Source organism: Atlantibacter hermannii (assembly GCF_009907385.1).
In the GTDB taxonomy this organism is placed as follows: domain Bacteria; phylum Pseudomonadota; class Gammaproteobacteria; order Enterobacterales; family Enterobacteriaceae; genus Atlantibacter; species Atlantibacter hermannii_A.
Genome location: NZ_JAAATR010000016.1, coordinates 1 through 44678, shown reverse-complemented (window position 1 = coordinate 44678; position 44678 = coordinate 1). Strand labels below are relative to the sequence as shown.

General features: G+C 41.0%; 37 protein-coding genes and 1 pseudogene. 30 read left to right on the top strand and 8 right to left on the bottom strand.

Going from position 1 to position 44678, the window contains the following annotated elements:
* Positions 1-173: 173 nt before the first annotated feature.
* Genes GV764_RS04700 through GV764_RS04690 form a run of 3 tightly spaced genes read right to left on the bottom strand, consistent with a single transcriptional unit; the run spans position 174 to position 2159 of the window.
* A complete protein-coding gene (locus GV764_RS04700; RefSeq protein ID WP_161659124.1) occupies positions 174-890 on the bottom strand; it encodes a hypothetical protein in 717 nt (238 codons plus the stop codon).
* Positions 887-1087 carry a hypothetical protein gene (locus GV764_RS04695; protein WP_000594930.1) on the bottom strand — a complete coding sequence of 67 codons (201 nt, stop codon included), beginning with the start codon at positions 1085-1087 and terminating at the stop codon, positions 887-889. The genes GV764_RS04700 and GV764_RS04695 overlap by 4 nt, the downstream gene beginning before the upstream one ends.
* Positions 1088-1106: 19 nt before the next feature.
* Positions 1107-2159 carry a hypothetical protein gene (locus GV764_RS04690; protein WP_001065778.1) on the bottom strand — a complete coding sequence of 351 codons (1053 nt, stop codon included), beginning with the start codon at positions 2157-2159 and terminating at the stop codon, positions 1107-1109.
* Positions 2160-2635: 476 nt separating this feature from the next.
* On the opposite strand from GV764_RS04690, the gene GV764_RS04685 reads away from it, so the two are divergent.
* The 14 genes from GV764_RS04685 (at position 2636) to GV764_RS04625 (ending at position 18912) form a co-directional block, all read left to right on the top strand.
* On the top strand, positions 2636-3511 hold the full coding sequence (locus GV764_RS04685) for a RepB family plasmid replication initiator protein (protein WP_000594611.1): 876 nt from the start codon (positions 2636-2638) through the stop codon (positions 3509-3511).
* A 1148-nt stretch (positions 3512-4659) separates the two neighbouring features.
* A complete protein-coding gene (locus GV764_RS04680) occupies positions 4660-5013 on the top strand; it encodes a hypothetical protein (protein ID WP_000423602.1) in 354 nt (117 codons plus the stop codon).
* A 17-nt stretch (positions 5014-5030) separates the two neighbouring features.
* Complete coding sequence (locus GV764_RS04675) at positions 5031-5381, top strand: type IV conjugative transfer system protein TraL (protein ID WP_001447770.1); 351 nt, start codon at positions 5031-5033, stop codon at positions 5379-5381.
* A gap of 11 nt (positions 5382-5392) precedes the next feature.
* Positions 5393-6181 carry a TraE/TraK family type IV conjugative transfer system protein gene (locus GV764_RS04670; RefSeq protein ID WP_000783153.1) on the top strand — a complete coding sequence of 263 codons (789 nt, stop codon included), beginning with the start codon at positions 5393-5395 and terminating at the stop codon, positions 6179-6181.
* Complete coding sequence (locus GV764_RS04665; RefSeq protein ID WP_000592092.1) at positions 6181-7452, top strand: TraK domain-containing protein; 1272 nt, start codon at positions 6181-6183, stop codon at positions 7450-7452. Before GV764_RS04670 ends, GV764_RS04665 begins: the two co-directional genes overlap by 1 nt.
* 1 nt (position 7453) lies before the next feature.
* Positions 7454-7915 carry a plasmid transfer protein HtdO gene (htdO, locus tag GV764_RS04660; RefSeq protein WP_000521242.1) on the top strand — a complete coding sequence of 154 codons (462 nt, stop codon included), beginning with the start codon at positions 7454-7456 and terminating at the stop codon, positions 7913-7915.
* Positions 7905-9260: an IncHI-type conjugal transfer protein TrhB gene (gene trhB, locus GV764_RS04655; RefSeq protein ID WP_000351841.1), complete on the top strand. Its 1356-nt coding sequence runs from the start codon at positions 7905-7907 to the stop codon at positions 9258-9260. Before htdO ends, trhB begins: the two co-directional genes overlap by 11 nt.
* A 7-nt stretch (positions 9261-9267) precedes the next feature.
* A complete protein-coding gene (locus GV764_RS04650; protein ID WP_000377632.1) occupies positions 9268-9750 on the top strand; it encodes a hypothetical protein in 483 nt (160 codons plus the stop codon).
* A gap of 118 nt (positions 9751-9868) precedes the next feature.
* Positions 9869-10621 (top strand): protein-disulfide isomerase HtdT, encoded by a 753-nt coding sequence (gene htdT, locus GV764_RS04645; RefSeq protein WP_182911723.1) that lies wholly within the window; start codon positions 9869-9871, stop codon positions 10619-10621.
* Between the two features lie 9 nt (positions 10622-10630).
* Positions 10631-11581, top strand: a complete 951-nt coding sequence (gene trhV, locus GV764_RS04640) for an IncHI-type conjugal transfer lipoprotein TrhV (protein WP_001022588.1) — start codon at positions 10631-10633, stop codon at positions 11579-11581.
* An 8-nt stretch (positions 11582-11589) separates the two neighbouring features.
* Positions 11590-14271: a TraC family protein gene (locus GV764_RS04635; protein WP_000387412.1), complete on the top strand. Its 2682-nt coding sequence runs from the start codon at positions 11590-11592 to the stop codon at positions 14269-14271.
* A gap of 1096 nt (positions 14272-15367) precedes the next feature.
* The gene (locus tag GV764_RS21970) at positions 15368-15529 is read left to right on the top strand and encodes a hypothetical protein (protein ID WP_001371949.1); all 162 of its coding nucleotides are present in this window, start codon (positions 15368-15370) and stop codon (positions 15527-15529) included.
* Positions 15530-16657: 1128 nt separating this feature from the next.
* The gene (locus tag GV764_RS04630; RefSeq protein WP_001050364.1) at positions 16658-17911 is read left to right on the top strand and encodes a ParA family protein; all 1254 of its coding nucleotides are present in this window, start codon (positions 16658-16660) and stop codon (positions 17909-17911) included.
* Positions 17908-18912 (top strand): ParB family protein, encoded by a 1005-nt coding sequence (locus tag GV764_RS04625; RefSeq protein WP_031942295.1) that lies wholly within the window; start codon positions 17908-17910, stop codon positions 18910-18912. Before GV764_RS04630 ends, GV764_RS04625 begins: the two co-directional genes overlap by 4 nt.
* A gap of 61 nt (positions 18913-18973) precedes the next feature.
* Here the strand turns inward: GV764_RS04625 and GV764_RS04620 are convergent, their stop codons facing one another.
* From GV764_RS04620 to GV764_RS04605, 4 genes are read right to left on the bottom strand one after another with little or no spacing between them, the layout of a single operon-like run.
* Positions 18974-19363, bottom strand: a complete 390-nt coding sequence (locus tag GV764_RS04620) for a hypothetical protein (RefSeq protein ID WP_000815011.1) — start codon at positions 19361-19363, stop codon at positions 18974-18976.
* Positions 19360-19881 (bottom strand): hypothetical protein, encoded by a 522-nt coding sequence (locus GV764_RS04615; RefSeq protein WP_000598517.1) that lies wholly within the window; start codon positions 19879-19881, stop codon positions 19360-19362. The genes GV764_RS04620 and GV764_RS04615 overlap by 4 nt, the downstream gene beginning before the upstream one ends.
* On the bottom strand, positions 19874-20710 hold the full coding sequence (locus GV764_RS04610; RefSeq protein ID WP_000700976.1) for a hypothetical protein: 837 nt from the start codon (positions 20708-20710) through the stop codon (positions 19874-19876). The genes GV764_RS04615 and GV764_RS04610 overlap by 8 nt, the downstream gene beginning before the upstream one ends.
* The gene (locus GV764_RS04605; protein ID WP_000718595.1) at positions 20707-21654 is read right to left on the bottom strand and encodes a metallophosphoesterase; all 948 of its coding nucleotides are present in this window, start codon (positions 21652-21654) and stop codon (positions 20707-20709) included. The genes GV764_RS04610 and GV764_RS04605 overlap by 4 nt, the downstream gene beginning before the upstream one ends.
* Before the next feature lie 363 nt (positions 21655-22017).
* On the opposite strand from GV764_RS04605, the gene parM reads away from it, so the two are divergent.
* The 11 genes and pseudogenes from parM to trhN all read left to right on the top strand — a co-directional run bounded on the left by parM (position 22018) and on the right by trhN (position 37722).
* Positions 22018-23055 (top strand): plasmid segregation protein ParM domain-containing protein, encoded by a 1038-nt coding sequence (parM, locus tag GV764_RS04600; protein ID WP_000818954.1) that lies wholly within the window; start codon positions 22018-22020, stop codon positions 23053-23055.
* Positions 23056-23066: 11 nt separating this feature from the next.
* Positions 23067-23579, top strand: a complete 513-nt coding sequence (locus GV764_RS04595; protein ID WP_031942296.1) for a hypothetical protein — start codon at positions 23067-23069, stop codon at positions 23577-23579.
* A gap of 21 nt (positions 23580-23600) precedes the next feature.
* Entirely contained in the window at positions 23601-24569 is a 969-nt protein-coding gene (locus GV764_RS04590; RefSeq protein WP_031942297.1) for an IS5-like element IS903B family transposase, read from the top strand.
* Between the two features lie 604 nt (positions 24570-25173).
* Positions 25174-25626, top strand: a complete 453-nt coding sequence (gene hdtA, locus GV764_RS04585; protein ID WP_000952689.1) for a H transfer determinant A — start codon at positions 25174-25176, stop codon at positions 25624-25626.
* The gene (locus tag GV764_RS04580; protein ID WP_000836981.1) at positions 25616-26041 is read left to right on the top strand and encodes a hypothetical protein; all 426 of its coding nucleotides are present in this window, start codon (positions 25616-25618) and stop codon (positions 26039-26041) included. The genes hdtA and GV764_RS04580 overlap by 11 nt, the downstream gene beginning before the upstream one ends.
* A gap of 8 nt (positions 26042-26049) precedes the next feature.
* Positions 26050-26604: a plasmid transfer protein gene (locus tag GV764_RS04575; protein ID WP_000235773.1), complete on the top strand. Its 555-nt coding sequence runs from the start codon at positions 26050-26052 to the stop codon at positions 26602-26604.
* 119 nt (positions 26605-26723) lie between these two features.
* A pseudogene (gene rsp / locus GV764_RS04570) lies at positions 26724-31027 on the top strand (IncHI-type conjugal transfer protein RSP).
* A 277-nt stretch (positions 31028-31304) separates the two neighbouring features.
* Positions 31305-31817 carry an IncHI-type conjugal transfer protein TrhF gene (trhF, locus tag GV764_RS04565; protein ID WP_001286760.1) on the top strand — a complete coding sequence of 171 codons (513 nt, stop codon included), beginning with the start codon at positions 31305-31307 and terminating at the stop codon, positions 31815-31817.
* Complete coding sequence (locus GV764_RS04560; RefSeq protein ID WP_001256132.1) at positions 31804-33315, top strand: TrbC family F-type conjugative pilus assembly protein; 1512 nt, start codon at positions 31804-31806, stop codon at positions 33313-33315. The genes trhF and GV764_RS04560 overlap by 14 nt, the downstream gene beginning before the upstream one ends.
* A 144-nt stretch (positions 33316-33459) precedes the next feature.
* Complete coding sequence (gene trhU, locus GV764_RS04555) at positions 33460-34515, top strand: IncHI-type conjugal transfer protein TrhU (protein ID WP_181231580.1); 1056 nt, start codon at positions 33460-33462, stop codon at positions 34513-34515.
* 18 nt (positions 34516-34533) lie between these two features.
* Positions 34534-37722, top strand: a complete 3189-nt coding sequence (trhN, locus tag GV764_RS04550; protein ID WP_000776701.1) for an IncHI-type conjugal transfer protein TrhN — start codon at positions 34534-34536, stop codon at positions 37720-37722.
* A 28-nt stretch (positions 37723-37750) separates the two neighbouring features.
* Here trhN and GV764_RS04545 read toward each other — a convergent pair whose 3' ends face one another.
* A complete protein-coding gene (locus GV764_RS04545; RefSeq protein WP_000771834.1) occupies positions 37751-38623 on the bottom strand; it encodes a hypothetical protein in 873 nt (290 codons plus the stop codon).
* A 179-nt stretch (positions 38624-38802) separates the two neighbouring features.
* Between GV764_RS04545 and trhI the strand changes: the two genes are divergently transcribed.
* From trhI to GV764_RS04520, 5 genes are all read left to right on the top strand, one after another.
* Entirely contained in the window at positions 38803-40587 is a 1785-nt protein-coding gene (gene trhI / locus GV764_RS04540) for an IncHI-type conjugal transfer helicase TrhI (RefSeq protein ID WP_161659123.1), read from the top strand.
* 394 nt (positions 40588-40981) lie between these two features.
* Complete coding sequence (locus tag GV764_RS04535; protein ID WP_000041927.1) at positions 40982-41854, top strand: hypothetical protein; 873 nt, start codon at positions 40982-40984, stop codon at positions 41852-41854.
* Positions 41855-41911: 57 nt separating this feature from the next.
* Positions 41912-42289, top strand: a complete 378-nt coding sequence (locus GV764_RS04530) for a hypothetical protein (protein ID WP_000120822.1) — start codon at positions 41912-41914, stop codon at positions 42287-42289.
* A gap of 60 nt (positions 42290-42349) precedes the next feature.
* Positions 42350-43327, top strand: coding sequence for a hypothetical protein (locus GV764_RS04525; protein ID WP_000810361.1), 978 nt, complete (start codon positions 42350-42352; stop codon positions 43325-43327).
* A 57-nt stretch (positions 43328-43384) separates the two neighbouring features.
* On the top strand, positions 43385-44443 hold the full coding sequence (locus GV764_RS04520; protein ID WP_031942298.1) for an ATP-binding protein: 1059 nt from the start codon (positions 43385-43387) through the stop codon (positions 44441-44443).
* Positions 44444-44678 lie beyond the last annotated feature (235 nt).

Genomic DNA, 44678 nt, shown 5'->3' with positions numbered 1-44678 from the left:
GATTATCATTTTTTTACTATTGAAAAGGTTGTGATAGAGGGGAATTTAAATGTAAAAGATTTATACTCGCAGATCTTTATGAGGGATAAAACCCATTGCGTAAGCAACAATATTACGTGAGTGAGTCCTAACGACAGTTTAAGTCTTGGCTCTATATTTAAGCAGTAAAACATTTAACTGTCTTGGAGTTTACTTAACTTAAAAACTGTTATTGCAGCATAATTTTTCGAATCAAAATCATAGAATTTTCTGACTTTTCCAGTCAAATGATAACGTTCACCCAATAAAATGTGATCCTGTTTATCGGCCGTTAAAGCGATCCCGTCATTTCTAACTTTACCAGTAAATGTAAAAAAATAACTCCCTTTACTTTTTGCGTACGCGGCCCTGACTTCAGTAAATGTTAGTTCAATGCTTATGACCTGGCCGATATTGTAGCTATGTTTTAAAATTTCTTGTTCATTTTCCGGAGTTTCAGACAACATCACATCAAAGGTTGTAAAGAAACAATCCAGCTGGCGTTCTGTCAAAAAACGGTTATTGTCTAGTTGCGCCAATATACTATTAGAAAACTTAGTGTTAGCCTTTTTTGCTTTCTCAATAAGTACGTGGTTTCTGGATTTCCATGCTTCGAGTGTTGGGTTAACACGCAGTTCCGGAATGTTATCGAGAAAGGTAATTGGCTCTAGTACCACTAATTTTTCAATAATGGGTCCAACTGTTTGCACCGCATGACACTTTTCACATACATCAGCCCCTTTGTGGCCTGTGCCCGCACATTCGTTACATTCTCTTTCGATAGGTGCATAATAATTTCCATCTCCGTTAAGGGATACATTCACTGAGGCTGGTACCATATGACCATCAAGAGTAAAGAAAAGAGATTTCATTTTCGAAACACCTCCAAACGTGCCTCTACGATTGCTACAGCTTCTTTCACAGTTTTTTCATAGTGGTCATGCCCTTCAGGAAATTGGTCAAAACGTTTACCGTGTTCTAACTCTTCCATGTTGCGTTTAAGGACTTCATGAGTTAGAAGCAAATCATTATAATTATCGATAAGAGTCAGCTTTATAGGTTTAATCACTCAACTAATCCTCGGGTTTTTATTCCTTAAGGAGATCTCGAATTTCCAGAAGCTCTTCTAATTTTGGTTTAGAAAGAATGATTGCTGTATTTTCGTCGTTAAGTAAAGACAATAAAATATTTAGCTTTTCATCATTCAAGATTATTTGAACACCATCATCAGAAAATATTACATTTTTACTATCAACATTTTTGAACAAGTGTGCACTATCTCTACCAAATTTTAGTTCTGTTTGAGTATTCGTTATAGATTCCGTATGTGTACTTTCCACAAGCTCAAGAAATTCAGATTTTAGCCGTTCTGTTTTCTTATGCGAGAGGCGCTTAATACCCAAAGTCTTACGTGTGACTGCCGAATTTTTCTTTTCTGGTCCGCCTTTATTTAAGGTGTCTGGTCCTGCTCCAGCTGCATTGTGTTCAGGTATGCCTACAATTTTGCTCGTTGTAGTCTCAATATTCTTAACGCCAGGTAAGAAACCTTCTATATGTTTTAAAACCATTTTGTGATCGTTGGAATATTTTAACATTATTTCAATGGCGAGCGTTTTTTTGATTAGATTTAGGCTAATCAAACGTTGAAGCTCTAATGGCATATCAAGGATTTTTAGCATATTACGAATTGCGGTAGTTGATCGTTGATATCGCATTGCTAGTTCTTCAACCGAATACCCGAGACTAACAGCATGAGCTAATGCATGAGCTTGCCCAACCGGATTTAGCCCATTGCTTCTGTTACCATCGAGGTTCTCAAGGTATTCTTCAATTTCGTTTTTATAATCGATTAAGATAACAGATAATTTTGGAATATTAGCACCTTCAGAAATTGCTAATTTTAAGCCATGAAAACGAGTATGACCTTGACGAACTAAATATTTACCTTTTCTTTTTACGACCTTGATCATATCAACCTGCCTTCCTTCCTTAAAGGCTTGTTTGATTGACACAATCATCGATTTGACAGGTTCTTGTTCGTAACACAAATCTCCGATTACCGCCTCTCGGGGATTAAATCCCTTTTCAATTTCAACTAGATTAGTATCCACTTCAATGACTGTATGTTTGCTGTTGTTCATATCTTCCTCCTGTTTACTACATGATACATGAACCTCAAATTTGCCAAATAGGGCTGATACATCTAAAAGGTAAACTCAAAAAATTTGCTTAATAAAATTAAAATAAAAACTGTCTTGAATAAAACAATGATAGTAAACCCACTTTCATTTCCGTTTGCGATCTGTAGATATTGATAAAGGAGCGCTATTCCTTGTTTTATATGGACTTATCATTGTTTTCAACAGGTTAGATCAATTCTTTAGATCACTAAAGATCAATAGAGTTCAAGTAAAGATCACGGCATCTTTAACTCATTGATTATAGTAACTTTATGAAAGGATCCGGCATTCGGATGCATGCGAAAAGCATTTGAATGAATAAGGAAGGCATTTACTGGAATGCTTATGGCATTTAGGTAAATGCGTAAAAAGCATTTGCAAGAATATGTTATAAACAGTTTGCCAAATGAAAATCTTATCACCGACGAGTTAAGTTAATGATTAAAAACAACGAGTTAATCCATCCTTTTGACGTAACCAGTAATGAATCAGGTAAGACTTATCAACTGACGCCTAACTCGTCCAAGTCGGTTCAGCCCGTGGCCCTGCTGAGATTGAGTGTATTTACCCCTGTCGGCACAAAAGAAAACCGCGACCGAAACTTTGAAGTTGATGCCTCTGATGAGCTTTCGTGTATGGAAATTGCAAGATCGGAGGGTTATGACGACATCAAGATAACTGGTGTCAAACTATCTATGTCTACCGACTTTAAGTGCTGGCTCGGGATCATCATGGCTTTCAGTAAATATGGTTTTACTTCCGAGAAGATTAGCCTGACTTTTAACGAGTTTGCGAAGATGTGTGGTATCAGTTCAACAAACATCAACAAACGAACTCGTGCGCGCTTTAAAGAGTCATTAATGAACCTTGCATCGGTAGTGCTTGCCTTCTCAGACTCTCGTAGTGGTCGGTTCACAGTAACGCATCTGGTGCAGAAGGCTATGATTGATCCAAAAAGCGATACTGTTGAGCTGGTTGGGGATCCTTCTATGTGGGAACTGTATCGTTACGACCATAAGACATTGTTAAGCCTTCAGGTTCTATACATTTTGGCTAAAAAAGAAGCTGCGCAATCTCTCTATATTTATTTTGAAGCAATGCCAGCTGGTACGTTGTTCGTTAATATGAAACGGTTGAGGGAAAGGTTGCTTCTTACAACCCCTATTCGTACGCAAAACCAGATAATTCGTAAAGCAATGCGGGAACTTGAATCTATCGGATATCTCGATTATCAAGAAGTTAAGAAAGGTCGCGACATACAATTTCAGATCTTCAAAAGAAGCCCTAAGCTGGCCCTTGCCAAACAAGGTTGAAAGCTATCTGGTATGCACTGGTTATAACCTGCTGAAAAATAAGTTATTTATCAGTGCTATGCTTAGTGCTTCTTTTACTACTGGTCTTACATCTCGGCTTAATGTGCAAAAAAGTAACTTTTCAAACGAACTCCTGACTATTCATCTGTATGCCTTTCTGACTCAAGCGTACATGCTAGCCCATTCATTAAATGCCGTTGAGCAAGATGGTTTCGTGCGCACTCTATTCACGTGAATGCCTTTTGTGGATTACGCCTCTTACATTCATACAAATGCTTTTGATGTCGGTATCCCAAAAATTCATTCATTGAAATGCTTTTGTTTGCCACTGTATCCCGAGCATAGCTATGCAGTGGTATAAAAAGGCATTTTGGTGAATGGCATTAGGTCGAATGACACACAGTTCAGCTTTGTTAAGAGCGAGAATGGTCCAAGACATCTATGACATTGGGCATCAGAAGGACTATGTGCTTGATATGAGATCAAAAAAATATCAGAAGCATCACAACTCCAATGGCATTCAAAGAAATGCCTTTGTTTTGTTAGTACACCAAACAACCCAAAATTCATGCAGTTATATCAAAGACTCATTCGCAAAAGGACTCAGCCAGAAAGCATTTGCTTAAATAGCATTGGCCAAAAGCATTCGAATGAATGATGTTCGTATGGACAAGACAAAGTCCCACTCACGCCCAGAGGTGTAAAAGGCATTTAGATGAATGACGCACCGGCCCGAGGATTGTATGTAGTTTCTCCAACTGATAGTTGCCGAACCAGGGAGCACAGTGATATGCGGCCTTCTCAGAATCAAGAGATAGATAATAAGGGAACAAAAAAGATTAGATATGAAGCTTAGTTACCTGCCCGATATCTAGTTAGAGCTTTTCAAACCATCAAAAGTGACTTTTATGCTTGAGGAGTCTCATCAGCTTCAGGATTGAGCTTAACGTAATCTTACCCCCTCCCCTCTTTCAAACTTTTACTAAGCGTTCACTGGTACCTTTCAAAGATTATGCTTTAGGCCCTTTGCTTAAAAATTCACCAATCGCTAAACGTTAAAAAAAGGGGGTTTATGCGAACGGAAGGATCGGAATAAAAAAGTATTATTCATTCGCGTTTACGTGAACTCAAATCTACACGGAGTAATTATGGAACTTTCTTTAAATATTGGCCTTAGTGAAAAGAAATCTAACACGGCTGCACTTTTTAAAACAAAAAGCGCAAAAGTGATTTTGTTTGTTCTGCTGACCGTGCTTTTTTGCGGTCTGGCATATGCGGGTTCAGATGATGGGGCACTGGGAGATATTTGGTCATACATGAGTGAAAGTATGACTGGAGCTCCGGGCAAAATTCTGGCAGCCGCGATGTTGATCTCAAGCGTATATTTCTCTGTCCTTAAGCCTAACCCGGGCCTGGCACTGGTTTCATTATTCATGATGCTGGTAATGGCCAACGGCGAGAAAATTATCAGCACCTTTATGGATGCTGGCGTACCGCTGTAATTTATTGTTAATCATGCATGAGGGGGTTCATCCCCCTCTCTGGATTTTTAATGAGTAAGCAGAACGACGTTCCTCAGCATACCTATAGATTCCCTTTCAGGATCAACATGCCTCTACTGATTTTGTTTTGGGATGCCAAAAAATTAGGGCTTGCATTCATTCTGGTTGCATTTGGGAATATCTTCGAATGCTTCGGGTTTTCTGTTGTAGCAGCGGTTGTGTATTGGATTGCGTATAACAAAGCAGCTGAGTCAGGAATAAGAGGATTGCTAAAACACAAACTCTGGTGGCTCGGTTTTTTGCCAGGTAAAGCAGTTTTTAGTAGCCGTTATTTCAACGATCCATTTATCAGAGATTTGTATTCTTGATGGAGCTATGAATGAAAATGCTAAGTGGCATTAACATCCCTTTTTTCAAAAAATCTAAAAAGGATGAAAACGGTGATCTTGAACAGTCATACGTAAAGAAAGATGAAAGTGCTAAGGGACGTTTTTTGGACATTAAAAAACGATTTAGCCCACAAGCTGAAGCGTCAGGTGCTGGAATTACATACAGCGCCCTGATTAATCGTGATACAAAACTTATCCGCATTAATACTGTTTCAATAGCCGTCATTGGGTTATTGGTTGCAAAGATTCTTTTTTTCACTGACCCAGTGACGATTGTTACCCCTCCAAACATGAATGAAGAGATCACGGTTGTTGGTAACAAAGCATCGGAATCTTATAAAACACAATGGGCTCTCTTTTTTAGTACCCTTTTAGGGAATATTAATCCAACTAATATTTCCTTTGTGACGGCCTATGTCCTCGATGCCCTTTCACCTGAACTACAGGCTAAAACGAGTGAGTCTTTACAGGAGCAGATAAATATCATGCAGGCTCGTGGTGTTGAGCAGACCTTTAAGCCTAATGATATTTACTTTGATCCAAAAAATGACATGGTCTATGTCTGGGGTACCAAAACGACTCGACTTGTAAATGTTCCGGACAAAACTGAATCATCGAAATGGACTTATGAATGGGTTCTCGGGATGAAAAATGGTCGCCCAAGAATTGCATATGTAAATCAATATTCCGGAACACCGAATATTAAAAAAATTACGATAAACGGCAAAGAGCAACTGGCAACGCTGGATAATCCGCCACCGTCTACAGGTAACAAGTGATGATTAAAAAAAAGGGCTTAGGCTTCAACGCAATTACAGCATTGATCATGCTCACGACTTCGAACTGCGTAATCGCTGAAGAATACCAATTGCCAGCAACAATTAATAACCCGGTTGTAATGCCAGTTGGTGCTGACGGATTTCAGAATGGAGCTGCAAAAGCCATTATTCCGGGTCAAGCTGGTTCTGAACAGTCAGGTGCACAAACAAACCTTAGTGAAGCCGGTAATGCGCAGGGACAAAAACCTACAACTGATCTCCCTACCGTGCAACTTTCCCCAGCCAGCAATGCTTCGCCTGCGGTAAGCGCTATTACTGGAGCATTATCAAATAATCCTAGTCTCCCCGGATTTGACGCACAGACCCGATCTGGTGCAATTGATAGCTATGGGAGACCAACAGGTACCTCTTCCCAGCAGAATGCAACCAATGCGACCGCCACGTCAAAAGCCGATGAACTTTATGTCGAAGCTCGTAACCGATATAAAGAAGTTCAGCGTGTAAATGTGCCGCCTGGTGGGAATGTGGTACTGCCAGTTTCACGAGGACTTCAAAACAGAATATCGACCAGCTTCAAGAATGCTTCTGTCAGTACTTCTACCCCTGCTGAAGAGGCAAGCATATTTGTTAATGGTGGCGATGTCTTTATTTCAACTAATACCGATAAACCAATCGGGATTATGTTGTCTGAAGATCAGGTACCTGAATCGACCTATAACCTGACCCTGGTACCGCTTGATGTTCCCGGTGCGATGATTTCAGTTACTACATCTTTAAGCCCATCTATGCAAGCCAAACGTGAAACCTCATTGGATAAGCAAAACTATGAGGAAATGTTGGCCCGCTCCCAGTCAGAAGAACTGGCTCCAACGGATCCAAAACAAGACGATCATAAACAAAGAATCATTGATTTATTGACTCCTGTGGCTCTTGGTGAGGTCCCTTCAGGATTCAGTTTACAACAGGACCGACTTTCTCGTATTCCTGCGCCAGAGCAGTCACCATGTAACTTTAATATGTATGCAAAGCTCGGTCAGAGACTGGTTGGCTCACGTGAACTTATTGATGTAATTCTTGTGAAAAACGATAAACCATACGGTCAAATCGTTGCTGATCAGCAGTGTATGGCAGAAGGCGTTATTGCAAGTGCTTTATTTGATAAAGCATACCTGCAACCGGGAGAAGAAACAGAGCTTTACATAGTCCGGGATAAATTGTTCAAGGAACGCGAGGCCCGGGTTACAACCAGACCAAGTCTAATCAGAAAATAATATGGGAAAAGTTACTTTGCCTGCTCTGCTTGGGGCCACCGTGATTGGTTTTGTCGTATTTGCTTTAACCAGCTTTTACTACAGGTCAGAATATATACCAAAAAGGAGTGTATTAATCGTTCCGGACGCACCCATTAGTATCGAAGATGGCAGTAACGCTTTTCCCGTTCAGACAGTAATAATGAACGATCCAACTCTTATTGATAAATTTGTAGGAGAGGGCAATATTAATGAGGAGAATGCTTTTGACTATCACAAAAGTAACGTTTTGGAACCTAATTACAAACATGAAATATCTAGAACGAGCCAGATAGATAAAGCTGAAATGAATCATCCATCTGTTCGTGAAAACTGGGCCAGAGCAGGTGAACCCTATATCGTTCCTCAGATGTCTGACAGCGAACGAAATCTAAAAATTAAACGATTCCAGAAACCTACAAGTGGAGCTAATCATGGACATTAAAAAGGCCTGGGAAAATAAGACCGTCAGACTTTCTGTTATTGGCGCTCTGCTGGTAGTGATTGTTTATATTATTAGCCAGTCTATTTTTTCCACACCAGTTAAGAAAGAAAAGAAAACACAGAAAAAAGACATGCAGACCAATTTGTTGTTAGATGATTCGCAAATGAACAAATTGAGTAATGAAGAAAGCCAGAAAGTATATAAAGAAATGGTTAAGCAAAACCGACTTGACCAAAATGCGGCGAAAGAGGACCGCGAAAAAGCAGAAAAAGCCCAACAGGAAACTAAAGCCCAAGTTGCAAGTTTAACTTCTCAACTTCAGCAGCTGTCTCAGCAAATTAATGATATGCAGACAAATCGAAACGGCAATCGTAACTTGGATGCTGGTAGTTCGCGTAAAACGATTAATGAGCAGGCACCGGCAGCTCCTTATCAGCTTAATGCTAATGCGCCGATTAATGGCGTAAACCCTAATTACGCTTCTATCACACCTACGCGTAATAGCCCAATGAGAACAATCACACAAAGTTCCATTAAGACTAATGGTACCGATGGTGTCATTCAGGTTATGCCCGTGTCTGAAAACAGAATCAAGGAAGGCAGAGAGGTCATTGCAGGAGATAAAGCGCCAACTCGGACTGTACGAGGTGATGGTACTGCGCCAGTTGATAGCAAAGCGCGGCATGCTGCCCGAAAAGATGAAATGTTTCTTCCGGCAACATCTATTATCACTGGTGTTCTGATTACCGGGCTTGAAGCGCCTACAAGCCTTTCTTCCAAATCAGAACCAATGCCAGTAACGATGCGTATTAAAAAAGATGTCATCATGCCCAATAATTTCACCATGGATTTGCGTGACTGTAACCTTCTGGGTTCAGCTGTTGGTGATCTGGCGTCACAGCGTGCTTACATACGTGCCACTTCTATCTCTTGTGTTAATTCAAAAGGGAAAGCTTTTGACGTAAAACTGGAAGCATATGCTGTAAGTGAAAATGACGGAAAAAATGGGATCCGAGGCACGCTTATCAGCCGAAATGGTAACGCAATTGCAGGAGCTGCATTTGCCGGTGGACTTTCTTCACTTGCCGGTAGCTTAAGTCCCAGTAAGGTATCTTCACTTAACATCGACCCTAATTCACAGGCTCAGTATCAGTCCCCTAATTTTGGTGCACTTGGGGCATTAGCCGGGGCTGGTGCAGCTCAAGGTGGTCTTAATCGACTCGTCGATTACTACACCGCAATTGCAGAACAACAGTGGCCAATCGTAGAAATTAGCCCTGGCCGAGCTATTACATTTGTCGTTCAGACCGGAACTACAATTCCAACGAATCTGACCAGTCGCTGAGGTTTAAATGGATAGTTTAGAAAAAAAAGAATCGCCTGAATCAGCTGGACCTGAAATCACTAAAAAAATGGTGCGAGAAAGGACAACAAAAAAAATTACCTTCGAAATTGATATTGAAAAAATATTGAAGTATTTATTTTTCTTCGCCTTTGCCGTATTGGTCATTATTTATGGTTATAAAGGCTTTATGAATGTTTACGATTACTTCAATAAACAATCCCAGCCTTCGTACAAGATTGCAGTGCTTGACATGCCTGAATTACGTAAGGAATTTTTCAAGCATCACGGAGGCCGTACTGCTGACAATGATAGATCTCAATTCGAAGAATATTTCAGAACATTAATGAAGATCTACCGTGACCGTGGCTATTTAATTATTGATGCAACGCTTGCCGTTACTGTACCGGATAGTGTTGAAATCGTCACTTATATGGAACTTGAAGATAGCTCTGAAGCGGTACAATCAAGTTCTTATAATGCAAAGAAGTAGAGGGCACCCAATAGTGAAAAAGTTACTTTTCCCTTTAATGGCGGCTTTCGCCATTATGGCGAATACGGTCACTTATGCTTCAGAGCAGGTCCTAACTAATAGTGATGCTGCTGCGTTAATGGCAAAGGCAAAGGAAGGTGGCGTTTCACCCAGTCAGATCTCGGGTGTGTTATCAAAAATGAAAGGATATAAACCTAAGGATGCCATATACATTCCTTCTGGTGGGCTATACCTCTTTCAGGACGAACGTTCGCAGCTAATGGCAGTAACGACCGATGGCCGATACTCCCTTACTGGGGGAAGCCTTGTTGATGTAATTAAACGTAAACCTGTTCTGACTGTAGAAGAAATCAGGAATTCCTATTTTATTAGTCTTGATGAGGCCCCCTTCCCTCTGGAAACTGTAGCGTCCATTCCTCTGGGAAATTCAAAGCTTAAAAGACAAGCAGCCATTTTCATAACACTTGATTGTGACGGTTGCATGGAACTTGTTAAGAAATTCTATGCAGATCGGGACAAGTATCGGATAGATATTGTTTTAGTTCCCTCACCCGGTGAGCCAAAAGAAGAGCTTAGAAGGCTCTGGTGTAGTAAAGAAAAAGGAAAAATAAACAACCTCGATATTCTTCGTTGGCTAATGGGAAGCAAATCCGACATTGAAAAAAGATTGCTCTCTCAAAAAGAAGCAGAAGAATGTCCGGCGGAACCTTTGGTAGCGTCATTGATGCTCGCAGGAATTTATAAATTGCAGGGTGTACCTTCAGTTGTCAGACAGGATGGTTTGGCTGGTAATGGCATTCCAAAAGATTTCGACTACTGGTTGAACCAAAGCGTTGAACCTCTCTTAAAAAATCCATTTGAGACAAATTAAGGCTAGTTTATGAACATCAAAAGATTGGTACTCAGTGCTCTGGTTGTAGGTACATCCTCATATCTTACGGGGTGCTCCATCGGTAGTTCCGAATCCGAATGTCCAGGCATTGAAAAGGGCGTTATCTGTAAAGGTCCTCGCGAAGTTATGGAGTTAACTAATAATCGAGATGATCTGTCTGCACTGGCGGGGGAAGAGTCGGAATCGGGAAAGGAGAAATCGGCTGTCAATGACAGCCGTTATCCAACTGAAATTAGCCCTCCAGGGGAAGTCAAATATCCACAGTCTACTACCCTTAAAAATCAGCCTGTGGCTTATTCAAAAACCGAAATTAAGCCAGTTGGTCAGTTACCTGTCATGTACGATAAAACTTTAAAAATGGGTGCCCCTACTTCATCCATTGGACCACGGCCTATTTCTGGTGTACCGGTTAATTCAAACGTAAGGATGACTAGCAGTTATAGCACTGCCTCTTCAACTGGTAACCCTTTCGTTCATCCGGCTGCGGAAGTCGTTAAACAAACAAGCTATCCGGTTTCTGCTGGAAATGCCCCACGCTACGTTGCACCTAATTCTGATATCAGCCCTGGTAAGGATATGTACTCTCTTTACAATGGCCAGCCCGTTAACCCGACTCTCAACCCTGGGCAGATCCAGCAATACCGTTCGCAAGGTTATAAACAAGCTGTAGTGGCTCCTGAACCACTTGCTGTTCTGCAACAGGGGAAAGTAATGAGAATTACTTTTGCACCTTATACCGATGATAACGATGCGCTTAATCTTCCCGGCTACGTTTATGTCAACGTAAAACCGCAAACATGGATTGCTGGCAAGAATTCGACCTCAAACCCAGCTCGCATAGTTCCTTTAGAAGTACAGGATGCGGCCCGGGAAAATATGCAGCAGCAACAAAAAGCAACTAAAGCTGTCTCTTCGAACGGCATTGTTAGACAACTGTAAGGTCAAATATGGAAGCTATCAATAATTACAATAGCGGTTTAAATCGCCATCAATTAGGTGGGTTTATCCCTGTTTACGATCAATTAGCAGGGACTCACTATTTTTTGATTGATGGCAACAGATTAGGGTTTATGTTTATCTGTAATCCATCCCCTGGAGTTTTTGATAATCAGCAAGATGTTCTTGCTGAAATGTTCAAAATGGATTTCCCTACAGATACTGTCTGTCAAATATCTCTGACTGCATTGCCAGACCTGACTTTACAGCTTAGTGCTTGGTCAGCTGTGCGAGGTGGGCGTATGACTGGGAACGATAAGCTTAAAGCAGATCTGCTTAATGGTTATCAGTTGGACTACTACGACAGAAGTATGCATAAGCCTTTAAAACCTGATCATGATAACCTTATGTTGAGGGATTTTCAGGTATGGATCTCGCTATCGATTCCTTTACAGTCTGCCCTTCCTACCGAGCTGGAACATTCGCGTATCGATTCACTTTACTCTGAACTTGTAAGTAAGTTAATTACGATTGGATTGCATCCGTTTAAGGTCGATGCAGAAAACTGGCTCTATTGTATAGATAAGGTCGTAAACCCCGGAAAGAACTCCCGGTGGGCTGAAGGTTTCATAGACGTTAACACTATGAAAAGGCTTAATGAACAAGTTAACGTTCCCGGCCGTAAGTATACAGTCACAGAAAATCATTTCTCATCAGTCACACAAAGTGACGACGAATCTGAGCATCGTTACTTCAAACAACTTTCCGTTGTAAAGTTTCCTGAATACGTCAATTTCGGTTGTATGTATGAGTTAGTAGTTAACTGGATGCATGGACGTAAGACAATTTTCAGCCCATTTATGATCACTCAGACTGTTCAGTTTGCCGATCCGCTCAAGTTGTCAAAAGAAAACGTCCGCTACAAAGCAATCACTAATAAACAGGCAAGTATACCTTCAGTTGTCACATTCTGCCCTCGCCTGCGGGATATGGATAATGACTACATGGCCGTAACTCGCGAGCTTGAGGATGGCGCAAAGCTTTTAAGAGGGTATCTTACTTTCACTGTTATGGGTAGTAATGCCAATTCTGTGCAGACAGCAGCTAACGATCTCAAATCCTTTTACCTCGAAAGCCGGGTCAAAGTAGCAGATGATTCCTTTATCGTTTTCCCGTCATTTATGTCATGTCTGCCAATGTGCAATGACCCAAAGACAATTTTCGACCTTGACCGTTCCGAAGTAGTGAGCAACACCGGAGCGGCTCATATGACACCGATCTTTGGGCCCTGGAAAGGTAATACAGATAGACCAGTACTGAGTTTAGTTTCTCGTGAAGGTCAACTCATGGGACTTGATATTTTCAAGACTTCTGCAAGCTATAACATGGTTATTGGTGCAACGTCAGGTGCAGGGAAGTCATTCTGGACAGCATATCTAATCAATAACTATCTTGGAGCTGGACCGCGATCTAATAACCTCGTTCATTATCGCTCAACATTTAAGCATTTTTTAGAAAACGAATACCCAGATGATGATCCTGACGGTGCTCAAGTATTTGTTGTGGACGTGGGCCGTTCTTACCAGGGGATTGCGGAACAATATACAAACAGTCAATTTATTGATTTCGGTAAAACCCCTGACTTCACCCTAAATCCCTTTGCCTTCCTAACTGACATCACTGTTAACGACGATGTATTTAACGAAGCACCTGAATTTACCGGTGAATCAACTTCAAACGATGCAGAAAAAGACAAAGTTGCTCAGACCATAATGGTTTTGAATCAGCTAAAAATTATGGCTTCAGAGAAAGGCCTTATCGATGATTATCAACAATCAGTGATGCTTCAGCTTATTGCAGAAGAGTACCAAGAATCCAGAAAATCAGGTCGGACCGGTTCAATAACCGGCTTTGCTCTGCGTTGCAAGAAGCATGAAGACAAACGTATAAAGGATATTGGGGAGCAACTCGGAGCATGGTGCGAAGGTGGAATTTATGGGCACCGGTTTACCGATACGTTGCCTCCAATCAACTTCGACAGCAGATTTATTGTTTTGGAACTGGAGGAGCTAAAAGGCACCCCCCACCTTCAGACAGTTGTATTAATGTCTATCATTCAGGCTGCTCAGCATGCAATGTTCATCAAAAAAGATGGGCGTCGTCGCTTGTTCATCCTTGATGAAGCATGGGAGTACATTCGTCCTGATAATTCATCAGGTGCCGGAAATCAATCAAACCAATTCTTCTCTTCCTTCCTCGAAGCGGCATGGCGTAGGTTCAGGAAAACAAACTGCGCTGGCATCTGTATCACACAGTCGTTTGAAGATTATTTTACTTCTTCTGTTGGCCGGGCCCTGACTGCTAACTCGCCTTGGAAGATAATCATGAAACAAGAAAAAGAAAGCATTGAAGCAATGAAGGCTAATAAATATTTTTCTACTTCAGATGCAGAATATGAACGTATGAAAAATATTCGTACAGTCAAAAAGGTGTTTTCAGAGATGTTAGTCAGGTTCGAAAACTTCCAAGAGATCTGTCGGTTATACGTAGACCGGAAAATGGAGCTTTGTTTTACTACGGATAGTGCTGACAGGAGTAAATTATGGGAAATTCAAAGCCGCGAGAATTGTAGCTATGGCGAGGCAATAGAAATTCTCTATGCTCAAGAAGTAGCAGCGGGTTTGGCCGCGTAGAGTAAATATCTTCAAGCAAAAATAATTAAACCAGATGTCTCATAAGAATCTGGTTTTTTATTGTATGCCTTAAGTAAACAAATGAGGTTGTGACTTAATGAGTTCATCACTGTGCTGCAAATTTTGGTTTTATAATTAATGTGGTGTAAAAACAGTGACATAAATACAAATCGCAGTTAGGTTGTGTACGCATTAAGTAAACAAAATTTATAACTTCAATACTGACATTATAAGATGAAAATCACGTAAATTACATTTTTGTTTACCAAAGGTAATCAAAGTAGCGCGGCATTATTAGTGAAAACAGATCACTGGTGTCATTTTGCATACAAAACTTAATATCCTTTAATCATTCTTCTAAAAGTTTATTATTAACGGTTTGGTTTCTGAAAATTTATCCAATTTGCTCACCGAAGACTTTTAACTTATTTAACCCCCTTTATCGCCAAACTGTGATTTTCTAATGTTAGTCTACAGTTCTAGGGCCCTTGCTCCCATGATGCGAATCCTGCCACCTAATAAAGATTAACGCCTCATTCCTGTATGCCGGTCTTACGACGCCAGTGCACGGACTATTTTTGGTCATCACAAGGACAGGCGGGAGATTTAATCAGGGCGTGGTGTTGCTGAGCAGCAGCTGCGGCACTGTAAGCCGAAGGCGGAATTAACTCCTTTATCACCATCTGGGGACGTCATTATGGGTAGCCCTTTTAACTTGCTCAGGACCATTAAGCTAAAATTCCGGATAGCGATTGACGTAAGATTTAGGCTAAGCAGGTAAAGTGATCCCCGCTCCCGGGGTGACAACTTTATACAAAAGGCCGAGCGGAAGATTGTCCTTAGGGAATATTTCTTTAACACAGCACGGGCACTTACTCACGCTGCCGGATTTAACCCCCTTAATCGCCAAACTGGGGTTCTGTCCTCATGCTGGCCTTCAGTTCTGGGCGGGGTTGCTATCACTTGCTCCCTAATGCGAGATGTACCTGCTGATACAGATTAACGTCATATTCCTGCGTGCCGGTCTGCCGACACCAGTGCACGGGCTTTTTTCGGTCATCACATTTCCGGGCAGGAGATTCTATCAGGGCGTGGTGTGACTGAGCAGCAACTGGGGCACTGTCAGCAGCTTGCAGATTTAACACCCTTAATCGCCAAACTGGGATTCTGTTCTGATGTTGACCTTCCGTTCTGGGCGGGCTTTGGTTTACTAACACTTACTTCCATAATACGAAATGTGCTTGATGATGCAGATTAAATTCACATTACTGCATACCGGTCTGCCGACACCGGTGCATGGGCGATTTCCGACGATCTCAAGAACATATGGGAGATTATATCAGGGAGAGTAGTATGCCTGAGCAGCATCTGAAGGCACTGTCAGCCGCTGTGAGATTTAACCCCCTTAATCGCCAAACTGGGGTTCTGTCCTCATGCTGGCCTTCAGTTCCGGGCTGGGTTGCTATCACTTGCTCACATAATGCGAAATGTACCTGCTGATACAGATTAACGTCATATTCCTATATGCCGGTCTGCCGACATCAGTGCTTGGGCTATTTTCGGTCAAAACAAGACCTGGCGAGAGATTTAATCAAGCGTGGTGTGACTGAGCAGCAGCTGGGGGCACTGTCATCCGCTTGCAAATTTAACCCCCTTAATCGCCAAACTTGGGTTCAGTCCTGATGTTGGCATTCCGTTCTGGGCGGCGTTGCTATCACTTGCTCCCATTATGCGAAAAGTGCCTGCTGATACAGATTAACGTCATATTCATGCATGCCGGTCTGCCGACACCAGTGCACGGGTTTTTTTCGGTCATTACAATACCGGGCAGGGGATTAAATCAGGGCGTGGTGTGACTGAGCAGCAGCTGGGACACTGTCAGCCGCTGGCAGATTTAACCCCCTTAATCTCCACACTGGGGTTGCCTCCTTAAGTTGGGTTTCATTTCGGGGTGAGGTTGCTAACTCTGCTCCCATAATTCGTAGTGTGCCTCCTCAAGAGATTAACACCTCATATCTTTAGACTGGACTGACGACAACGGTTCACAGTTAGGAAACGTATATCAGCACACCGGTGAGATAGATTTTAGGGTCTAAGCAAGAAATAGGGTAGGCGTGAAGATTCATTAATGGAGCTCTTAACTTCAAAGCGTAGAGAAGGAGACAAGAATCGTGGTTTAAACAGGTTGTGCATTAGGTATGGACTAGAGAGTCTGAGCTCACATCTGCAAGTTAAGCTCACAAAAAATCATAAAAAAGTAAACAAACATTAGCTTAAGATTGAAACTAAGGATAGAATTGTACGCATAACAAGGAAATGGACGCATTATACGTAAAGTTTACATATATGCGTAAAAGTCGGTTTTCAGTGCAAAAAGGTCATAACCATGAATTTACTTGAAAAGATCGCCCTCGTTGGTCAGCGCATGAAAAGCGAGCAGATTTCTCTAAAGGAATCTCTGATGGCTTCATCAAGAGTATCTGTTTCTGATGATAGTGTTGATGGTGTTGATAGACTGATCTATAACCACTGTTTGAATAAAAAAAATCTCTCTGATTTTTTTGGGAAGTCACGAGTAACGTTCAATAAAATACTTTCGGACTTAGAAGAAAAAGAACTTGTTGGTGCACCTATTTATCAAAACAAAAATCATCTTTACACCCGCTGGGATGTTCAAAAAATAATGGATGCCCTGGGTTATCCCAAGTACCGCGATCATTACTTTAGCAGAGCTATTGTTACTCAGAATCATAAAGGCGGTACAGGGAAAAGCACTACATCTGTAGCTTTAGCAGTAGCAGCTGCTTTAGATCTACAACTCAATGCACGTGTATTAATGATCGAATGGGACCCACAAGGTTCGATTGGAAGCAGCATGATTCAAAGTGTCTCAGAAGATGATGTCTTCCTTACAGCAATTGATGCAATCCTTGGAATTTATGAAGAAAATTCTGAGTATAAAAAATATTTAGATTCAGGATTCTCTGAAGAAGAAATCATCACTAATATGCCTTTTTCAACGCATCTGCCAAACTTGGACGTAATAACGGCTTTTCCGACAGATGCTCGTTTTAAAGATAAATACTGGCAATGTTCTAGAGAAGAACGTACGTCTTTGTTACTACGTTTCAAGGAAGTTATCTTACCGGTACTGAAGCAGAACTATGATTTGATTATTATAGACACTCCACCTGAAGATTCACCTTTGATCTGGGCTGCTGACGAAGCGGCCGATGGGATTCTTGTCGCAGTGTCACCACGTGAATATGATTACGCCTCTACTACAGACTTCATGCTTACAATAAGTGAAAGGTTTAAACAATCACCAAGTAAGGGCGACAATTTAAAATGGTTCAAAGTTCTTGCTGTCAATGTAGATGACAAAAGTCCATATGAAAGAATAGTTTTGGATAAATTAATCAGAACTGTTCAGGACCTTTTGATGTCCGCTAACATAAAAAATTCTGAAGCATTTAAGGCAGCTGCTTCCAAAGGGCGTACAGTGCTTGATATCAAAAAATCAGAGGAACTTTGTTCCGCAAAGCAGCTTGATGTCGCAGAAGAATCTGTATTACAGGTATATCAGCAATTTATAAATGAAATAAAAAGTTTTTCAGCTAAGCAAGGAGTTAACGCATGAGCGATGAGCAACATATCGGGAATGATAAATCTCGATATTTAAACGCACCAAAGCGGACAGAAGTCGGTCACCGTTCAGGTCTTGCGGGTTTGAAAACAGCACCTCGCATAAAAAAGTTATTCACTCTTCATAAGGGCCGGAGACTTGAAGCGGAACATGTGATTGTTCCAGCCCAGAGAGTGGAGAAGGAGACCTTAGTCCATCCAGCGAACCCACGAAATCAAGAAGCCCTTACAGATTATTCTGTTAGAGATATTCTTAAGCAGATTGAAGAAAGAGGGGTCGATACCGAAGGGATCGCTGTAAAAAGAGATGGGGTTTATTTATTAATAGAAGGAAGTCGCAGACGTTTCTGCTGTATAAAGGCAGAAAAGGATCTCCCCCTGTGGGTTCTTCCGGATGAACTAACCGAAGATGATATAAATTCAATTATATCCGCAGCACAAACATCTCGAAAATTTTCATATAGAGAAGTTGGGTTTCAATTTATCAAAAAAATGGAAGAAAAAGGATTTTCTACTAATGAAGAACTCGCAGCATATCTTGGGATTAGTCATGTATCGGTAGCCAAAAGAATCCAGGCGGCCCGTATTGACGAAACATTGATCTCTTTATTCCCGGATTATGAAGGAATCCCGAACTCCTATTATAGTCGCTTGTCTCGTTTACAGAAATATGTGCAAAAAAATCTATTTCCTTTAGATGAAGTAATAGATAATGTTAAAGAGGAAACAAAAGATTTAGACATTGGAGATCTCCAGGTTGCTCAAAAAGTTGTAATGGAAAAAATCACACAATCTGTGGAAAGTGTTTGTGAAAAAACTTATTCCACAAAATGGGAAACAAGTGATCTTATTACTTTTGATAACAAAGATAAGTATGCAAGAATCAGTAAAAACAATACTGGTAGAAAAATTCGCTTTGAATTCAATAGGATAAATGCGGGTTTTATTAAGGAACTAGAGGAGTTCATAAAAGAAAAATTAAAAGTACCAGAATAAATATTGAACTGCATCTTTATGATGCAGTTCATATGATTTATATTTTTAATTTCTTGTTATATTAATATGGGGTGTGCGCAGGTTCTGACATATAAGGTCTTAGTTCTATATGAACAGAAGCGCCATTCCCATCATTTACTACGTTTAAAGGTGCTTTTCCCGGCAATGACATAGTTGCAACGTCAGGTCCAGAAACAGCAAAATTATTTTCTGCTGAAGGCATTACTGTAAAAATCTTTATAGCAACATTTTCATGTCTAAATAATGAAATCCCAAAAGTAGAACCAGCTTCGGTATTGCTCACGTCCACAACCACAGGGGTTTTTCCTAGATATTCATTAGTTAGTATGTTTTTTACTAATGCCCCTTCCGGGACAGTATAGATACGGTATGGATATGCTAAAGCCGTGTGACAAAAACATATTAAAATAACAATTAATGTTTGTTTCATAGATTATCCTCATTCAAAAATAAAAGATATAACTCTTGAAAATCGTGGTTAGTAATTAGGTCCGCTTTTCCGGGAAAATCGTAACTAACAGAAAATAAAAGCGAAAGCGAATCTTTTCCTTTTGCTTTGGGAGAGATTCTGCTAAAAGCACGGTTAATAAACATAAGTTGATCTTCATTGTTGAAGCAAAGTCCAAGCATTCCAACCGTAGGAACTACGAATGTGCTTACGCTGCCTGGGGGCAAAAGTTGCTTACTACGGGCATTGTAAGCACAACGACTACCACCTAGCGTTAGGCCTGAAAGCTCAATAAAACTTCTGGTTCCATTCTTGGCGACAAGCCAAACATCAGTTCCTGAACTTTCGACACGTAAAGTAACTTTTCCGTCAGTAAAGGCCTCACTTTTATTGTATAGAATAGGGTCAAAACCAACTGTCGGGAGTTCTTCGATTTTACTTTCTACTGACTGACAACCAGTCAGTAATGCAAACAATAAAAGTGTGATAACTTTAATCATCCCGCTTCCTTAGATTGTTTTTGGCGCTCGTTATAAAAGATAATGATTCACCGGGGTAGAGAATTGTTTCTTTCGTCCAATAACCATAACCACCGAGGATATTTTTTCTTTTCTCAATATAAACGGGTTCAGAAAATACTAAATGTTGATATTTAGGAAGAGATAAGATTTCATATTTTCCTTGTCCAACTAAGAGGTAATTCTTCTCTTTAGGATTGATGGTTACTGGATTACCAACACTTTGAGGTATGTTAAGTTTTTTTATATTTAGGTCAGAATAGTCAGGAACGGACACTTGATCATTAGACGTATTTCCGGGAAGAGTAAACCCTTTACCCTGATCCGGTCCAAAGATGGCAATTATATCTTTGTTGTTTCTTGTGATCGAAACGATAGCCTGAAGGGGCGTATTAGCAAGGTCATTTATAAACGATATAGTTAGACTTGATTTTGGCTCGACCCAAACAATGCTTTTTCCGGATGTGCCTTCGCTTAATGCAATTTTTTCATTTAGTAAGATTTTATTTTTGGCAATGATATTATACTCAAGTTTTGGTATCACAATAAAAAGTGATTCTTTATTTGAAACATTCATGATTTCTAAGAAATTGGTTTTGGTCATGCTGGTCTTTAGAACAGGCCTATATTTACCATTTATAAACCACCTTCCGTTTATAAGCTCCGCTTTAGCAGATATAAGTGAATCACTTTTCTGTGCGGCAGAAGAAAAAGCATCTTTTCTATGCTCTTTCTCTTGATGTGGTGCAGCTGCTGCGTGAAGATGCAAAAGTAATGTTGAAATTGAGATAATCTTCCAATTTATCTTCATCTTGTTACCTCAATGTTGTTTTCAATCGAATCGAGTTCTAAAGGATAGGTTTTAAGTGAATAAAACTTGTTTGTTGTTTGTATTAGCTGATGACACAATAAAACTGGATTGTTCTTCATGATTATTTCTACTAATGTAAGTGCTGGTGAGTCAGTTTGCGGTATACCCGGAGCAACTATTACCTGGTCTTCTAATTTTGACATATAGAGTGATCCAGTATTTATATGCAAACAATTACCGATCAGTACTGGAAGATTGTTTTGAGTACGACCATGGGCTTTTCGAATGCTGTTTACAGGATTCCTACCTAGGACCATAAGGTTGACGTCATTTATCATCATTGGTATTACGGCATGGTCCATACCGAATAGAAACTGGCTCTGAAAAATATTCACATTGGCATAGTTGAATGCTTGAAGCGCATTATAAGTATCAGTGAATGATGTGCGGATAGGGGCGTAATCAGAAGGGCAAACCCCAATTTTTATATCGCCTTTTAGTAAAATCTGCATCATCGTACCAAGCTGGGTATTAAGAAGTTTTTTTACCTCTTCCTCTAAATAGTAACGATTCACAGCTTTATGCCACTTTCCGCCCATTACACACCATCTCTCATTGAGGTATGTGCTGGGGTAAAATGTTCTCCGGTCTTTGTTTAATGGTAACAATTTTTTTAACATTTCTTCTCCGGCTCCGGCAGCTGAGAAATGCCTCACAAAACGTCCATCGAAAAAGCCACTGTTTATCGCCTTCATCAATTCTATGGGTTCCGGCCCATAGTCAAACAAATTTCCAGTAGAGAAAATTACTATCTCTTCTTCTGGCTTTGTAACTGATTGGATCAAGTTGCACAGCGCAGAGTAATGTCCATGAGGATCTGCCAGAAAGAAAATCCTTCCGGAGAAGTTTGTAAGGTCTATAGTTTGGACGTGCTCAGCTGCCATAAATTCCTCTACGTATGTTTACATCGATGATACGGTATTTCGAACTATGATTTTTTTACAAAAAGGCGTCATTTTGGATTCTAAGCCTAAGGACCTTTGTTACTTACAGGTAAAGGCCCCAGTCCTGGCTCTCAAACAGTTCATACTTAGGATGCAAAGTAACTTTCTGATTATAATTGGCTCCTTTATAAACATGGTTAATACATGAATACAGGAAATTTAACGGTAAGGTATTTAAAATGGAAGGATGCTGAAATAACATAGACTTACGTATTTTTTTAATAGTGTTAATGTTGATAATAGGTCACCATTAATGTATAAAGTTAATATCTAATATGGTCCTATTAATAAAAGAGAGTTTTTATGGCTGAACTATTAAAATCTGAAAGTCCTGTTTCACCATCAGTGCAGGATATCACTGAAGCTTTAAAAATCGTTGTCGATGATGGAAGTAAAGCTGCAAAACTGGTTTGTCTTAATGAAAGAAACGAATTAGTTCCCTTGCTTACACAAAATAGTTTTGTTCCAGATTTCCGTGTTCGCCATGAGGGTCTCAATCCTTTTAACTATCTTATTGATGGGCTGGAAAGGTTTTCGCATCACAGCGAATCTAGTAACTCACTGGAATCGACTGATGTATCTCACCAATACGATGAAATTAGCCGGTTAAATGTTCACCATGCACTTCATGCTTCTGGTTTAGTTCCTCAGGATGTTCACCTCTTTGTTACTTTACCACTTAGCCAGTTCTATACTGCTTTAGGGGAAACGAATATTGAAAATATTCAGAGAAAAAAAGATAATCTGATGAAACCAGTAGAGCGTTATCTTGACGGTAAACGCTATTCTTTTAACGTTTTGTCTGTGACTGTTTTCCCTGAATCTTTACCAGCTGTGACCCGGGCAGATGAAATTGAGGATATTGCTTCATTTGAATCAAGTTTGGTAATTGATCTTGGTGGTACTACTCTTGATGTTGCAAGTATTACTGGGCAATTAGAACAGATTTCGAAAGTAAAAGGTTTTGACCGTATTGGTTGTTCTATTGTTTACGATGAGATCAGCAGGTATCTTGAATCTGAGAAACTGAATACGAGTAATGCTTACATTCATCATCTTGTTGATAATCGTCATGATAAATCAGCTTTGAAGGTTGCAGAGGACAAGCGTGACGGTGTTTTTGATGCGGTAAACTCTGCGGTACAGAAGTTGCAAAGTAAAGTAATCAGAGCGGTTACACAAGTCGAAGAGAGGCCTCATAATGTTTTCCTTGTTGGGGGAGGTTCATATCTCATCGAAACAGCTATTCGTAAACATTTTGAAACGGCTAAAGTTATCATGGTAGACAATCCGCAGTTCGCATTATCTTTGGCAATTGCTGATACTATTTATTCAGAATAATGAGCTAGAACATGGCTAAATACCCTATCTCAAATAAGGCAGATAACGACCGGATTCAGATCCGGTCTTTCTGGATATCCGAAAGAAAAGCACCCTATGTTTATAGTTTCTTGAAAAAAACAGAACTTTGTCATAGGGGTGACCAACTGGATTTAATTAGGTCGGCTATTAGTACCGGGTTGGTATTAAATAATTTATTTCCTGACTTGGCAAATTTTATAAATGGTTTAAACGAAAGATTAACACTTGCAGATCTTAATAGGTTTCTGAATGATGGAAATACTATAGATACTGAACCTAAGCCTCCTATTAATGTATTGCTAGAGAATGTCTTAGATCAAAAGTTTATGGAGTATTTAACACCTCTACAATTAGATAATTCAAAGCAGGATTCTGTTTCTGTAAAAGAAACCTTCCTTGTACAAAAGGAACATGCCTGCTTTGGTGTGAAGATTGAAAATGAGGGAAGCGATACCTCTATACCATCTGAAAGCCCACTTTCTTCAGGTGCATGGCTTTGTTGAATAAATCGAACTTTTGCTGAGTTGAAGGATCAGATCACGCATCTTCCCGACAACGCAGACCGTTCCGTGGCAAAGCAAAAGTTCAAAATCACCAACTGGCCCACCTACAATAAAGCCCTCATCAACCGTGGCTCCATAACTTTCTGGCTGGATGATGAAGCTATTCAGGCCTGGTATGAGTCAGCAACACCTTCTTCACGAGGCAGACCTCAGCGCTATTCTGACCTTGCCATCACGACTGTGCTGGTCATTAAACGCGTATTCAGGCTGACCCTGCGCGCTGCGCAGGGCTTTATTGATTCCATTTTTTCTCTGATGAACGTTCCGCTACGCTGCCCGGATTACAGCTGTGTCAGCAGGCGGGCAAAGTCGGTTAATGTCAGTTTCAAAACGTCCACCCGGGGTGAAATCGCACACCTGGTAATTGATTCCACCGGGCTGAAGGTCTTCGGTGAAGGCGAGTGGAAAGTCAAAAAGCATGGCCAGGAACGCCGCCGTATCTGGCGTAAGCTGCATCTCGCCGTTGACAGTAAAACACATGAAATCATCTGCGCTGACCTGTCGCTGAACAATGTTACGGACTCAGAGGCCTTCCCCGGGTTAATCCGGCAAACCCACCGGAAAATCAGGTCAGCCGCCGCCGATGGCGCTTACGATACCCGGCTATGTCACGATGAACTGCGGCGTAAGAAAATCAGCGCGCTTATCCCTCCCCGAAAAGGTGCGGGTTACTGGCCCGGTGAATATGCAGACCGTAACCGTGCAGTGGCTAATCAGCGAATGACCGGGAGTAATGCGCGGTGGAAATGGACAACAGATTACAACCGTCGCTCGATAGCGGAAACGGCGATGTACCGGGTAAAACAGCTGTTCGGGGGTTCACTGACGCTGCGTGACTACGATGGTCAGGTTGCGGAGGCTATGGCCCTGGTACGAGCGCTGAACAAAATGACGAAAGCAGGTATGCCTGAAAGCGTGCGTATTGCCTGAAAACACAACCCGCTACGGGGGAGACTTACCCGAAATCTGATTTATTCAACAAAGCCCAGGTGCATCCAAAATTTCAAAAGAAAAGTCCATTTCCTCTGTGGTGCCAGTGCTAGAAAAAGTATCGGATGAAAATCAAACCGCCTCCATAAGCATAAAATCTAAAGCTAAGGCAAACAAGCGACTAGCGACTTTGGCAAGATAGGTGAGAGACAGTACAATCGACTTCTGAGTTCAACTTGTCTTACCAGGAAAGCCAGCATACTTGCTGGCCTTTTTTTTGTTATAATAAACTCAGGCTTCAGCTGAATCTGTAAAATTACTGTTAATGAAACGGTATTTTAGGTTAATTTGGATGCTGTTACAGGAAGTGCGGATTTTTCCTAAATTTGTAAAAAACCTAAGAATTATCTTAATAAATCTGGTACTTAATTATTATTTTACGTAAAAAGTCTTTGTGGTTTAATGGTTATGTAAGGATTTTTTGATACCCTTATACCCGATGGACCTAAGGTCACTGACAACGATGTTCATGTAGAATCTTCGTTTCTGTAATCCCTTTTGTCCTTGTCCCAAATGATTGATTATTATAATAAAGGCTGATCGAATGCTATCTCGCAACTCACTAATACATGGTTTACGCCGAGACCAGTTAATCGGAGTTCTGACTATTTCAGAGTTTCCGGTAGTTATGGTAGAAAGCCACTTCATTCAGTCTGAGGTTATGGGAATAAAACCCGTAATTTTTAATATTGATGAGCTTCTTGTTTCTATATCCCCAATTTCCTCTCTTAAGTTCGATTGGGAGTGGGCCCCAGTTGATACAATACTCATTGAAGTTATCATTCCACCTGTAGAGTCAGACCTTGTAAGTGCAGAAAATGACTTCCTCCGTGATTCTGGTATTGGCCATATCCAGTGCGAGCCTGGCGGAGCATCAATACGACGTACAGTTACCTTCGTTGGTGGAATAACCGCTGATAACTTACTGTATCAGTTGAGGCTTATGTGCGTAAGCGCGTTAAAACTTTTAGGAGAGGAACTGGGGGATGAAGTCTAAGATTAGATATGTTTTATCTGGTTTTGTTGTGTTATGTGCATTTGCTGGAGTTTATAAAATCCTAAACAATGTTCCGGTTAAACCTGACCTTTTGGACTTCACTGGAAACACATTTAAAAAGACATCACTCTTCCTGCCATGTGATAAAAGCTCGCCTTCTTTAAACATTAAAATTGCTGATAACGAGAAAATCGTGATCAACGGCATCGCTTCAAAAGTAACTTTTGTTGAAAAGGCTGACCCCGTCAAAAGCCCTGGTTTTTGTGATGATCTTGATCTAAACAATTCTCGCCTTGTACATACGGCATCTTACAGCCTGGTGATTTCTGAAACCAAAACAGGATTTACACTATCAAATTTCAAGCATCTTGCCGATGATGAATCATTAGGCGGTATGTGGTTTTATCAAAAGTGACTTTTTATATGGCAACTTCAGACTTCGCTCTTAAAAACCATAATGTTAAAGCATTTGGTCAGGATGCAGCCCTTGTCATTGAGATGAACAATGAAGATGTTAGCTCATCAAAACCTTCACCTTTTTCAAATGAGATTGATAATTATTATCTTACATTGCACGTCGCTCCAAGGAACGCAAAAAAAGATTATGACTGGGGCTCAAACCGTTCTGTACTTCTAAAATTGTCGACGAATGAAGTTATGCAGATGGCATCTGTATTTCTTAGAATCATGCATACTTTAAAGATTGATAAGAGGAAAACCTCACATCATGGCCACGTCGTATACAAAAATATAAGCGTTACCCCAAACGAGAGGGGCGGTTTGTTGTTATCCGCAGGGATAGTTCCAGTCGATAAAGATGGCTTAAAACCCTTCATGCACATGGTCCCCGTCTCACAAATGGATTGCGTTAAAATTGGCCTCTACATACTTGGATATCTTGCTCAAAAAACGCCCTGGGTAAGCTCCGAGTCTATAATTACCGCGCTTCGCTTATCTGAAGCCAAGAATTCAAAATAGCGCATTAACATACGGAATATACGGAAAAATACAGGTTTTTTTAAATGTTATACGAACGGATATTTCTGTTTTTCATCGTAAAGTGAGTTTAATTTTGCTCAGAAAAACAGGTATTCGTCATGAGAAAATCAGGTTTAGGTTTAGCCCTGTTGTTTTCTTTAATTGCTCCGATTAAAGCGGTCTATGCTGAAGCGATTATGATTTCAGGAAAGCTACAGGCTGATTTGCCAGCCGTATCCTTTGACCCGGGGCCGGGCGACTTTGTTGCATACGTTAATTCTAACACTATCACTGCCTCAGGTGCAGGCACAGCCTGTAATGTAACGGTTGATGATCGAGCGACTTCCTCTGTTGATAACCTCGTTTGTTTTTTTGAGTGGTTACCCAATACCTTGGGATTAACTTCTAACGGCTTCACTCTTTCAGGCGTTCCCAACACCACCGGTGATTTAAAACTACCTTACAAGATTTCTTACTTCTCTGGTTCTGAACGGAAAAAAGTTGAAATAGTAAAAGGTGAATATTCAATCAAAAGTGTGGCACCGGTAAAACCAACTATCACCGGTCTTAAATCATCCCTGAACGGATTAGTCTATGACGGCTTTTCTTTCAAATCGTATTTAAAGGATGAAGCGATCAAAGATATCGCTGTTTCTGTTGAACCCCGCAATTATATTCAATACATCTCAATAGGTTCAGGCTCCGCCTGTGAAGTACCTATTGGCGGAACTTCCTGTACCATTGAAGTTGGAAGCATTAAGGCCAGTGATACAGATGAACTTTTGGGTTCACGTGATATCACAATTACAGCAAACTCTAAGAATAATTATTTCGCACCTCCTGAATCCAAAAAGCTTGTTGTTAACTGGGATTATCGGCCTCCTGTAGTAGACCATACACTTTGGAATTTTACCGATGAGGCTAAAACAATCAAAGTAGGTGGCCAGGACATCTATACCGGAGCCAAAACCGTTGCTGTGGCCGTTAAGGTACCCCAGCAAGAAACAGAAGGTGAATGGTGGCTCCCAACAGCTATGTCGCTCACTATGACTCCGGATGGCGTGTTTAAGCCGACGACTAAAGTGACTTTAGATGATGGCACTGAGATTGATTTCAAACAGTCCTGGGCAACCCCTTTACGTAGAACTTTACAGCCGGTAAGTGGACCTCAAAAAGTCGGTGATGAGTACCTCTATATCTTTGACTTAACGGATCTTATAAACGGGTCCTACGCAGCGACTTTTACAGTAGAAAATACGAGCAAAAACTCTTCTACGTACACTGAGCCTGAAAGCAAACTGATGCTGTCTGATAACCCAACGCTTATGGTTCTCAAAGATGGGCAGGTATTAACTAAACGAGCACCCGTATACTTCCTGAACGAGATTATCGTTGCAGCTTTCCAGGGGCAGGCTGGGGTTGCTGACATAAAATCAGTAACAATAGACAACAAAGTAGTTTCGTTAACACCTACAAATTATAAAGGTATTTACTACCTGCCGGTTGGAGACGATTTAGCAGTTAATTCGGATCACGAGATTACTGTGGTGGCTGAAAACCTTTATGGAAAAAACGTAAATTTCAGTACCGTGTTCACTTATCAACCTACTGGATTCACTCTTAAGAATCTGGAAAAAAACGTAACTCTTTACTCGCGCGTACGTCAGTATACGGACCTGCTTAGTCAAACAGCTGGTGATAAATGCACTCTGTTTACCACAGAGGAAAATGCGAATGCTTACCTCGCCTGGTATGGGGAAAAATCAGATGTTACAGCATGCTACCCTCAGTGGAACAATGTCCCTGATGGGTTGGAGTTCTATTTTAAAGGACGTACCCCGGGTCTAACTGGATTCTTTAATAAAACAGGTGAGAATCTGCTCGACTATCAAGTCTATATGATTAACGGGAAGGGCTCTAAAGCGGTTTCCGCAAGGAATCGCCGTACTCTGACCACACAATTACCATACAACCCGATCATCTCTTACAAAAAGAATAAAGTCATAGCAGGCATCAATCCGAACACTGCTCTGGCTTATACGACCGGGGGGAGGCCGCTCGAATATTAGCGAAGGTGGTACCAGCTGACGTTACGATGATCGTCTCTCAAAACGGCTCTGAGGCTGTCAAAACGTCATTTAAAAATCGTTCCTCAAACAACGATGCAACGACCTTTGTACAAAGGGTCAAGGTTGCTGCTGCACCATTGTGGACAAAGAACGTCTTTGACATAGCTGTAGAATACTCAAAGGATCCAGAATTAAGAACTACAGACACCCTCAACGTATATACGGTGCCTGATTTCAATATTCGAGCATCGATGGAAGTGGATGACAAAAAAACAGCCACATCTCTTGAAGTGCCCTTAAAGGTAACAGTGGGGCGTTATAACAACTCCACACGTAAAAGTGCATTTGACCGTAAAACAATGGGAGAATGGGACGTCACGATATACTCTCAAAAAAGTGTATACGGCAAAGATCCAGAAACAGGCCGTTATAAAACTACATACGAAAGAACTGCGCTGACTGAAGCATTGCCGGTCAATGATGCGGGCATTGTCGAAACCAAGATTAAAATTGAAAATATGGATCTGGGTAATATGCGTCTGGTTGGTGTGGCTAAGGTCAGATCGCCATTCTCTGATTTTGAAATGAAACGTGAGACCAGTGCTGTAGGCATTCGAATCTATAAAGGTGAGGAACTGGAGGGTAACCTGTCGAAAAGCCTTATTATCGGAAGGATCCCACTTAGTACTCTGGTAAGCTTCAAATCTGCCAGTACGGCTAACTCTGATGCACTCGCCCCCACCGAATGGCAGCAGTCCTCTGATAATGGTCAAACCTGGACCATGCTTTCCGACATGACCGGAAAGAGAAGTGTAAGTATCAAAAAGACAGAAGTAGGAAAGTGGCTTTATAGGGCAAAAATGACTAATAAATTCACATCCAAGATTTCCTACACAGATGCCTTAACGGTAGTTACCTACAAGCAGCCTAAGCTCAGTATAGATGTTACAGACATTCTTCAGGGCTCAGATATACCTGTAACCCTGCTTGATAACGATGAACCTATACCAGCAGGCACCGCTGAGGTTCTCTGGTCAGAGGATAAAGTCAACTGGGTGCAGGGAGATACAACTTACACTGTGGCTTCAGCTGATACCCTACCGTCTACGATTTATGCCCGGATGCGTTACCTTGATTCCGATGAACTGGCAGAGGAGTCTTCATGGAAGGAAACGTCTGCTCGGTTGGCAGCCGCAAAACCCAAGCGCCTTTCTGTCTCGGTAACGGGGGTTTCAAAGGTAGAGGTTGGTCAAAAAGTTACTTTGGAAGGTAAGTTCACGAACCCTAACAGTAAGTACCAGAATGGTAATAACGTAGTTGAAGAATGGAAAACACCGGATGGCCAGACATTTAAGGGCTCTTCACTGTCTGTTACCCTTACTGAGCAAATGTTGGATAAACAGGGATATGCTGCTTTTGAATACAGTGCATGGTTAGCGGACAATAAGGAGAATACGGTTTCTACCCGTAGAGTTTCTGTCAAATCGTGGGTTTATAAATTTCCCGAGATGAAAATAAGCTCCAAACTTAAATACGACATGGCACCGACCACCCTACGCGTTGCGTTGAGCGGTATTAAGGATGGAGACTATCCTGGTGTTACTTATTCCCGTGAATGGATCTACGACAAAGAGAATCTGGTAATCACTAAAGATGAAGGTGACACCAAAGAATTTACAATTGAAAATCCTGGCAAATATACATTGATGGTTGTTTTCAAAGATAACCGAAACAATGAACAGCGTATCGAAAATACCTTTGTTGTCGATGAACAAACGCCAATGAACGTTGAGATGACACCCAAGTTCTCTAACAAATATATGAGAGCTCCACTCGATGTAACCTTAAGGTCAAACATCAAGCTATCTCATTCGGCGGACTCGATAGATACGGTCACATACAAGGTGAACGGTGAAGTAATACCCAGCGGCAAAAATTATTGGGCTCAACTGATCTCGGGTTTAAAAGAAAAGAAATACGAGATTACAATTGATGTTGTTAGTAAACTTGGACAGAGAGGTTCAGCATCTGTTGAGTTTGATGTCGTTAAAAACGCAGTGCCTAATTGTACATTGAGCTACACGGAAACCAACCTAAGCTGGAGCTTTACCAATAAATGTGATGATACTGATGGAAAAATGGTTAGATATGAATGGTTCATCAACGGCGAATTAAGGAACGTTTTCGGTAGTACGGCTACACTTTCTAAAAACCTTAACCGTGGTAAGCAGGACATAAAAGTAATTGCTTATGATGATAGTGGAGACTTTGCAACACAGCACGTGACAGTTTTCGGACCGGCTGAAGAGGCAAGTAAGTCTGAAAACACTGTATCAATACCAAGCAGTGAGTAGTTAATTTTTAAATATAAAGCCGGGACATTATGTCCCGGCTTTTTTATACCCAATAATTGGACCTTTGAAAAATTAATGTCGGAAAGTAACTTTGCTCCAAAGGCATCTTTCATGGCCGCTAACAAAGCTGCGTATACATGCTGAGGAATTAACATTCTTATAGGTGAATATTAGGTTAGTTTGCAGACTTCCGAGCGTTGAAAAACATGGATAATAGTTACTTGGATAGAGGTGCATCTGCCTAGTAAAAATATTCTTCAGTGCCAGTGAGAAAAATATGAGCGACTACATACCTAAAAAGAGAGGGCTGCTTATACTGGATTGGTATGTCCCCCTTAATATTTTATTGCTGATTCTCGTTATGTGTGTCTTTTTCACCCGTTATACATTTGGATACGGTTTATTGAATGGGTGCCTGCCTGCTGATTTTTATATGATTGATCATTCGGATAAAAGTATTAAAACTGGTGAACTCATAGCATTTAACATGCCGAAATCGGTACGTTTTATCCCAGAAAATGAACGAGTCATAAAAATTGTTGCCGGTGTGGGCGGTGACAAACTTAAAGTAACAATGGATGGGGTTTATAACGGGGACAAATTTTTTGAAGCTAATGCACGTCGTATTTCGAAGAAATACAATATTCCGTCCATTTTGATTGAAAAAGAATTGATAATTCCTGAAGGCGAAGTTTTCCTAATTGGGCAAACCGATCACTCATGGGATTCCCGTTTTTGGGGAACAGTAAAGCTGAATTCAGTAATTGGGAAAACATATGCGATCTTTTAATGTAAATAAAAAATATTTACCAATACTTCCTGGACTTGCGTTATGTGCAGTTTTAAGTAATACAAATGCAAGCACTGAGTATCAACATGATGCTGACCTAATCGCTCAGCAAGCAAAAGGGCTTGGGGCACAGGCTAAAGGTGCACAGCAGCCAGATGGGGCTCTTAGCCTTGATGCTACGCTAAAATCACCAGATGTGCAGAAGTACATAGCGCAAGCTGAAGCACTCCAAAAAAACCAGGACCTGAGCAAGCAAATAAACCGTGGTTACGTCCCCGGTATGAATGCGGATAGTGTTCAAGCAGTTATAGACCATACCCAGGCTATCAGGGCCCAAAGTAATAACTCTGAAGCTGTCAACGATATAATTAGAAGACGTGATGAAATTCAAGAAAACGCCAGCCTTAATGAAGCGGCTCTGAAAGCTGTGGAAAATAAGCCGGAAGTCATGCGAGGACAATCTAAAAATATCGAAAAATTGTTTGGTTCCTCGGGCATCACAGCTGCTGACTTCGAAAGAAAAATGGATAGCACACGTGAAGAAGCACTATCAACTGAAAATGGAATAACGATCTTTGCTTCATTTAGCTTGCCGGATTATGTACTGGAAGACCTTCTACGTACGGCCTCAGAGCATAAAGCTCGTGTAGTTTTCAATGGTCTAAAGAAAGGAACTACTCGGCTACCAGAGACACAGGCAGCAATAAACCAAATGATTGTCAAAGGAAAATTTGAATCTCCTTTGATTACAATTGATCCTGATAGCTTCAGTCAGTATCAAGTAACTCAAGTACCGACAATTATTTCTAGGGAGCAAGCTCGTTTTGCAAAAATGGTAGGCTCCTTCAACGTTGAGTTTTTTCAGCGAGAACTTGCTAAAAAACCCGATCAGGATATTTTCCCGGTTGCTGGTACCACTTATCCCGTTGAAGAAAAGAGCATCATTAAAGAACTGGAAGAACGTGCACAAAAATATGACTGGGAAGGTGCAAAAAAAAGGGCCGTTTCTGACACATGGAAAAATCAATGGATGGTCGACCTCCCTCCTGCCCAGGAACACAAAGAATTTTTAATTGACCCTACAGTGAGGGTCACTCAGGACGTAAAAGATAAGCAGGGCCGTGTAATAGCTTCCGCCGGTGAGTTGATTAATCCACTTTCGAGATTTCCTCAAAACCTGACGATGATAATTTTCGATCCACTCAATCCGGGCCAGCTGGTATGGGCTGAGCAGCAGTATCGACAACGTCTGGGTAGTGGAAAAGTAATGCCAATGTTTACCCGTATCCAAAAAGATAATGGATGGGATCACCTAAATGATTTACGTGAAAAATTTAACGGTAAGGTGTTTAAAGTTAACGAACAGATCATCTCACGCTTTCAGATTAAAAACACACCTGCGCTTATAACTACTGACCAAGATAAATTCCGGATCACCCTGTTTAGCGAGGCAGAAGTCCGTGGTATCGGAGCCCCAAATCTTTCAGAGGAAAAATAAGATGAAACTCGGATTTATTATAGGCGCTCTCTTTGCAACATGGCTGACGCTAAATTATCCGGACCAGATGAGAAGTTATTTTACCAAAGCCGTCGACTATATCGAAAGTGTTGCAACATTTATTACATCCAAGTGAGCATGATGGTGAAAAAATTCAAAAAGTTACTTTTAGAGTTCATTGTAGCAGTTATGCTTTCGCTTTCTATACCGGGTATGGCTATGGCAGCAGATGCTGGAGTCCCTGGGGCTATGTGTCAGTCAGCTGGAGTGTGGCAGGGCTTGATTAAGAATATCTGTTGGAGCTGCATTTTTCCCATGAGGATAATGGGCATAGGGGCAGCTCCAGAAGGCGCTGCTCCTTCACGTCCGGGTTGCTACTGCACAGATCAGAACGGCGTACCGGAAATAGGTTGGCAATTGAGCTTCTTTCAGCCGGTGAAGATTGTTGAAGTTGTAAAGAGCCCCTGGTGCAGCCCCTTTCTTGAAGGCACGATGCTTCAAAAATCGCAGTTTGATATTGGTAAAAGCAACACAAATCAGCCAATGACAGCAACTGAAGCCGGATTTTACGATGTTCATCTTTGGGAGTTCCCAATCATGACAATGCTCAAATTACTGATTATTGGCGAGTGCACTGCTGAACCCTATATAGATGCCAGCCTGACCTATATAAGCGAAGTGGACCCTATGTGGGAAAGTGATCTGCTTACACTCGTCCTGAATCCAGAGGCAGTAGTTTTTGCAAACCCAATTGCCTCAATGGTGTGCGCTGCTGACTGTGTAGCAGTAACAGCAGGAAAGGATAATCTCGCTGCATACTTTTGTGCCGGATGCGATGGCAACCTTTATCCATTAACCGGCCACATTTACGCAAATGATGACGCTGTAAGGACGAGTTCACTGATAACCCAGCGTCTTCTGACTAAACTACATCGCCAGGGAATGCTGATGCGAACGATGGGAGCAGACGCAATGTGTGAGAAAACGTGGGAATACTTTACACCTCGTTCCCAGTATCGGCTTTCAATGCTTTTCCCAACTCCTGAGGCGAAAGGGCCGGATTGCTGTCATCGTCTTGGTGATTCGGTACATGACTGGTCAACCCTTAAAGGTGGGCGCAAAAAAATAGGCAATGATAATTATGTCTATATGTTGTGGCGTTACAATGACTGTTGCGTCAGATATATACCAGGCGCTTGATTTCTAAGGGTAAAAATAATGAAACTTAGAAAAACGATAGCTTCAACTATTATTGCATCAATGATTGCCAATACTATGAGTTGGGCTTTTTATATCTCTCTCATAAATATGGTAATGACTCCTCGTATTTATGCGGCAGACGCTATATTTGACCAGCTCGAAAGTAACTTTAATCTTGCTAATCCTAACGCAAATCGCAATGCGACAACCAGTGCTCAGGACATTGTTGAGAAGTACAAGAATGCGGATTCAGGCGAGAATGTCAGTGGGAAGATCACCGAGAAATACGTGGGTAAAGCCGAATCCGCTAATCTTAATCTCGGAAAGTATGGGGCAGGGAACTCAAATGAAAGTGTCATGAAAAATGCCGCATCCGATGGAAAGTCCATTGGTAGCGCCGTACAACTGCCGAGTATGTCTGGAGGGACAATCAATTCAAACTATACCAAGGAAGGGGCAAAGCTGCTCTCTCGGGATGCTAATGGCAACATTGGTATAAGCAGTAATCCCAATACTACTCCTGGAACCAAAACAAATACCGGAGAGATTTTCAGCTCAGAGCAAAAGCACAGCGATATTAAGTTCAATGCCGCAGATCGTTATGGGGATGAGGATGGCTTTGTAAACGATATAAAGAATCGGAAAAGCCAGTTATTTGATGCTCAAAGTTATGATGGCGTTGCCTACCGCACCCTCGTAAATGCTAACAAGGACAACCCGGCATCATCTATAAAGCCTAACGATCCCATGTTTACTGCGGGGAGAAATGAGATAACAAATGCTGTTGCTGGTACTGGAAACTGGCTTCAGAACTGTAATGTTGAGACCTCTAAAAAAACAGTAACCACACACTATCCTGATTACAAAGAGTTCTACTGTAACTCGCCTAAGCAAGATAACTTCAGCAGCTGCACGATAACCCGTGATTTTTCAGTCCCTGTTTACATTTCAGGCGGAAACGGAGACATGTCGATGTGCGGCGATAATTGTGTGCGTATATGGTTTGGTCGCCGTGATGACAACTACTGGAGTGACGGGGTATATGATAACGAACTGACATTAAAATTCCATCCGGATGCAAAATTGGCCTCAGCAAAGATTGTTAACGCGGAGTGGGATGACCACATGCGGGTAACACTTGATGGCACGCAGATTTTTGCTCACATAGATGGTGCATATCGAGAAAGTGACTATCCGGCTCCTAAGGGATCTTGGGAGTTAAAAAAATCGTGGAAACTCGACAAGGTTTACGATGTGACTGATAAGGTCAGAAAATCGGTGTATGAGGAGCCTGATCGAGAAGTGACAATGGCATCCAGAGTATGGGTTGGTGGGAAGGGTGAAGGGTATTTTGAGGTTGAGCTGACTTTTGAAAATATGAAGCTCGAAGATAAGCACGTCCAGGAACCAGCTGGTTGTTACGATGCTGTACAAGCTCCGAATACATTCTGCCGTTTCGATCGGTTTAAAGATATGGATGTTGGCACAAAACGGCTTCCGGAAAGCGTGCTTTCATTGGCAAAGCCTCTGTATGAAGGTGATAAAGGATTTCTTACCTGGAAGACAAACCTTGAAGGCTACTTTTGTGATCCATTGGCCAAAGACAAAATTTGCTCTTATGACGCTAGTGGAAAAATTATGAAAGACGCTAATGGAAAGGACCTCTGTTACAACTATGAAGAAATAAAGAGTATGCCTGATGCATGTAGTGCTTATAAAAATGATGCAGCATGTGTACTCGATAAACAAACATGTGCAGAGGGTTGGTTCGATGAGGGCACTAACAGTTGCTACATGTATGAACAGAAATACACCTGTGACAGAGGGAAGGATGTAGTTCGGGAGGTTGAATCTTCTACAAATGCCTGTGTTGGCATGATCCCATGTTCAGGTGGAACATGCGAAACTGGGCCAAAGGAAGAGAACAACGATTTTGGAAAAGTTGCGGCTTATTCAAACATGGTTCAGTACATGCAGGGCGAAGCCAAATGCGAAGACCCTAACGATGCCAATTCATGTTCCGTCTTTGAAGGAAAACCTGAATGGTGTGGTCGTTCAGTAGGCTTTGTAAATGGCCTGGCAAAGACGGACTGCTGCGAAGCACCACAGGGAACCGCAGGAGCACTTGAAGGTATCATGCTTGCCGGATCTATGATCAGAAACACAAACTGGACCAGAGTTAATGCTCAGCTAATAAAATGGACCGGCGGTGATACAGGTACATGGGCTTCTATGTCTAATGCGGTCGGAGAGTGGACTGCATCAGCTGGTAAAACAGTAGGGCAAATGTGGAACAACGTCACGAGCTCCTTAACGAGCGTATATGAAAACGTCGCTGGTAATCTAAGCAGGGCAGTTGGGTCTTCCGCAACTTCTGGAGGGGCAGGAGGTGCTGGCCAGTTGGCACAGGAAACAATGTCCAGCTTCGGTATAGGTCAGCTTAAGCAGATGGCAATGAAGAAAGCCTACGAATTGCTACCAGATACAGTTCGTGACTTTGTCTTTAAGAACGTTGCTACTACCGGAGGAGAGGTTGTCTTCTCGGCTGCGGTTCAAAACTTTATGCTTGCATTAAACGTGATCGGTTGGATTTATACAGCCTATCAGGTCACTAAAATGCTTTTAGAAATGTTGGTAGCATGCGACCAGAAAGAGATGGAAGCTTCTATTCATAAGAATCAAAAATCCTGTTTTACATTAGATACGGAACGATGCGTCAAATATCTGAATGTTGGTTTCACAAAGAAATGCGTTAAAAAAGCAACAGACATGTGCTGTTATAATTCCATGTTGTCACGCGTTATTATGCAACAAGCTTATCCGCAATTAGGAATAGACCCTGTCGCCTCTAATTGCGTGGGGCTATCAATAAAGCAAATACAGCAACTGGATTTCGATAAAATTGATCTGACGGAGTGGATTAATGATGCAGTTCAGGTAGGAGAAGTTCCTGATCAATATTCAAAATTCTCCGAAGAATCAATTGTGGAAAACTTACCATTCCAGAATGAGAACTATCAACTTCCATCAGAACGTACCAAGGAAGCAATGGGCGGTGAAGAAAATATGATAAAGGCCAGACAAGAAAATGCTCAGGCTATAAAAGAGGAAAATGTAGATTGTAGCTATTTACCTCGACCGGCCATATGTGAGGTAGGTTCAACTACGCTGGATCCGGTTACGGGCAAGCAGTTGCCGAAATATTGAAGAAGGGGCCGTTAGGCCCCTTTTTTAATTACTTGGCTTTCAATGTTTTTTCTGGGAAGCCTTTTTTACCGTATTCACCGGTAAAGAGGTAATAATCTTTTCCGTTGATGGAGGCTGCAACACCCCCTGGAGTTGTTGTATTTGGGCTATCAGAACGGAAAATGATACCCGAAAAATCAGCGCTTGTTTCGTTTCCTTTAAATGGGATGAACACATAACGAATTACAGCGTAATCACCAGCGGGAAGGTTTAGCTCAGGAATTTCGGTTCCTGTTGCGGGGCGAATCGCCTGAAAGCTGTACATTGAATCTGTAGGGAAAACATCAGCATCAGGCTTAGAGGGCAGATCACAGGTACTCCATTTATTGACGACTGCCATATCAATTTTACATGTGGCCAGAGCTGCTTTCTGTTTTTCAGGGTTGTATCCAAATGAGGCCTGAGTTGCTTTTGTATGCTCAAAAACATACTTAGCTCCCTCACGTACCAAACTTTCATCATTGTAAGGCAATTTTTTTGGATTGGGGACGAACACTAGGTATTGATTGACCTGGATGTATTCGGCGTCAGAAGAACTGTACAAAGAGCTGAGGCTCATGATCCCAAAACCTTTTAGACCGCCTGTTACGTAGCCCATCGAACTATTGATGAGATACTTAGAAAGAAAGTTGTCGGCATCCCCTCCAGGAGTAACCTCTTGCTCCTTAAAATTAACGTCGAAACCAGCAAACGAATAGGCATTCTTGGCGACAGAATCATTTGCATTAGCATGCCAGTACTGGCCGTGACTGTACGCATTCAGAGCGGTGCCTGGCGTAGTGCCGGTGTCACCGGCACAACCCGATAGGGAAAAACCAATGACGACAGAAGAGACCAGAGATACTAAACGTAAAAGTTTCATTTAAAGCCCTTTTTGTAATGTCTTTTGGAGATGGAACCATTATTCCATAGTCACGCGTTTCACAAACAACCTGATTGCATAAAAAAGGAAAAAAAGTGATTTCCAGTAGAACCAGCAGTACACAAGAAAAGCGCTTTTATAAAAATGTATAATTATTAAAACGAAGTAATGAGGTTGAAATGGGTAAGCCAACAGAAGAGCAAAGACCTGTTATCGAGAATGCTAGCGCAAACAATATGGTGATAGCAGCGCCTGGATCAGGCAAATCGTTCACCATGATAGAAGCGGTTATATCGATTCTCAAAAAGTATCCATATGCAAGAATCGGGATGGTGACCTTTACTCGCGCTGCAACAAACGCACTTGCAGCAAAGTTACAAAAGCGATTGAGCAAGAAGGATCTTGACCGGGTGCTGGTGGATACTTTTCACGGACTCGTTAAGAAGCAACTGGACATGATTCGCTGGCCGGGAAAGATGTTGATAGGGCCAGCACAGAGATCTGTCATTCACCGGGCTTTGAAAGAATCCGGTGTAACGATGAAGTTTGCTGAAGCTGAATTCGTTATTGATGCTATCGGCAGAGAAATGGATACGGATGTGATTTCAGTTCGGCATAACAGACAACAGATCCATTTGTTTAATACCTATCAGGCGTTATGCCAGAAAGACCATGTGGCGGACCTCAATGCTCTTTCAAAATTTGTTGTCGGTCAAATGCATTCGGGAAAAATGCGCACGTTAGATTTGACACATTTGATAGTAGACGAAGTTCAGGATACTGACTCTATACAATTCTCATGGATAGCATTGCATACAAGAGCTGGAGTCTATACGAGTATAGTTGGAGACGATGATCAGGCCATCTACTCCTTCAGATCCTCAGGAGGAGTCAAAATATTTCAACAGTTTGAAAAACACTTCAGACCTAACATATTTTACTTAAACACATGCTTTAGGTGTGAACCTGAAATTTTAGAGGTGGCCGGAGCACTGATAGGAAAGAATGTTTACCGTTATGCCAAAGAGTTACGCTCGGCAAAAAAGGGAGGGGGAAAGGTCACTTTTCGTTCATATGTAGATATGGAGGAACAGATACAGGGTATTTTAAGCCTTATAAATCAGGATCCACATGGATGGGCAATTCTAAGCCGCAATAATGCTCACTTGGATGAGCTAGAAAGTTTGATCGAACAGCCAGTAATTCGTTACGGAGGTAAATCATTCTGGGATGAAAAAGAAACAAGCGATGTGTTAAGCCTTATGGCCTTTTTCCGACAATCAAATGATCCTCGCTTAATGAAGAGAGTATTGGCATTGTTTGGAGAACAGGAATCAGTTTTGGATGAAGTGGCATTGAGTATGAGAGGAAGAAAAGTTACTTTTGGCGACCTTGCCATCCCGGAGGACAGTTCTCTCGAAACAAAAACATTACATTCAAACTTCGTGCGCTTTACCCAGGAAAGTTCTGATAAAGTTGAGATAGCAAAACGTTTCGCCAACCTTACGAAATGGATGGAATCGTCGTCAATCAAGATGAGGAGTGATAAAGGTACAGCAACCTTAACAAAAATTGCTTTAGACACTTGTAAACAGTGGGCAGAAAAGACTGGTTGGATGAATATGATAAATCGTGCTGCTGCAATGTCATTAGGCCCTAGGAAGAAGGACGAGGAATACAGCCCAGAGAAAGTAGTCCTATCAACCTTGCATGGTTCAAAGGGTCTTGAGTGGAATAAAGTAATAATAATGAGTTGTAATGCGGATCAGATACCAAGTAAAAGATCAGTTGGGGAGGAGGCAATAGAAGAAGAAAGACGTTTGCTTTATGTTGGATTTACGCGTGCAGAAAAGCAACTTTTTGTAATGTGGTATGGTGATCCTTCTTTCTTTTTAAGAGAATGCAGTGAAGAAAAGATAAAAGAAGCAGCTAATATTCGAATTTCTCCACTTTATACAGAATAATTCGATATGGGCATTTACTTATGCTTAAAGCTATAGTATAAAAACAATGAGCTTAAATATCAGCTCCCAAATTTGAGTAACTTTGCTTAAAGTTACTTTCGCGTTAAGCGTTGATTTAGCCGTGAAAAGCGGCCAGCTTAAACAAGCTGTAAGACACCACCGGCAAAATGTCACCTTTGTCGCTGGTGCACTTCCCATGCCTGCAAAAGGCAATCTGAATTTACCAAACCGTAACTAATTTAGCTCCTCCTGGGGCTATTTTTGTTGCGTACTTCTAATGCCAGATAGTATAAATCAGGCGGTTCATAGCTTACGGGAGATGAATGACAGGCTTTGCCTTCGTGTTGAAACAAAAATTTGTTTCTTCCTTCTTACTATATATAGGTGACCCCAAATGTCTAAAAATAAAGCTCGCAGTAAAGCCCTTCATCAAACCTTTAGTGAAATTATTCCAGAGATGGATAAGGCGCTAAACAAACAGCTCTTAGAAGTTCTGATGAAATATACAGAACGTGATAATGAACTGATTGTTATTTTGAATGAGGACGGCCCAAATATCATTGAACTTAAGTCTCTTAAGCCTGTGTCTTTGTTGGCCGAAAAGCTTTCTGCTTATTCAAGCTATTATCATGTGGATGTTGTGGAGCTCGTGGTCAAGAAAATTGATTTCGAAGGAGCTTATAAGCTTCTTAAAGCTTCCCCAGATGTACCACTTTTTAAAAGCTTAACTGAACTGGATAAATATCTTGTTGAGGAGTTTGAAAAATACGGATTAAATTCATTTCTTGACGTGGATAATCTGGATTACTCACTTGAAAAAGCCAGTGAACTCAAAAATGAGCAGTTAATAAATTGGGTTTCGGACATCATTTGCAAACGTGAAAAATTAACTTTACGTAAGCGTTTTGATGTCGCAGTAAAGGCCCACTACGAAAATGTAGAAAAAATGTATGATACCATTCGTCCGTTAATGAAAAAACTGGGTTTCCCAGAAGATCTCATGACGCACACCTTTAGTGAGTTAAGCGTTTTTGAAACTAAAGGATGGGACCATGCAATAAAATCGAAAATTGAGACTCTCGCTAAGCGTGAAACTCAATATTTAGATGATGCGGCTAAAGCAGAGAATCGACGTCTTGTAACAGAGAAGTTGGAGAACTCTTTAGCGATTGCACCAACTAAACCAACAAGAAATTGGTTACATATTGCCGGAATTGCCTGTTTGGTAGTCTGCACGTTCATGTATGTAACTAATAAATTTATTTAATCCTGTTAAGGGGGAACCCTAACGGGGCTTCTCTTTGAACAAATCGAGGAGCGGAAAATGTCATATCTTGAATATATCAATGAAGTAAAAGTGTCCGGGATAGTTATCAGTGCTGTGGAGAAAAAAATGACTGACCAGAGTATAGGTTTGTTAATAAAGCTCAAAAATAGGATGAAGACAGAAGTTGATGGTGAAATCACTGAGAGAGAATTTTCAGTTCAAATCAAGGTGTCGCCTGAAATGTATTCAACCTGTTTCACTGGTATAAATCAGGGTGATGAGTTGATGGTCTCCGGTTATATTGTTGTCGATACTATTATGATTGAAGGGAGAGAACATCCTCTTGACTACATGAGAGTGGTAGCAACAAGTAAGTTGGCTCACATACCTAAACCTCTAAAAGGTTTTGGACAAAGTAGCTTTAATCAGATCTGACATTAAACCCACCCTAAAGGGGAGAAATCCCTTCATGGGATTTCTCCTTTTGGAGTCCCCATGAAACAAAAATTTAGGGCTACTGCAATAAGTAGTAATCAACTTAGTTTTTTTTCTATATTCGATATAGATGAAGATGAAATAACGCAAATAGTTGATTCACCCAAAGAGCATTTAAATGATGCATACACGTCCGGATTAAACTTTAAATCAGATGAAAGTAACATTTCTGAGATAAATTATGATTCTGAAAGGCGTGAAAATCACCTTTATGAAAAATCCAAATTACTTAAAAATCAGATTTTGCATACAATTAATTTTGCAGCAGAAACAGATTATCTATATTCGGTTGAAGAATATAACCCAGATTTGGGTGGTCTGGTAATAGAATGGACCCCTGAGGATGTGTATGTTGTTTTTCTATCCGCTATGGAAGAGTCTTTGGAAATCATTAAAGAACTAGTGTTGAGGAGAAAGTTATTCTTCAAAGATGACAATGGTAATATCACAGTGAATCCACTTTTAGAAGCTGAAACACGGTGGTATATGTCAAAATCATTTGAATACACTTGTTTATCTCATGGACTTGATGCATGTGAATTTAGAGCGGAATTAAAATCATGGCTCTATTATCATTCGCATCGTTCGATTAGTGAAAACACGAAATTAGCTGAATGCAGGAATGATGATGAAATCATTTTGCATGATTGCAATGACGATATGGGCTGGGACATCTTCTTTGATCAGGATTATTTAATGTCAGAAAAAAAACTGGCTGTTAAATGGACTGACAGGGAAATTATGGATGTTTACATAAAAGCTTTTAAATCCACATTAGAGTTGTTTGACGAGCTTGTTTCATGTGATCTGTTAACTAAACGAAACGCTTTTGGCAAGTTAGAAATAAATCCAATATTCGAAAATCATTTTGAATGGATCATGTCTGAAGCTTTTGAAATAGTGGGAAATCATCTTGGTTATAATGTGCCTCAAATCAGGAAACTGATGGCAACTATTTGCCAAATGAATCTCAAATAAAATGCCACTGGCAAACATCTGCCAGAGGGCGGTGTTTGCATTTTACCGGAGTTAAAAATGTCTAATGCCGCTATGAAGTTAAATGAAACATCTTCTGATGCTTATGAAAAATTAGAAGCTCTTCTTTCCCCGGATGTTATAAAGTTAAAACATTATGTGGATAAAGGTGAGTATCTTTTAGTTCTAGCAAAGGACCTTTTTGGTATTCCAGAAATGGATCCAAAGATGGCTGTGCCTGTTTTCAAAACTAAAACCTCGTATCGAGCTCCGCTGAACAAAGACTACATACCAAATCCCCGAATACTTGAACAAGTGGTTAAACTGCTTATCAGTCCGGATATAGATTTAAGTGTGTGTCTTAAAGGTGAGTCCGGTTCTGGCAAGACTGAAATGGTAATGTACATTAGCCACATGATGAATTGGCCGCTGACAATTAAGCAGATCAACAGCAATATTCGAGTTGATGAGCTTGAAGGTGAGCGCAGTCTTAATGGTGGTAATACAGGTTTTGTACACAGCGATTTGGTAACGGGATTTCGTAATGGTCACCTCATTCTTCTGGATGAAGTGGACAAAATCGATCCTGATACGGCAGCAAAACTTCACATGCCCATTGAACGTAAGCCCTGGTCACTCAGTGCTAATGGTGGTGAGGTTATAACTGCTAATGGCTACACGCGATTTATTGGTACTGCAAACACAAACATGAGTGGAGGCGCTCGCCGGTTCGTTTCTTCTCAACGTCAAGATGCAGCTTTTATAAAGCGGTTCTTGATAGTTGAAATGGTGAAGCCCGACAAAGTTGCTTTAACCAATGTGCTTACTAAACGATATAGCTCTTTGCCTTTTCAGGTCATTGAGAAGTTCGTAAGAGTAGCGATTGCAGTAAATGACTCTGGTACAGAAGACAGTGTGATGGATATTCGTCAATTAGTAGCTTGGGTTGGCACGTCGATGACGTTAAAAACCTTTAGTCTTCTTGACACTTTCAAAATAGCTTTTGCTTCTGCTTTACCTTTACATGTGGTCGATCTTGTTCTTCAAGCTATAGATCTTTCTCTTGGCGAAGACAAGGATAAATCGCTGGAGTATTTCACAGCAAAAAAGTCGAGTTAGATGGGATTTGTTATGAAACCTCTGATATTTGTATCTCAGAGTTATCCCATCTTGAATTTAGTGCGTTTTTAAGTACGGATGGTGCTGCTACCATTGCTATAGCAAAAAACGGAACTAATTTTACTGGACTTATGCAACTGAATAACGACTATTCTTTATTGTTTTATCATGATGGTAAAATAAATATGGAAGGTATAATTAAAGAAATGGAATTAAAAGGTTATATGTATCAGGG

Coding starts and splice junctions, on each gene's coding strand:
- GV764_RS04610 (WP_000700976.1), bottom strand. CDS start 20,710: ATGAAGATAAATTGGAAGATTATCTCAATTTCAACATTACTTTTGCAT.
- GV764_RS04670 (WP_000783153.1), top strand. CDS start 5,393: ATGAAAATGCTAAGTGGCATTAACATCCCTTTTTTCAAAAAATCTAAA.
- GV764_RS04690 (WP_001065778.1), bottom strand. CDS start 2,159: ATGAACAACAGCAAACATACAGTCATTGAAGTGGATACTAATCTAGTT.
- GV764_RS04630 (WP_001050364.1), top strand. CDS start 16,658: ATGAATTTACTTGAAAAGATCGCCCTCGTTGGTCAGCGCATGAAAAGC.
- hdtA (WP_000952689.1), top strand. CDS start 25,174: ATGCTATCTCGCAACTCACTAATACATGGTTTACGCCGAGACCAGTTA.
- GV764_RS04625 (WP_031942295.1), top strand. CDS start 17,908: ATGAGCGATGAGCAACATATCGGGAATGATAAATCTCGATATTTAAAC.
- GV764_RS04675 (WP_001447770.1), top strand. CDS start 5,031: ATGAGGGGGTTCATCCCCCTCTCTGGATTTTTAATGAGTAAGCAGAAC.
- GV764_RS04525 (WP_000810361.1), top strand. CDS start 42,350: ATGAAACAAAAATTTAGGGCTACTGCAATAAGTAGTAATCAACTTAGT.
- GV764_RS04680 (WP_000423602.1), top strand. CDS start 4,660: ATGGAACTTTCTTTAAATATTGGCCTTAGTGAAAAGAAATCTAACACG.
- GV764_RS04605 (WP_000718595.1), bottom strand. CDS start 21,654: ATGGCAGCTGAGCACGTCCAAACTATAGACCTTACAAACTTCTCCGGA.
- GV764_RS04700 (WP_161659124.1), bottom strand. CDS start 890: ATGAAATCTCTTTTCTTTACTCTTGATGGTCATATGGTACCAGCCTCA.
- GV764_RS04620 (WP_000815011.1), bottom strand. CDS start 19,363: ATGAAACAAACATTAATTGTTATTTTAATATGTTTTTGTCACACGGCT.
- GV764_RS04560 (WP_001256132.1), top strand. CDS start 31,804: ATGCGATCTTTTAATGTAAATAAAAAATATTTACCAATACTTCCTGGA.
- GV764_RS04530 (WP_000120822.1), top strand. CDS start 41,912: ATGTCATATCTTGAATATATCAATGAAGTAAAAGTGTCCGGGATAGTT.
- trhI (WP_161659123.1), top strand. CDS start 38,803: ATGGGTAAGCCAACAGAAGAGCAAAGACCTGTTATCGAGAATGCTAGC.
- trhF (WP_001286760.1), top strand. CDS start 31,305: ATGAGCGACTACATACCTAAAAAGAGAGGGCTGCTTATACTGGATTGG.
- GV764_RS04535 (WP_000041927.1), top strand. CDS start 40,982: ATGTCTAAAAATAAAGCTCGCAGTAAAGCCCTTCATCAAACCTTTAGT.
- GV764_RS04580 (WP_000836981.1), top strand. CDS start 25,616: ATGAAGTCTAAGATTAGATATGTTTTATCTGGTTTTGTTGTGTTATGT.
- trhV (WP_001022588.1), top strand. CDS start 10,631: ATGAACATCAAAAGATTGGTACTCAGTGCTCTGGTTGTAGGTACATCC.
- GV764_RS04650 (WP_000377632.1), top strand. CDS start 9,268: ATGGATAGTTTAGAAAAAAAAGAATCGCCTGAATCAGCTGGACCTGAA.
- GV764_RS04575 (WP_000235773.1), top strand. CDS start 26,050: ATGGCAACTTCAGACTTCGCTCTTAAAAACCATAATGTTAAAGCATTT.
- GV764_RS04545 (WP_000771834.1), bottom strand. CDS start 38,623: ATGAAACTTTTACGTTTAGTATCTCTGGTCTCTTCTGTCGTCATTGGT.
- trhN (WP_000776701.1), top strand. CDS start 34,534: ATGAAACTTAGAAAAACGATAGCTTCAACTATTATTGCATCAATGATT.
- trhB (WP_000351841.1), top strand. CDS start 7,905: ATGGACATTAAAAAGGCCTGGGAAAATAAGACCGTCAGACTTTCTGTT.
- GV764_RS04595 (WP_031942296.1), top strand. CDS start 23,067: ATGGCTAAATACCCTATCTCAAATAAGGCAGATAACGACCGGATTCAG.
- parM (WP_000818954.1), top strand. CDS start 22,018: ATGGCTGAACTATTAAAATCTGAAAGTCCTGTTTCACCATCAGTGCAG.
- GV764_RS04615 (WP_000598517.1), bottom strand. CDS start 19,881: ATGATTAAAGTTATCACACTTTTATTGTTTGCATTACTGACTGGTTGT.
- htdO (WP_000521242.1), top strand. CDS start 7,454: ATGGGAAAAGTTACTTTGCCTGCTCTGCTTGGGGCCACCGTGATTGGT.
- GV764_RS04635 (WP_000387412.1), top strand. CDS start 11,590: ATGGAAGCTATCAATAATTACAATAGCGGTTTAAATCGCCATCAATTA.
- htdT (WP_182911723.1), top strand. CDS start 9,869: ATGGCAAAGGCAAAGGAAGGTGGCGTTTCACCCAGTCAGATCTCGGGT.
- GV764_RS04520 (WP_031942298.1), top strand. CDS start 43,385: ATGTCTAATGCCGCTATGAAGTTAAATGAAACATCTTCTGATGCTTAT.
- GV764_RS04665 (WP_000592092.1), top strand. CDS start 6,181: ATGATTAAAAAAAAGGGCTTAGGCTTCAACGCAATTACAGCATTGATC.
- GV764_RS04685 (WP_000594611.1), top strand. CDS start 2,636: ATGATTAAAAACAACGAGTTAATCCATCCTTTTGACGTAACCAGTAAT.